48 protein-coding genes, 1 tRNA gene and 4 pseudogenes (2 of these 53 cut by a window edge) are annotated in these 57,671 nt (G+C 52.8%); 14 read left to right on the top strand and 39 right to left on the bottom strand.

The genetic code is table 11. The features are described from left to right. The 11 genes from recB to rppH all read right to left on the bottom strand — a co-directional run. A protein-coding gene (gene recB, locus ACLJRU_RS09710) for an exodeoxyribonuclease V subunit beta (protein ID WP_023235217.1) crosses the window boundary here: on the bottom strand, nt 1-3,007 show its 5' portion. It extends 539 nt beyond the left edge of the window; the window shows 3,007 of its 3,546 coding nt (coding positions 1-3,007); it begins with the start codon at nt 3,005-3,007; its stop codon lies beyond the left edge, outside the window. After that, a complete protein-coding gene (ptrA, locus tag ACLJRU_RS09705) occupies nt 3,000-5,888 on the bottom strand; it encodes a pitrilysin (RefSeq protein ID WP_023235218.1) in 2,889 nt (962 codons plus the stop codon). Before ptrA ends, recB begins: the two co-directional genes overlap by 8 nt. 177 nt (nt 5,889-6,065) lie before the next feature. Further along, on the bottom strand, nt 6,066-9,437 hold the full coding sequence (gene recC, locus ACLJRU_RS09700; protein WP_001540840.1) for an exodeoxyribonuclease V subunit gamma: 3,372 nt from the start codon (nt 9,435-9,437) through the stop codon (nt 6,066-6,068). A 15-nt stretch (nt 9,438-9,452) separates the two neighbouring features. Further along, a complete protein-coding gene (locus tag ACLJRU_RS09695; protein WP_000019294.1) occupies nt 9,453-9,773 on the bottom strand; it encodes a prepilin-type N-terminal cleavage/methylation domain-containing protein in 321 nt (106 codons plus the stop codon). Beyond that, on the bottom strand, nt 9,758-10,165 hold the full coding sequence (locus tag ACLJRU_RS09690) for a DUF2509 family protein (protein WP_001078536.1): 408 nt from the start codon (nt 10,163-10,165) through the stop codon (nt 9,758-9,760). Before ACLJRU_RS09690 ends, ACLJRU_RS09695 begins: the two co-directional genes overlap by 16 nt. After that, nucleotides 10,162-10,725: a prepilin peptidase-dependent protein gene (locus ACLJRU_RS09685; protein WP_000029153.1), complete on the bottom strand. Its 564-nt coding sequence runs from the start codon at nt 10,723-10,725 to the stop codon at nt 10,162-10,164. Before ACLJRU_RS09685 ends, ACLJRU_RS09690 begins: the two co-directional genes overlap by 4 nt. Next, the gene (locus ACLJRU_RS09680; protein ID WP_000744668.1) at nt 10,716-11,186 is read right to left on the bottom strand and encodes a prepilin peptidase-dependent protein; all 471 of its coding nucleotides are present in this window, start codon (nt 11,184-11,186) and stop codon (nt 10,716-10,718) included. The genes ACLJRU_RS09685 and ACLJRU_RS09680 overlap by 10 nt, the downstream gene beginning before the upstream one ends. 184 nt (nt 11,187-11,370) lie before the next feature. Next, a complete protein-coding gene (gene thyA / locus ACLJRU_RS09675; protein ID WP_000816247.1) occupies nt 11,371-12,165 on the bottom strand; it encodes a thymidylate synthase in 795 nt (264 codons plus the stop codon). A 6-nt stretch (nt 12,166-12,171) separates the two neighbouring features. Further along, nucleotides 12,172-13,047 carry a prolipoprotein diacylglyceryl transferase gene (gene lgt, locus ACLJRU_RS09670; protein ID WP_023235220.1) on the bottom strand — a complete coding sequence of 292 codons (876 nt, stop codon included), beginning with the start codon at nt 13,045-13,047 and terminating at the stop codon, nt 12,172-12,174. Between the two features lie 215 nt (nt 13,048-13,262). Further along, nucleotides 13,263-15,509, bottom strand: a complete 2,247-nt coding sequence (gene ptsP, locus ACLJRU_RS09665; protein ID WP_011264379.1) for a phosphoenolpyruvate--protein phosphotransferase — start codon at nt 15,507-15,509, stop codon at nt 13,263-13,265. A gap of 12 nt (nt 15,510-15,521) precedes the next feature. Further along, complete coding sequence (gene rppH / locus ACLJRU_RS09660) at nt 15,522-16,052, bottom strand: RNA pyrophosphohydrolase (protein WP_000564481.1); 531 nt, start codon at nt 16,050-16,052, stop codon at nt 15,522-15,524. 682 nt (nt 16,053-16,734) lie between these two features. Between rppH and mutH the strand changes: the two genes are divergently transcribed. From mutH to ACLJRU_RS09640, 4 genes are all read left to right on the top strand, one after another. Further along, nucleotides 16,735-17,430: a DNA mismatch repair endonuclease MutH gene (mutH, locus tag ACLJRU_RS09655; RefSeq protein ID WP_001274931.1), complete on the top strand. Its 696-nt coding sequence runs from the start codon at nt 16,735-16,737 to the stop codon at nt 17,428-17,430. Between the two features lie 181 nt (nt 17,431-17,611). Continuing rightward, nucleotides 17,612-18,325 (top strand): TerC family protein, encoded by a 714-nt coding sequence (locus ACLJRU_RS09650; RefSeq protein WP_000895635.1) that lies wholly within the window; start codon nt 17,612-17,614, stop codon nt 18,323-18,325. A gap of 169 nt (nt 18,326-18,494) precedes the next feature. After that, on the top strand, nt 18,495-18,713 hold the full coding sequence (locus ACLJRU_RS09645) for a YgdI/YgdR family lipoprotein (protein WP_000758662.1): 219 nt from the start codon (nt 18,495-18,497) through the stop codon (nt 18,711-18,713). A gap of 190 nt (nt 18,714-18,903) precedes the next feature. Then, nucleotides 18,904-19,944, top strand: a complete 1,041-nt coding sequence (locus tag ACLJRU_RS09640; protein ID WP_000558960.1) for an NADP(H)-dependent aldo-keto reductase — start codon at nt 18,904-18,906, stop codon at nt 19,942-19,944. An 86-nt stretch (nt 19,945-20,030) separates the two neighbouring features. On the opposite strand, the gene lplT is transcribed toward ACLJRU_RS09640, so the two are convergent. Then, nucleotides 20,031-21,233 carry a lysophospholipid transporter LplT gene (gene lplT, locus ACLJRU_RS09635; protein WP_000004686.1) on the bottom strand — a complete coding sequence of 401 codons (1,203 nt, stop codon included), beginning with the start codon at nt 21,231-21,233 and terminating at the stop codon, nt 20,031-20,033. Then, nucleotides 21,226-23,385, bottom strand: a complete 2,160-nt coding sequence (gene aas / locus ACLJRU_RS09630; RefSeq protein WP_000896083.1) for a bifunctional acyl-ACP--phospholipid O-acyltransferase/long-chain-fatty-acid--ACP ligase — start codon at nt 23,383-23,385, stop codon at nt 21,226-21,228. Before aas ends, lplT begins: the two co-directional genes overlap by 8 nt. A 390-nt stretch (nt 23,386-23,775) precedes the next feature. Between aas and galR the strand changes: the two genes are divergently transcribed. Together galR and ACLJRU_RS09620 are read left to right on the top strand one after the other, a co-directional pair. Continuing rightward, the gene (galR, locus tag ACLJRU_RS09625) at nt 23,776-24,804 is read left to right on the top strand and encodes an HTH-type transcriptional regulator GalR (protein WP_000201028.1); all 1,029 of its coding nucleotides are present in this window, start codon (nt 23,776-23,778) and stop codon (nt 24,802-24,804) included. 10 nt (nt 24,805-24,814) lie between these two features. Next, nucleotides 24,815-25,837: a LacI family DNA-binding transcriptional regulator gene (locus ACLJRU_RS09620; RefSeq protein WP_077916193.1), complete on the top strand. Its 1,023-nt coding sequence runs from the start codon at nt 24,815-24,817 to the stop codon at nt 25,835-25,837. Between the two features lie 9 nt (nt 25,838-25,846). Here ACLJRU_RS09620 and lysA read toward each other — a convergent pair whose 3' ends face one another. Next, nucleotides 25,847-27,109: a diaminopimelate decarboxylase gene (lysA, locus tag ACLJRU_RS09615; protein WP_000056579.1), complete on the bottom strand. Its 1,263-nt coding sequence runs from the start codon at nt 27,107-27,109 to the stop codon at nt 25,847-25,849. Nucleotides 27,110-27,226: 117 nt separating this feature from the next. Here lysA and ACLJRU_RS09610 point away from each other — a divergent pair, with 117 nt between their 5' ends. Then, entirely contained in the window at nt 27,227-28,162 is a 936-nt protein-coding gene (locus ACLJRU_RS09610; RefSeq protein WP_000741796.1) for a LysR family transcriptional regulator, read from the top strand. Here ACLJRU_RS09610 and ACLJRU_RS09605 read toward each other — a convergent pair. The 6 genes and pseudogenes from ACLJRU_RS09605 to ACLJRU_RS09580 all read right to left on the bottom strand — a co-directional run. Further along, nucleotides 28,134-28,841 carry an aspartate/glutamate racemase gene (locus ACLJRU_RS09605; RefSeq protein ID WP_000848635.1) on the bottom strand — a complete coding sequence of 236 codons (708 nt, stop codon included), beginning with the start codon at nt 28,839-28,841 and terminating at the stop codon, nt 28,134-28,136. The genes ACLJRU_RS09610 and ACLJRU_RS09605 overlap by 29 nt on opposite strands. Nucleotides 28,842-28,953: 112 nt before the next feature. Beyond that, nucleotides 28,954-30,372: an arabinose-proton symporter AraE gene (araE, locus tag ACLJRU_RS09600; RefSeq protein ID WP_023235222.1), complete on the bottom strand. Its 1,419-nt coding sequence runs from the start codon at nt 30,370-30,372 to the stop codon at nt 28,954-28,956. Nucleotides 30,373-30,724: 352 nt separating this feature from the next. Then, on the bottom strand, nt 30,725-31,486 hold the full coding sequence (gene kduD / locus ACLJRU_RS09595; RefSeq protein ID WP_001540849.1) for a 2-dehydro-3-deoxy-D-gluconate 5-dehydrogenase KduD: 762 nt from the start codon (nt 31,484-31,486) through the stop codon (nt 30,725-30,727). 56 nt (nt 31,487-31,542) lie between these two features. Next, nucleotides 31,543-32,379: a 5-dehydro-4-deoxy-D-glucuronate isomerase gene (gene kduI / locus ACLJRU_RS09590; RefSeq protein ID WP_000383262.1), complete on the bottom strand. Its 837-nt coding sequence runs from the start codon at nt 32,377-32,379 to the stop codon at nt 31,543-31,545. Between the two features lie 429 nt (nt 32,380-32,808). Continuing rightward, nucleotides 32,809-33,987: an acetyl-CoA C-acetyltransferase gene (locus ACLJRU_RS09585; protein ID WP_000665984.1), complete on the bottom strand. Its 1,179-nt coding sequence runs from the start codon at nt 33,985-33,987 to the stop codon at nt 32,809-32,811. 122 nt (nt 33,988-34,109) lie between these two features. Beyond that, nucleotides 34,110-34,511, bottom strand: a pseudogene (locus ACLJRU_RS09580) (substrate-binding domain-containing protein); the annotation flags it as partial. A gap of 2 nt (nt 34,512-34,513) precedes the next feature. Between ACLJRU_RS09580 and ACLJRU_RS09575 the strand changes: the two are divergent. Both ACLJRU_RS09575 and ACLJRU_RS09570 read left to right on the top strand, forming a co-directional pair. Beyond that, nucleotides 34,514-34,741: pseudogene (locus ACLJRU_RS09575) on the top strand (PACE efflux transporter); the annotation flags it as partial. Nucleotides 34,742-34,882: 141 nt separating this feature from the next. Next, nucleotides 34,883-36,112 carry an amino acid permease gene (locus ACLJRU_RS09570; protein ID WP_000036825.1) on the top strand — a complete coding sequence of 410 codons (1,230 nt, stop codon included), beginning with the start codon at nt 34,883-34,885 and terminating at the stop codon, nt 36,110-36,112. A gap of 30 nt (nt 36,113-36,142) precedes the next feature. Here ACLJRU_RS09570 and rcnR read toward each other — a convergent pair whose 3' ends face one another. Further along, a complete protein-coding gene (gene rcnR, locus ACLJRU_RS09565; RefSeq protein ID WP_000019954.1) occupies nt 36,143-36,415 on the bottom strand; it encodes a Ni(II)/Co(II)-binding transcriptional repressor RcnR in 273 nt (90 codons plus the stop codon). A gap of 121 nt (nt 36,416-36,536) precedes the next feature. Between rcnR and ACLJRU_RS09560 the strand changes: the two are divergent. Continuing rightward, nucleotides 36,537-37,374: pseudogene (locus ACLJRU_RS09560) on the top strand (nickel/cobalt efflux protein RcnA). Nucleotides 37,375-37,583: 209 nt separating this feature from the next. Here ACLJRU_RS09560 and ACLJRU_RS09555 read toward each other — a convergent pair. The 10 genes from ACLJRU_RS09555 to vapB form a co-directional block, all read right to left on the bottom strand. Further along, on the bottom strand, nt 37,584-38,342 hold the full coding sequence (locus ACLJRU_RS09555) for a transcriptional regulator (protein WP_000134784.1): 759 nt from the start codon (nt 38,340-38,342) through the stop codon (nt 37,584-37,586). Continuing rightward, nucleotides 38,329-38,835, bottom strand: coding sequence for a CaiF/GrlA family transcriptional regulator (locus ACLJRU_RS09550; protein ID WP_000093331.1), 507 nt, complete (start codon nt 38,833-38,835; stop codon nt 38,329-38,331). The genes ACLJRU_RS09555 and ACLJRU_RS09550 overlap by 14 nt, the downstream gene beginning before the upstream one ends. Before the next feature lie 106 nt (nt 38,836-38,941). Further along, nucleotides 38,942-40,012: a hypothetical protein gene (locus ACLJRU_RS09545; protein WP_023235224.1), complete on the bottom strand. Its 1,071-nt coding sequence runs from the start codon at nt 40,010-40,012 to the stop codon at nt 38,942-38,944. Next, nucleotides 40,009-40,752: a fimbrial biogenesis chaperone StdC gene (gene stdC, locus ACLJRU_RS09540; RefSeq protein WP_000798505.1), complete on the bottom strand. Its 744-nt coding sequence runs from the start codon at nt 40,750-40,752 to the stop codon at nt 40,009-40,011. Before stdC ends, ACLJRU_RS09545 begins: the two co-directional genes overlap by 4 nt. Before the next feature lie 40 nt (nt 40,753-40,792). Then, complete coding sequence (gene stdB, locus ACLJRU_RS09535; protein WP_001540852.1) at nt 40,793-43,282, bottom strand: fimbrial outer membrane usher protein StdB; 2,490 nt, start codon at nt 43,280-43,282, stop codon at nt 40,793-40,795. A gap of 119 nt (nt 43,283-43,401) precedes the next feature. Beyond that, on the bottom strand, nt 43,402-43,986 hold the full coding sequence (locus ACLJRU_RS09530) for a fimbrial protein (RefSeq protein WP_001244638.1): 585 nt from the start codon (nt 43,984-43,986) through the stop codon (nt 43,402-43,404). Between the two features lie 718 nt (nt 43,987-44,704). Continuing rightward, nucleotides 44,705-45,337, bottom strand: coding sequence for a YfdX family protein (locus tag ACLJRU_RS09525; protein ID WP_001540855.1), 633 nt, complete (start codon nt 45,335-45,337; stop codon nt 44,705-44,707). A gap of 46 nt (nt 45,338-45,383) precedes the next feature. Then, entirely contained in the window at nt 45,384-45,920 is a 537-nt protein-coding gene (locus tag ACLJRU_RS09520) for an STM3031 family outer membrane protein (RefSeq protein ID WP_001038500.1), read from the bottom strand. 805 nt (nt 45,921-46,725) lie between these two features. After that, nucleotides 46,726-47,124, bottom strand: a complete 399-nt coding sequence (gene vapC / locus ACLJRU_RS09515) for a tRNA(fMet)-specific endonuclease VapC (RefSeq protein ID WP_000911337.1) — start codon at nt 47,122-47,124, stop codon at nt 46,726-46,728. Further along, the gene (gene vapB, locus ACLJRU_RS09510) at nt 47,124-47,351 is read right to left on the bottom strand and encodes a toxin-antitoxin system antitoxin VapB (protein ID WP_000557545.1); all 228 of its coding nucleotides are present in this window, start codon (nt 47,349-47,351) and stop codon (nt 47,124-47,126) included. The genes vapC and vapB overlap by 1 nt, the downstream gene beginning before the upstream one ends. 208 nt (nt 47,352-47,559) lie before the next feature. Here vapB and ACLJRU_RS09505 point away from each other — a divergent pair, with 208 nt between their 5' ends. Next, on the top strand, nt 47,560-47,811 hold the full coding sequence (locus tag ACLJRU_RS09505; protein WP_001540858.1) for a hypothetical protein: 252 nt from the start codon (nt 47,560-47,562) through the stop codon (nt 47,809-47,811). 274 nt (nt 47,812-48,085) lie between these two features. Beyond that, nucleotides 48,086-48,893 (top strand): annotated as a pseudogene (locus ACLJRU_RS09500) (DUF1460 domain-containing protein). Nucleotides 48,894-49,024: 131 nt separating this feature from the next. On the opposite strand, the gene ACLJRU_RS09495 reads toward ACLJRU_RS09500, so the two are convergent. Further along, nucleotides 49,025-49,098, bottom strand: a tRNA-Gly gene (locus ACLJRU_RS09495). A 79-nt stretch (nt 49,099-49,177) separates the two neighbouring features. Beyond that, nucleotides 49,178-49,936, bottom strand: a complete 759-nt coding sequence (gene actS / locus ACLJRU_RS09490; protein ID WP_000244328.1) for an amidase activator ActS — start codon at nt 49,934-49,936, stop codon at nt 49,178-49,180. A gap of 264 nt (nt 49,937-50,200) precedes the next feature. Here actS and idi point away from each other — a divergent pair, with 264 nt between their 5' ends. Then, a complete protein-coding gene (idi, locus tag ACLJRU_RS09485; RefSeq protein ID WP_000133994.1) occupies nt 50,201-50,746 on the top strand; it encodes an isopentenyl-diphosphate Delta-isomerase in 546 nt (181 codons plus the stop codon). A gap of 75 nt (nt 50,747-50,821) precedes the next feature. On the opposite strand, the gene lysS is transcribed toward idi, so the two are convergent. The 5 genes from lysS to xerD all read right to left on the bottom strand — a co-directional run bounded on the left by lysS (nt 50,822) and on the right by xerD (nt 56,924). Beyond that, nucleotides 50,822-52,339 carry a lysine--tRNA ligase gene (gene lysS / locus ACLJRU_RS09480; protein WP_000003339.1) on the bottom strand — a complete coding sequence of 506 codons (1,518 nt, stop codon included), beginning with the start codon at nt 52,337-52,339 and terminating at the stop codon, nt 50,822-50,824. 9 nt (nt 52,340-52,348) lie between these two features. Then, nucleotides 52,349-53,447, bottom strand: a protein-coding gene (gene prfB, locus ACLJRU_RS09475; protein ID WP_110301487.1) for a peptide chain release factor 2 whose coding sequence is annotated in 2 segments (ribosomal slippage) — nt 52,349-53,371 and nt 53,373-53,447 — 1,098 coding nt in all. Because the reading frame shifts where the segments join, the coding sequence is not laid out codon by codon here. A 104-nt stretch (nt 53,448-53,551) separates the two neighbouring features. After that, nucleotides 53,552-55,285, bottom strand: coding sequence for a single-stranded-DNA-specific exonuclease RecJ (recJ, locus tag ACLJRU_RS09470; protein ID WP_000813392.1), 1,734 nt, complete (start codon nt 55,283-55,285; stop codon nt 53,552-53,554). A 5-nt stretch (nt 55,286-55,290) separates the two neighbouring features. After that, nucleotides 55,291-56,004 carry a bifunctional protein-disulfide isomerase/oxidoreductase DsbC gene (gene dsbC / locus ACLJRU_RS09465; protein WP_001540860.1) on the bottom strand — a complete coding sequence of 238 codons (714 nt, stop codon included), beginning with the start codon at nt 56,002-56,004 and terminating at the stop codon, nt 55,291-55,293. Nucleotides 56,005-56,027: 23 nt separating this feature from the next. After that, nucleotides 56,028-56,924 (bottom strand): site-specific tyrosine recombinase XerD, encoded by an 897-nt coding sequence (xerD, locus tag ACLJRU_RS09460; protein ID WP_000434302.1) that lies wholly within the window; start codon nt 56,922-56,924, stop codon nt 56,028-56,030. A gap of 112 nt (nt 56,925-57,036) precedes the next feature. Here xerD and fldB point away from each other — a divergent pair, with 112 nt between their 5' ends. Next, nucleotides 57,037-57,558, top strand: coding sequence for a flavodoxin FldB (gene fldB / locus ACLJRU_RS09455; RefSeq protein ID WP_001055885.1), 522 nt, complete (start codon nt 57,037-57,039; stop codon nt 57,556-57,558). A gap of 52 nt (nt 57,559-57,610) precedes the next feature. Here the strand turns inward: fldB and ACLJRU_RS09450 are convergent, their stop codons facing one another. Next, a protein-coding gene (locus ACLJRU_RS09450) for a protein YgfX (RefSeq protein WP_000244756.1) crosses the window boundary here: on the bottom strand, nt 57,611-57,671 show its 3' end. It continues 353 nt past the right edge of the window; only the last 61 of its 414 coding nucleotides appear in the window; its start codon lies beyond the right edge, outside the window; its stop codon occupies nt 57,611-57,613.

Here is a 57,671-nt window from a genome sequence, read left to right as displayed (position 1 = left end):
TAAGGGGAACGTGTAACACGGTGTCCAGCCAGCGGGTAAGTACGGGCTCCCATCGCGTTTCAAAACCACTCAGCTCCAGTTTTTCCTGTACCCATTGGGGGTCTATCGGTTGAGTAAAATCAAGCTCTTCAAACAGGCTGTGCAAAAATGTTCCCGGCGATGCCCCGCGAGGAAAGTGATGCGGCGTCATTGCCGGCGCTTCCGCCGCTTCGCCAACGCCTGCGGCGTCAATGTCGAGACGAGGAATAAGATCTTGCGCCACGCTATGTCCCCGCTGCTGCAAACCAGAATAACTGATGACGCGCCAGCTATCATAAAGCAGGCGTTGCAGCGTTCTGGCGCTGAGTTCCGCGTGCGATGCAGCGGCAATTTGCCAGCGGTCGTTATCCGTATTGCCTGGCGTTCGACACACGATATCCTCGTCGCATAGCGCCTCAATACAGGCGCGAAGGCCTGCGGCATCCATCGGCTCGCCTTTTTGCAGGAGCCGCCCAAGCGCGCTTTGGTGCACATCCGTCTCGCCTTTCTTATCGCTGCGACGCCGTACCAGCGGCGCGACGCCGAGGCTGCAATGCCACACTGCACGGGTCAGCGCGACATAAAGTAGGCGCAGGTCTTCCGCCAGGCGTTCGGCTTCCGCCAGTGCTATGCTCTCTTCGGCATGACTAAGGTCCAGAACCGCCTCGTAGGAGTGCCTGTCGTGATAAAAAGCCTGGTCCTGCACGCGGAAATGGGTGATAAAAGGTAACCAGACCAGCGGGTATTCCAGACCTTTCGATTTATGAATGGTGACGATTTGCACCAGATGCTTATCGCTTTCCAGACGTAGTTGCTGGCTGGAAGCATTGCTATCGGGTTCAAGGATATGTTGCGCCAGCCAACGCACCAGCGCATGTTCGCTTTCCAGCTGCGAACCGGCTTCCTGTAACAGTTCGCTAATATGCAGAATATCCGTCAGCCGACGTTCGCCTCCCGCTGTCGCCAGCAGGTTTTCAGCAATATTGCGCGCCGACATTAGCGCGCGCAGCATAGGCATCACGCCGCGTTTATGCCAAATCTGTCGGTAGCCATCAAACTCTTCAACAACCGCATCCCACGCATTTTCATCATTGTTAAGCGTTTCGATATCCAGCGCGGTAAGGCCCATCATTGATGTCGCCAGAGCGCTACGCAGCGTATTCTCACGTTCGGGCGCCATCACCGCCTGCAACACCCACAGCATTTCCTGCGCTTCGAGCGTTTCGAATACGCTGTCGCGGTTAGAAAGATAGACGGAGGGGATCGCCAGTAAGGTCAGCGCATCCCGTATCAGCGCGGCTTCCCGCCTGCTGCGTACCAGCACGCTGATATCCGAGGCACGAACGGGCCGCGACGAATCGCCGTTCGTCAGCAGCGCGTCGCCCGTTTGCCCGGCACGCAGCCAGTCGCGAATTTGTGTGGCGCACACCTGCGCCATATAACTTTGATAATCGCCCGAACCGCAGCTTTCTCCCTCCATTAGCCACAGGGTCATCGCCGGTTGAGGCGCGTCATTCACTTTAAATTGCAGCGACTGGTTTCTGGGCGCAAACTTTACCGGACTGAAGGGAATATCGCGGAACATAAAGGTGTCATTCATCTGACTGAACAGCTTGTTAACGCTATTCACCATCCCCGGCGCGGAGCGCCAGTTAGTGTCAAGGGTATAGTGCGCGCTCACTTCGCTGCGAGCCTTCATGTAGGTAAAGATATCCGCGCCACGAAACGCATAAATCGCCTGTTTAGGATCGCCAATCAGCAATAGCGCCGTATCGGGTTGATGTCGCCAGATACGGCGAAAAATACGGTACTGTTGTGGGTCGGTATCCTGAAATTCATCGATCATCGCCACCGGAAAACGGGTACGAATCGCCGCAGCCAGCGCCTCGCCGCTTTCACTACGCAGCGCGGTATCTAAACGGCTGAGCATATCGTCAAACCCCAGCTCGCCGCGCCGGCGTTTTTCCTGAGCCACCGTTTCACGGATCTCTGATAGCGCTCGGGTAAGAACCAGATCTTTAATCGATAGCGGTTCGCCCAACAGGTTATCAATGGCGACAAACAATGGGTGCTGGGGCGTCACGCCGCCAGCTTTGGTGCGCTCAGCTAAAAAACGCTGTGAAAATTTTCCCAACGCCTCGGGTAATTGATAGTTTTTCGTCTCTTCTTGCGCCCACGCGGTGATCTTTTCGATCCATTTCGCCTGATTGCCGCGGTTGAACTTTCTGCGATCGATGCCGGATGATTCGATCAGCGCGTCCAGCTCGCTAACCGCCTCACACCACTGCTGCTTCACCTGGTTGATGCGCGCCAGGATCTGTTCATGACGCGATGCCAGCGTCTCCTCCTGCGATGGCGGCGCTTTAATGACCGGCGCTTCGCCCTGCAGATAACGATCGATATCCTTTAAGAGCGCCTTCGGTCCCTTCCACACGTCAAACACCACCTGCGCGATGTCGCGCGGCAGCGGATAGCAATGACGCCGCCAGAAATCGGCGCAGGCCTGATAACGCAACAAAGATTCGTCTTCAATAAGCTGTTGCTCAAACAACATACCGGATTCGAAAGCGTTCAGGCTGAGCATACGCTGGCAAAAACCGTGGATGGTAAAAACCGCGGCCTCGTCCATTTGTCGTTCCGCCAGTAATAACCACTGTGCGGCCTGCTTTTTGTCGCTAATTTCTTCCAGCAAGCGGGCATAAAGCGGATTATCCGTGCTTTCCCGCAGACAGGCGATGCGCAACTCATGGATATTACTGCGGATTCGCCCACGCAGCTCTTCAGTGGCGGCCTCCGTAAAGGTTACCACCAGCAGTTCTTCAACGCTCAACGGGCGGGGAAATGCGGCACTGCCGCCCAGGCCGAGCAATAACCGCAGATACAGCGCCGCGATAGTAAACGTTTTGCCTGTGCCCGCTGATGCTTCAATCAAACGCTCGCCTGTAAGGGGCAAGCGCAGAGGATCAAGAGTCTCGGAGACATCATTCATTCTTTTCGCTCATTAGAGGTAACGTTTGCTGCAAAGCGCTGACGTTATCCCACACTTTCCAGCCTGTCGGATGCACGTATTCTGCTTTTCCATTCTGGCTACCAGCAATCTGTGACAATATTGCCATACCTTGTGGTTCCACCACCGCCTGGTGGAAGAAGTCAGCAAGCTTTTGTGGCGTCAGCAATTTTATCTGAGCGATGATTTTATCACGCGAGTCAAAGCGCATATTACCCCGATCGAAATCCTTGCTTAAACGGGATGCTTCTTCGCCCAACGTTTGCGGCGCCTGGCGCATTTGCGTAATGATCGCCTGCTGAATTTGGGCGAACTCTTCCGGCTTCATCGCCCTCAGCTTCGCCTCGGCGTCAGGGAAAAATGCCTGATAGCGTTGCCACAGGTAAGAGGGCTGTTTATCGTTGCTCTGTAGCAGGAATCCCATTCCCCACTGACGGCCAACGCTCATCGGAAAGGCGAAAACGGCGTATCCCAGTTGCTCTTCGGTTCGTAGCTGATTGTAAAACCACGGTTGAACAATCTGACCTAACATCGCGCTGTAGGCGGCGCTGACATACTCGTCGTAGCCGACCGGGACAAAGACCGCGGCTAACGCGGAGTCGGTGCTACTGCCCGCTTTTTCAAATATTACGGACTGCTTTTTCTCAACCACCACGTCTTTGTTACGACACCACGCCGATCCGTTCGCCGCGAGCTGTTTTTGGACATCTTGCGCCAGAGAGGTCGCTTGGGCTTCGCTCATATTTCCTATAACCAGAAATTCCGGACGAGCGCCCGTTTTTAACGCATTACGATAGGCCATCACCTCTTTTAACGTAATGGACGGCAGCAAAGCGCGACGTTCATCACGGGAAAAATAAGGCACCTGCGAAATCATCTGCACCGGCATAATCGCCTGTTCGTAGGCTTTTCCCTTCTCCGCAGAATCCATCATCTGCGTATACCAGGATTTCGCCTGCGCCAGCTGTTCCTCCGTGGCGTCGTAGCTAAAATATCCTTCCAGCAACGCCAGGAAAAGCTGCGGCAAACGCTGGGTATAACCGTTCGCAGTGACCATCAGACCATTGTTGGCGTTAGTGGAAAAGCTAATGCCGCCCACTGCCGCCTGGTTGCTGAGCTGATCGAGCGCCATTCCCGCCAGATAATCATTAAGGGCGAACAGTACCTGATTGCGGGCGCTGTCCATCGCCTGCGGGTTACGCAATACCACGCTCACGTCAGCTTTTGGCTCGCTGGCGAAATAACGACTCGGCGCATAAACCACGCGCAAATCCGCTTTATCGACAATCAGTTCTGGCCGCACGTAGTTTTTGTCATTCTTAACAAGCGTGAAATCATCAGGAATATAGGGGTTTAACTCCGGCAGCGACAACGCAATGCTCTGTGCTTTTTGCTGCCAGTTTTTAAACGTCTGTTCGCTAATCTTATCGACCTGATAAGGCGCATCCACAAAATACGCCGTCTTATTATGGGGTTCCTGGGGACTGATGTACCAGATGCGCGCATTCTGCGGCGTCATCATCGCCAGGCGATTTTTGATAGCGGCAGGATCGTAACGATCGGCGATATTCGCCGCATCCAGCGTATGCGCTACCGGGACGCGGATCATAGTGTCCGCCAGCCATTCGACATAGTCCATATCGCGGATAATCGACGGATAGCGGAAGTCGAGATCCAGCACATGCGCCAGCTCGTCAAAGTAACGTTTATCTATCCCTTTTTCACGTAACGTATTGAGATAGCTGAAAATAGCCGCGACGACTTCATCACGATTGGCCAAACCTTTATCGGTCAGCGTTGCCGAAATGGCAAATACGCCGCTGTTACCATTAACAATCGGATCGGAATCCGCGCTAATACCTTCGACCAGTCCTTGTTTTTGCAGCCAGTCAGAGAGCGTCCCCGGGCTACGATTGCCAATCAGATAAGAGACCAGTTCATCGGTCTTGCTACGGAACTGCGCGCTATTGTTATCAATACGAAACTCCACGCGCAGCACTTTACGCGGTAGCGCCGGCACGTAATGAATAATGATGCCCTTCTGCGCCTCGGTGATGACAGGTACGGTAATTTCCGGTTTTTTAATCTGTTTATTCGGCACGCGGCCATAGGTTGCGGCGGCAATACGCGCCAGCTCCGGCAAGGGTTTATTACTGTAAATCACCGCCTTCATCAGATTAGATGAATAGTATTTTTCATGAAAAGCGATCAACGCCTGTTGCACCGGATTGCCCGGCTTATCGCTTAGCGTTTCCAGATTGCCGCCAGAAAAGTGCGAGCCTGGATGCGCCGGGTTAATGGTTTCGGCGCTTACCTGCGCCATACGCATACCGTCGCGGGTGCGCGCCATCGTCAGCTCGGCATTCACCGCGTTTCGTTCGCGTTCGGCATACTTTTTATCGAGCAATGGCGCGGCAATGGCGTCGGCCAGGCGATCTACGGCGCCTGGTAGCGCGTCGTTTTCAACCTCCAGGTAGAAGGCTGTTCGATAAGGCGCGGTGCTGGCGTTGTGGCTACCGCCATGTCTTTTAAGGTATTCGGCAAGGCTATCCGCCTGCGGATATTTTTTTGACCCCATCAGGCACATATGCTCAAGATAATGAGCAAGCCCCTGATGAGCCTCAGGATCTTCAAGCGATCCAACGGGTACCACTAACGCTGAAAGCGACTTTACAGCCTGCGGATCGGATACCAGCAACACCACCATGTCATTATCAAGACGTATCGCCTGATACTGCCGGGTATCTTTATCGCTTTTACGGATAGTTTCTTGCAGCGGTTGCCAACCGATATCCGCCTGAACTGCAGGCCCCCAGAGGGCGACCAATAACAATAACGCTTTGAACCAGGTGCTGCGGGGCATTCACGGACCTCATCATTAACTTTCATTCCCACTCATCTGTATGGCCACGTAAACCATCGACCTGAGCAGAACGGGATATTATTGTGCTGAACCAGGCAGCATCTTTTTATCAGTAATCAGTCCGTGACGAAGAGCGCATCATAGTCGAAGCCTTTTAATTGCGCGATTTTCATACAATCAACGAGACTGATTAAAACGAAACAGCGGTAACAGGTAATGTCGGGACTGCGCAATGATAGCCTGCAACGTTTCAGATTCCAGCTGACGCCAAAGACGTTGATACCAGATATCTTCGCCTTCGCCGCTCACCATCATGTTGCCTTCATAAGCCTGTAGAAACTTTGTTCTGGCCTTCTGTAAGGTGTCATCGTCGTCTAACATGACATCATTTTCAGCGTCATAACAGGCTTTTATCCATGCGCCGCCGCTTTCCGGCAGTACCAATAGCGGAGAAGACATGCCTTCCCGGTAGCCTTCAATCAGTTGCGCCAGGTAAGCCATTGCCTGCGCTTTATCAAGTGACGGAAATCGCCATTCTCCCTCTTTGCGCAAAAACAGACGACTTTCGCCACTCCCGCCGCTGGCACAATAGACAAGGTGTTCCAGCCAAAGTTTCACACCTTGCGCCACGCTGATTAAAGCGGGACGCCAGCGCAATAATCCATCCTCCTGTACCTGCGGTAGCCAGCCGGTTAGCTGAACGCCATTGCAAAGCAGATCCACTTCCAGGCTTTGGCTCGGCTTACGACAGGCGATAACCCGGCTTGCCAGTTGCTGCATCTCCTGACATTGCGCATCCCAGAATATTTCGCCAAACGCGCCGTAAGGCAACTCTCCCGCAGCCCGGAAACGGCGGAACAAGCGTTCGACGTCGTCCTCTTCAACCAGCGTATTGAGCAACTGTTGGTTAAGTTGATATCGCGTCAATCCCTCTAATTCAAACGGTTCCGCATCAGGAATCTCACTCTCTTCCGAGCGGAAATTAACCTGAAGCCGCATCTGAAAAAATGCGCGTACCGGATGGGCCCAAAAACGCTGCAGACTTTCCAGAGTCAATGTTTCCGGCATCGTAAAAGGAAGCGGCTGCACAAAGTCAGAATGCGCTTTCCCCGACTGACTCGCCGCAGGCAACCACTCTCTGGCATAACTTTGCTGTTCGCCGGGTTGGTAATTTTGCGCATCAAAAGGCATACGGGTATGCAGACGCGTAATATGCGCTTTGACTCGTGCTTCGCTCTCATCACAGGTCAGCGTTTCGTCGCCCGGCAAATAGTGGCTTTGCCCGATGTAATCCACCAATTCTTGCACCAGTACAGATGGAAAGCGTTCGCTATTATCCTGGATGGAGCGACCGATGTAGCTGATATACAGCGTCTGCTGCGCCGAGATTAACGCTTCCAGAAACAGGTAGCGGTCATCGTCGCGACGGCTACGATCCCCGCGCATGGGTTTTTGGCTCATCAGGTCAAAGCCCAACGGCGCAAGCTGGCGCGGGTATACGCCGTCGTTCATTCCCAGCAGGCAAACGACTCTGAACGGAATGGAACGCATCGGCATCAGCGTACAAATATTGATGGGGCCCGCCAGGAAGCGCTGGCTAATACGTTCCTGATCCAGACGCTGCGCCAGTTCATCCCGCAGTAGCGAAATCGGTACCGCGTCGCCATATTCCGCCGCAACGCCTTCGGCGATAATGGCCTGCCACTGCTGTTCAATCAATGTCATTGCCGCTTCCGTGTCCGCATCGGGCAGGAAGAAATCATTGAGCATGTCGCGACAAACGGGCAGCCACTCTTCCAGCGGTCGCTCCTGCGCCAGACCGCGCCGCCAGATATTAAGCTGCATCAGCAGCGAAGCCAGATGCCCGACCAGCTCGGCAATCAGACCGCTGGATTCGTCATAAGGCAGAACCGACTGCCACTCGCCCTGGGCGCTTTCCATCGCATACCCCAGCAGCATACGCGTCAGGCCAAATTGCCATGTATGCTGCCCTGTGGCAGGAAGTTCCAGCTCGCGTACGTTGTCATCGTCAATTCCCCAGCGAATGCCTGACTCATTGACCCACAAGCGCAAATAACGCAGCCCTTCTTCGTTGATCGTAAAGCGGGCAGCCAATACCGGTACGTCTAACAACGCCAGAACATCCTCGGAGACGAAGCGGCTGTCCGGTAACGAAAGCAGGCTGATAAATGCCTGTAACACCGGATGTGACTGACGCGCCCGCCGATCGGAAATGGCATAAGGCAGATAGCGCTCCGTTGGCGCGCTACCAAATACCGCCTGGATAAACGGGCTATAGCTGTCAATATCAGCCACCATAACGATAATGTCGCGCGGCGTTAGCGTCGGATCGGCTTCCAGCATCGCCAGCAGGCGATCGTGCAGTATTTCCACCTCGCGCTGCGGGCTGTGACAAACGTGAAAAGAGAGGCTGTTATCCTCGGGATCGAGCAGACGCTTATTGTCGCTGCGCGAATACTCCTCAAGATTTACGCCCGCCACCGCATGGCTTTCCAGTTCAAGAATATCCGCCTGAATCCGATGCAAAAGATTATCTGGCGTAATATCAACAAACGCATCCAGTTCCTGGCTGTTTTCCAGTTCAGATAGCAGGTAGATATAATCCCGCCCCAGTTTTCCCCATGAGGCCAGTAGCGGATTACCGATATCCTGCTCACCGTCGCTGTTAAATAAGGCTTCCGGATTCTGGTTTTCACGGAACAACGGTAAATGACGGTCTTCAAAAGTGTGACGACGCTGGCGAGCCATGAGTTTTGCCAGCCAGGCTGGGTCTTTAATATCCCCCCAGTAATACCGGCACGGATTAGTAAAAAGGAGATGGATTTCAATATGTTTACCCAGCGCCTGCAATGCTCTGAGATACACTGGCGGTAACGCGGAAATACCGCAAATAAAAACGCGGGACGGCAACCCTGGCGGGCAGGCGGTCGCGCTTTCCAGCGTTTGAATAAAGCGTTGGTAGAGATTGGCGCGATGCCAGCGCGGCTGCCCCAGCGCGGCGGTATATTCCACCAATGCTTTCCACAGCGGCGCCTGCCAGTTTTGCGCCTCCCCCAGACCTTCCACGGTTTTTCCCGCTTCCCACTGCGTAAGCCAGTCAGGCCGATAAACCAGATACTGATCGAACAGGTCGGCGGCGCGCGCGGAAAGCTGAAAGAGTTTGCGTTTATCGGTGTCGTCGGTCAGATAATGGCGCAGCAGTACAAACTCATCCTTATCCAGCAACTGCGGCAGCAAGGTCATCAGTTTCCAGCTCATGCTTTGTTTGCTGAAAGCGCTTTCTTTGGGGATATCCGGCAACACGCGGACAAACATCTCCCAGATAAAACTCGCCGGTAACGGAAAAGCGATATTCGCCGCAATACCAAACTTTTGTGAAAGGGTCATCTGCAGCCACTGCGCCATACCCGTGCTTTGTACCAGAATCATTTCTGGTTCAAAGGGATCATCCAGCCGCTCGCGTTCGACGATGAATTCCATCAACGCTTCCAGCACATCCAGACGATTGGAGTGGTAGACCCTTAACATAATTACTCCTGACGATTAACGATTTGGACAATGCAAGCGCGTCATTTGCCCCTGCCTGCCAGAGGGTGAAACCATCGTGACGCTGATGCTGACACATCCCGATTGCGTTGTCTGCATCCGGTTGGCCTTCCAGCCTTCAGCAGGCGAAAATGGATACAGCGCCGTTTGCTGCCACGCCTGCCGCCAGATCTGGAGATACTGGTGTCGTAATGCAAAACTGTGCATTAATACCCGCTGATAGCCTGACAGCGCGGTGACGATCATTACCATTAGAACCATCGCCACTAAAACTTCCGGGAGGCTAAACCCGCGTTGTAAATTCAGGGGATGCGACATAACGCCACCTCTTTTAACGGACAAAAATCACTCCAGCCGTGGGGAGAAAAGACAATGCTTCCCTGAATGACGTTGCCCAAACGCCATAACGTCATGCCGTCATCTTGCGCCGCCATCACCACCTCATCCCCCGATAATCTCCGCAAACAGACTCTTGCTCCTGAAGAGGAATAGCGCCGACATTCCATTTCGGTTACGCCTGACCATAGCTGCCCCCGCCCCCATTCCAGCGCCGACTGTACGAGCGCCTGGCGTTGTATCGCCATGCTCTGCGTCGTCACGCGGGCGGCATAGCTGGCCTGCTGCTGATTTACGCCTTGCAGTAGCAGACTGCCCAGAATCAGTATTAAAAGCGCCAGTATTAGCGAAGAAGCGCCACGTTCCCGATTCACAGATTAAATCCCGTTACGCTGTATTGCGCGTCAATAACCGTCTGAGGCTCGGCTTTGCTGGCGCCGCGCAGATGCAGCATGAGCACTGGCGAGAATCCCGTTATATCCCGGCGCTCAACGGTAAACGCCGTGATGAGTACCGTATTGGGATCGGTCATTTTTTCCCATCCCTTACCCTGGCAAGATGTTGCTCCGCGTAATGTCTCCAGAACGTTATCCTTCACACGAAACCCGGTCTGGTCGGCCTCTTTCGCCGGTATGGTATCCCAGACACCGTTATTATTCCCGTCCCACTGAACGATGACGCATTGCCCCTGTTCGGCAAGATGTAACCCTTCGCCAATACAGTGGCCATGACAGTAACCCGCACGTTGAAGATGCTTCGCTACGGTATAGGTTCGCTGCCAGATTTCATCTTCCAGCGATAACTGTCGCGTGTTGTGCCAGATTTCACGCTGTAGCGCCGGTAAAAATCGTGCGGACCCAAGCAGTAAAATGGAACCTATCGCCATCGCCAGCACAACTTCCAGTAGCGAGAACCCCCGCGTGGTTATTGACACGTGGCGGCCTCATTACGCTCGCATAGCCTGATTCGCCCCCAGGAGGAGACGACCAGACGCCACTCTCCGGCAGCGTTTTTCAGTACGATGTGCCCTGCCCATGCCGTATTGCGCAAGCCAAAGAAGGCTAACGACGGCGTGATATCGGCAAGGACGACATCACGCCAGTCGGGCGTAAACACAAAGGGGGAAGATGGCGTACACGATGTTTGCGTAGCAACAGAGCTGACAAAGCACCATGAACCGCCTTCGCTGACCACGCGAAGAATGTGATCGCGGTTATGCCAGTGAGCGTCCTCACGAAGTTGCAGCAGGTAATCCCGCACCTGACATGCGGTTTGCCACAGGCGCTGTTGCTGCTGCCAGCGTTGCCAGCCATAAAGTCCTGTGGCGCTGAGAATGATAATGAGCGACATCGCGACCACCGTTTCAATGAGCGTATAGCCCTGTTGTTTTTTCATGTCGGCAGTATGGCGGGCGGGGAAAAAATAACGAGCGCCAAATACAGATTGTTCGGCGCGTTACGAGAAAAAGTTCATGTCTTGCAGCGCGTTGCAAAATTTCAGGAATCCGCGCCGAAGATTGAGACGAAGGGTAAAAAAAACCGACGCGCAATGACGTCGGTTATGGCAGGATCGTCAGCGCTTAGATAGCGACCGGCGCTTTAATACCGGGGTGCGGATCATAACCTTCAATTTCGAAATCATCGAACCGGTAGTCAAAAAGCGAATCGGGTTTACGCTTAATGACCAACTTCGGCAGCGCGCGCGGTTCACGGCTTAATTGCAGGTGCGTCTGCTCCATATGGTTGCTGTACAGGTGCGTGTCGCCGCCGGTCCAGACAAAATCGCCGACGTCCAGGTCGCACTGTTGCGCCATCATATGCACCAGTAACGCGTAGCTGGCAATGTTGAACGGCAGACCGAGGAACACATCGCAGGAGCGCTGATAAAGCTGACAGGAGAGTTTTCCATCTGCGACATAAAACTGGAAAAAGGCGTGACACGGCGCCAACGCCATCTTATCCAGCTCGCCGACGTTCCACGCAGAAACGATAATACGACGAGAGTCCGGGTCGTTTTTAAGCTGGCTTAAGACCGTGGCGATCTGATCGATATGGCGGCCATCCGGTGTTGGCCATGCACGCCACTGCTTACCATAAACCGGGCCTAAATCGCCGTTCTCATCGGCCCATTCGTCCCAGATGGTGACATTATTTTCGTGCAGGTAAGCGATGTTGGTATCGCCCTGCAAAAACCATAGCAGTTCGTGAATAATTGAACGTAAATGGCAGCGTTTTGTCGTCACCAGAGGAAAGCCTTCCTGCAGGTTAAAACGCATCTGATGGCCAAAAATGGAAAGCGTGCCGGTGCCGGTACGGTCGTTTTTCTGTGTGCCTTCATCCAGCACTTTTTGCATCAGTTCTAAATACTGTTTCATGGTTCCTCAGGAAACGTGTTGCTGCGGGCGGCGGCGATATGCCCAAACCATCATGATCGCGCCAGCGATAATCATCGGGATAGAGAGAATCTGCCCCATGCTGATGTACTGTACCCACGCGCCGGTAAATTGCGCGTCCGGCTGGCGGAAGAATTCAACAATGATACGAAACGCGCCATAGCCAATCAGGAATAATCCGGAGACTGCGCCCATCGGACGCGGTTTGCGAATAAAGAGATTAAGGATGATAAACAGCACCACGCCTTCTAATGCCAGCTCATACAACTGGGAAGGGTGGCGTGGCAATACGCCGTAGGTATCAAAAATAGGCTGCCATTGCGGATGTGACGACAGCAGCGCAATATCTTCCGCGCGTGAGCCAGGAAAGAGCATGGCAAACCGGAAGTCAGGATCGACGCGCCCCCACAATTCACCGTTGATAAAGTTGCCCAGACGCCCGGCGCCCAGGCCGAACGGAATTAACGGCGCAATAAAATCAGACACCTGAAAGAACGAGCGCTTCGTGCGCCTGGCGAAGATAATCATCACCAGTATCACGCCGATAAGCCCGCCGTGGAAGGACATGCCGCCGTCCCAGACGCGGAATAAATAGAGCGGGTTATCCAGAAACAGAGGGAAGTTATAAAACAGGACATAGCCAATACGTCCCCCCAGGAAGACCCCCAGGAAACCTGCATAGAGTAAATTTTCAACTTCGTTTTTGGTCCAACCGCTTCCCGGACGGTTAGCGCGACGCACCGCCAACCACATCGCGAAAACGAACCCCACCAGATACATCAAGCCATACCAGTGAAGCGCGACGGGCCCAATTGAGAAAATGACCGGATCAAAGTCCGGAAAATGCAGATAGCTACTGGTCATCTGTCACCACAATTTCTTGTTATTTCGCTGAAGAGATAGCGATTGATAAGCGCGCCTGCGCGTTGCAGACGCTCCAAAGGTGCGAATAATAGCACAAGGGTTAAAAGCGAGATGCCGATTACCGTTAAAAGATATGTATACGCATTGTCTTTCATCTTGCAGGCGTGTTGTCTGCGCCGTGAATCCACAGTCACTCTCTTTTCCCGCTCCAGTCGTTACAACCCTCCGCGAATCAATCCCCCCATCCCGCGGCGCTCCATAAACGCCGCCACCTGATGACGCACTTCGGTCGCCATCTGCGCCTCAAGGCTGCGTCTGGCAAGGGTTTGCGCGTCTTCAAAATCGATATGCCGCAGCAGATATTTCACACGCGCTACCGAACGGCCATTCATCGAAAGATGGCGATATCCCAGACCGATAAGAATCGCCACGCACATCGGATCGCCCGCCATCTCGCCGCACAAGCGAAGATCGAGGCCATTTTTTTCGGCTTCCTGCGCAACCATGCTCAGTGCGCGCAGCATAGCCGGATGCAGACTGTCGTAAATACTGGCCACGCGGGTATTGTTGCGATCTACCGCCAGGATATATTGCGTTAAATCGTTGGTGCCGACCGAGATAAAGTCGATCCGGTTAGCCAGATGCGGCAGCATAAATACCATTGACGGTACTTCCAGCATAATGCCGATACGCGGTTTCGGGATCGCATAGCCGATCATCTCCTCGACCTCGCGCCCGGCGCGTTCGATCAGACGCCGCGCTTCATCGACTTCATCAATACTGGTGACCATCGGCAACAAAATGCTGAGGTTGCCAGTCGCCGCATTGGCGCGCAGCATCGCGCGGACCTGGATCAAAAAGATCTCCGGCTGATCCAGCGTAATGCGGATCCCGCGCCAGCCCAGACACGGGTTCTCCTCGCTGATCGGCATATAGGGCAGTTGCTTATCCGCTCCCACATCCAGGGTCCGCAGCGTCACCGGTTTATCGTTAAACATTTGCAGCATCCCTTGATACTGCGCCACCTGCTCTTCTTCCGAGGGAAACCCGCTTTGCAGCATGAAGGGAATTTCAGTACGGTACAGGCCGATACCGTCGATCCGACTGCCTAACTTTTCCTCATGCTCGGGGCTGAGCCCGGCATTCAGCATCACTTTGATACGCTCGCCGCTTTTCAGTTGGGCGGGAAGATTGACGTCGTCCTCCGCCAGACGACTGAGTTCTATCTCTTCACTAATGAGCCGCTGATATTCCTGAATAAGCACGGGTTCAGGATCGACCAGTAATTCACCGCGATAGCCATCCACCACCAACGTACGGCGATGTAGCACCGAAGGCTGGATATCCGCGCCCATGACAGTCGGGATACCGAGCGCGCGCACCATAATCGCCGCATGCGAGTTTGCCGCGCCGTCGCGCACCACAACGCCCGCCAGCCTGTCCTGCGGCAGCTCCGCCAGGGTGGTCGCCGACAGCTCATCCGCGACCAGAATAAAACGTTCCGGCCAGGCGTTTGGCCCCTGAACTGAATCATCAAGGTGGAATAACAGTCGCTGCCCCAGAGTGCGTAAGTCTCCCGCACGTTCTTTGAGGTAGTTATCGGTTAGCGCCGCAAATTGCTCGGCAAATTTTTCGATGATTTTTTTAACGGCCCACTCCGCAACAGCGCCTTTGTCGACCTCGGCGAAGAGTTCGCGACGCAGTCTGGCGTCTGAAAGCAGGTGTGAGTACAGATCGAAAATGGCCGCCGTCTCTTTTTGCGCGCCGGCGGCAAAGCGTTTGCTGTATCGTCGGAATTCGTTCGCCGCCTCTTCCAGCGCGCCGGTCAATCGTTCGCGTTCAAGAGAGGTATCCAGCGTAGACGCTTCGTAAACCTGTTCCATCAGCGGCATGGTCGCGTCTTGCCAGCCCGTTGCGATAGCCACGCCCGGCGCCGCAGGAAGCGCACGAATTCGCGTCTGCCGGTATTGCCCGAACAGCGCTGTGACCTGCGACTGTGACAGGATAGCCGCCATTTGCGTAGCGAGCGTGACGAGGAAAGACTCTTCGCTTTCATCGTACTGGCGCAATTCGCGCTGCTGTACGACCAGCACGCCGAGAAGTTGGCGACGCTGAATGATCGGCACGCCGAGAAACGCGCGAAAACGCTCCTCTTTTACCGAAGGAATGTATTTAAAGCTGGGATGTTTTTGCGCATCGGCAAGGTTAATGGGTTCCGCCAGTCTGCCCACCAGACCGACGATCCCCTCATCAAACGCAAGCGCAACGGTTCGACCACGCGGTTTTTTCAACCCCCGCGTCGCCATCAGGTAATAACAGCGTCGGTCATGATCGGCCAGGTAAACCGAGCAAACCTCTGTATCCATCGCAAGACAGATATCCGTGACCAGAATATTCAGCGCCTCGTTCAGACGCGGCGCACTGGCCACTTTTTCGACTATTTCGCGCAGGCGAGTGAGCATAATTTGCGTGGCTTAACCTCTTTTACGTCGATAAGCAGGCGCGCTTTGTAGCTTAGGGGGATTATCCTGAAGCGCCATGACAACACTTGCAAACTCTTTCATTACCCTGCGGTAGACATCGCGTTTAAATGACACCACTTGTCGAACCGGATACCAGTAACTTACCCAGCGCCAGCCGTCAAACTCCGGCGTACTGCTGGTTTGCATATTGATTTCGGCGTCGGCGCTCATTAACTGCAAAAGAAACCACTTTTGTTTCTGGCCGATACATACCGGCTTTGTGTCCCAACGCACCAAACGTTTTGGTAACTTGTAACGCAACCAGTTGCGAGTAGAAGCAAGGATCCGCACATCTTTACGGCTTAACCCAACTTCTTCAAACAGTTCCCGGTACATCGCCTGTTCTGCCGACTCCCCTGGATTTATCCCGCCCTGCGGGAACTGCCAGGAGTGCTGACCAAATCGCCGGGCCCACATCACCTGCCCCTGACGATTACAAATTACGATACCTACATTTGGGCGGTAGCCATCGTCATCAATCACCGGACTACCTCAACATAAACCTTATATATGAACGATTGTTTCATACTCCAGTGAGGCGGTAAACCACTCTGTAATAGTGACACAGCCTAATAACAATTGAATAACTCACAGTAAATAGCCGAGTTATAAACAGATGATGACGCCCTTGCGCCATTTTATTCACCTTTTCTGTGGATATAGTTGTGAAGAAGTATGGAATTACCACGGGAAAACCCAGAACAGTCTGAATTCCTCATGCTGGAGACAGTAAAAATAGTGCCTTATATTCATTGCGTTATAGACAAATCTTACATGCTACCTTCATAAAGCGTGACCAGCATCACATCTAAGATCCTTATGCTGATGAAAGATCAACCAGCGTCGGTTTTATCCACAGATTGTGCCAATAACTTACGCACTATTTGTCTGAATTTTCGATTTTCGTCGCACGTCAAGGCTGTAAATGGAAACAGTAGTGGCGGTTTTACACAGTTATCCCAACTTTCTGTGGATAACATAGTGTAAGATCCTGTTTATTGTCAGTGACCAGAATTGGAAAACCCGCTTCAGCGTTGCGCAACACGAAGAAACAACACAAAAAAGGCAATAAAAATCAGTCTATTGAATATAAGACACAGAAAAAGATAAACTCTGCCCATACGGTATAAAATCACTGCTCATTTTTTGACCTAAGGTAATTGTCATGTCCGCTCTTTGTCCGCTACTGACTCCGCCTGCTTCGGAAGCATTGCTGTTAGCCCAGGCGCGGCAGCTTTCCGGCTATACGTTAGGCGAGCTGGCGGCGATGGCCGGCATTACCACGCCTAAAGATTTGAAGCGAGACAAAGGCTGGATCGGCGTCTTGCTGGAGATCTGGCTCGGCGCCAGCGCCGGGAGCAAGCCGGAGCAGGATTTCGCCGCATTAGGCGTAGAACTGAAAACCATCCCGGTGGATAGTCTGGGTCGTCCTCTGGAAACAACCTTTGTTTGCGTGGCGCCGTTAACCGGTAACAGCGGCGTGACCTGGGAGACAAGTCACGTACGGCATAAATTGAAGCGCGTGCTATGGGTGCCGGTCGAAGGCGATCGCAGCATACCGTTAGCCGAACGCCGCGTAGGTTCGCCGCTACTCTGGAGTCCGAGTGAAGAAGAGGACAGGCAGCTACGCCTCGACTGGGAAGAGCTGATGGACATGATAGTGCTGGGCCAGGTGGAACGCATTACCGCCCGTCATGGCGAAGTCTTGCAACTGCGGCCCAAAGCCGCCAATTCCAGGGCGCTCACCGAGGCTATCGGCGCGCGCGGGGAACCTATTTTGACGCTACCGCGTGGATTTTATCTGAAAAAAAATTTTACGCAGGCGCTGCTGGCTCGCCATTTTTTATTGCAGAATCCGTAACGTCCATTACACGCAAATGCGCCTCCGCTATGGCTACGCGTCGGACCGACGCCCGATAAACGTAAGCGTATTGTCGCCGCTATTTTACACCGTTCCTGGATGCGCAAAATCAGCCTGGGCTTTCGCCCGTCACTCGACGGGCCTATAATTACCGCTTCTTTTTTTGGCAGGACTTTGTTCGATGTTATTTGCATGGATAACCGATCCTAATGCCTGGCTGGCGCTCGGTACGCTGACGCTGCTGGAGATTGTACTTGGGATCGACAACATTATTTTTCTTTCTCTGGTGGTAGCAAAACTTCCTACGGCGCAACGGAACCACGCACGGCGGCTTGGGTTGGCGGCGGCGATGGTCATGCGCCTGGCGCTGCTGGCGTCAATCGCCTGGGTCACTCGTCTGACTAATCCGCTGTTTGAGCTTTTCGGCGAAGCGATTTCCGCCCGCGATCTCATTCTGTTACTGGGCGGGTTATTTTTAATCTGGAAAGCCAGCAAGGAGATCCATGAGTCCATCGAAGGCGAAGAAGAAGGGTTAAAAACCCGGGTTTCTTCTTTCCTGGGCGCAATAGTGCAGATTATGCTGCTGGATATTATTTTCAGCCTTGATTCAGTTATCACAGCGGTTGGCCTCTCCGATCATCTGTTTATTATGATGGCGGCAGTCGTTATTGCCGTGGGCGTCATGATGTTTGCGGCACGGCCCATCGGCGAGTTTGTCGATCGCCATCCGTCGGTAAAAATGCTGGCGCTCTCCTTTCTGATCCTGGTTGGCTTTACCCTGATTCTGGAAAGTTTCGACGTTCACGTTCCGAAAGGGTATATCTATTTCGCCATGTTCTTCTCTATCGCAGTAGAGAGCCTGAACCTGTTGCGTAATAAAAAGAATCCGCTGTAATCCTGTTTCGCTCCCCCGCCGGGGAGCGAATACTCACTTTATTTCCTTTCTTCTCACAGATTAAGATTTTGCTGCTTCCGACATGCAGAGCTGCGCGTTATTACTAGACTATTATCAGACATATGATTAACAGACTATTATCAGATGCAGGCTACGTGAGGACAAACGGATGAAAAAGTGGGCAGTTGTAATTTCCGCAGTAGGGTTGGCTTTTGCGGTATCCGGATGCAGCAGCGATTATGTAATGGCGACGAAAGATGGTCGTATGATCCTGACCGATGGAAAACCGCAAGTTGACGATGATACCGGTCTGGTCAGCTATACCGATGCACAGGGAAACGAGATGCAAATCAACCGTGACGAAGTGTCTCAAATCATCGAACGTTAAGCGGTGGCCTGTGATCGAGGTCAGCGTTCTGCAAGCCTTCAGGCTGCGTCCCGTAACGGTGCGTGGCGACCACGCCCGGTAACAATTACGCCGCGCAGCCTGCAATTTTACTTTCCCTTTTGCCTTCCCTCTGCCATTTTTATTGTCCTTTGTCGGGAATTTCTGACTTCATAATAAAAAGGAAACGGCTATGCACTATCACCGTATACCCCACAGCTCGCTCGAAGTAAGTACGCTAGGGCTGGGCACAATGACATTTGGTGAACAAAACAGCGAAGCCGACGCTCACGCACAGCTCGACTATGCCATCGCAAATGGCATTAACCTTATCGATGCCGCCGAGATGTATCCGGTACCGCCGCGCCCGGAAACACAAGGGCTGACGGAGTCCTATATCGGTAACTGGCTCGCCAAACGCGGCAACCGTGAAAAACTGATCATCGCCAGCAAAGTTAGCGGACCGGCACGTAATAATGATCAAGGCATCCGGCCTCATCAGGCGCTGGATCGTAAAAATATTCGCGAAGCGCTACACGACAGTTTGACCCGATTGCAGACCGACTATCTGGATTTGTATCAGGTGCACTGGCCGCAGCGCCCCACTAACTGCTTCGGTAAACTCGGCTATAACTGGACGGACTCCACGCCAGTAGTAAGTCTGCTGGAGACGTTAGACGCGCTAAGTGAGTTTCAGCGAGCGGGTAAGATTCGTTATATTGGCGTTTCAAATGAGACAGCGTTTGGCGTTATGCGCTATCTGCATCTGGCGGAAAAACATGACCTGCCGCGTATTGTCACGATCCAGAACCCCTATAGCCTGTTAAACCGCAGCTACGAGGTCGGACTGGCGGAAGTCAGCCAGTATGAAGGTGTTGAATTGCTCGCCTATTCCTGTCTGGCGTTTGGCACATTAACCGGTAAATACCTGAACGGGGCCAAACCCGCAGGCGCGCGGAATACCCTGTTCAGCCGCTTCACACGTTACAGCGGCGAACAGGCGCAAAAAGCCGTTGCCGCCTACGTCGATATCGCGAAGCGTCACAATCTTGATCCGGCGCAGATGGCGCTGGCCTTTGTTCGCCGCCAGCCGTTTGTCGCCAGTACGTTACTGGGCGCAACCACGATGGCGCAGCTCAAGACGAATGTGGAAAGTCTGCATCTGACGTTAAGCGAAGAGGTTCTGGCGGAGATTGAGGCGGCGCATCAGGTTTATACCTACCCGGCGCCGTGATGGTCAGTGCCCGGTGGCGCTACGCTTCCGGGCTTACAGAGACAATGTAAGCCGGATAACGCGCGCTCGCCGCCCGGCGTATTCACTCAGTATGATGCCTGCCGGCGCTGCCAGATCCACAGCGCCGCGATCGCCAGCGCGAACAGCACGCCAAAGCCGATACCTATCGCCACTGCCGGAACGCCAACCAGCACCGCCAGCGAGTACAGTCCCAGCATTAATAGCATGGCGCTATTCTCGCCCAGATTTTGTACGGCAATGGCATTCCCGGCGCCAACGCTCTTCTTACCGCGCTCCTGGAGCAAGGCGTTGAGCGGCACCACAAAAAAGCCGCCCAGCATACCTATCAACAGCAACAAGGCATAAGCAGGCAGCAATGCGTGCTGTAATGAGAAGATCGCAACCACAACGCCAATCAAAATCCCGGCGGGCATACAGCGCGATACGGTCTCCAGCGTCACCAGTTTTGCCGCCGCGCCCGCGCCGACCACAATGCCTACCGCCACCATGGCGTTCAGGTAAGTCGGCGTGGCGTTATCCGTAATCCCCAGCGCCACCGGCACCCACAGCACCAGCAGAAAACGCAGCGTCACGCCTGCGCCCCAGAATAGCCCGGTCCCCACCAGCGAAAAACGCGTTTCACCGTTACGCCAAAGGACAACGCAAGCGCTGAAGAAGCTACGCGTCATCGCCGACAACCGCCAGGATTGTCCTGGACGCGCCGCCACAAGCTTCGGGATAAACAGGTTCGCCGCCACTGCGCCAGCGTAGGCCAACGCGCAGGCAACCAGCGCGGCGATGACATGCCAGTCGGCCAATACGCCGCCCGCGACGGAACCGAGCAAAATCGCCGCAATCGTAGAGGCTTCCATCAGACCATTGGCTTTCACCAACTTATCGCCCGTCGTCAGTTCGCCCAGAATACCGTATTTCGCCGGAGAATAAGCCGCCGCGCCAATCCCGACCAACGTATAACCGACAAAAGGATTTACGCCGAGGCAGATACCTGCCGCTCCCGCCAGTTTAAGACCATTGGCGACCATCATCACCCGGCCTTTGGCAAAGCTGTCCGCTATCTGGCCGACAAACGGCGCAAAAAGAATGTAAGCGCCCACAAACACCATTTGCAAAACAGGCTGGCTCCAGTCCGGGTAAAACTGAGCTTTCAGCAGTGCCAGCGTCGCGAACAGCAGCGCATTATCGCCAAAAGCCGAGAGAAACTGCGCGACAATAACCGACAGCATCCCTTTCGACCAGATGGAGGTGTTAGTACGTACTGACTCACTCATGATGTTGTTCCGGCGCATCCACCCAACTTTTCAGCGTCACAAAATCGGGTTTCCCGCTGCCAAGCAAGGGAAGCTGCTTCAGATAACGGATATCACGCGGGACGGCCAGTTCCGGAATACCGTGTTCACGGGCATAGTGCTGTAACTTTTCTCGGGTGAGTTCGCTGTCAGTCGTAAACAGTACCAGCGCTTCACCTTTGCTGGCATCGCTTTTAATGGCGGTAGCGTGCATTTTCTCCGCCGAAACGCCAAGCGCCAGTTGCTCGACCATCTCCAGCGAGACCATTTCGCCAGCAATTTTTGCAAAGCGTTTCGCGCGCCCCTGAATCTGCACAAAACCATTTTCATCGAAGCGTACAATATCGCCCGTGTCGTACCACCCGCGCTCGGTTTCGCCTCTGGCGTTTTCCGCCGACGGCACCTCCAGCACGCCCGGTTTTTCCACGCGCAGATAGCCATTCATGATATTCGGCCCTTTCAGCTGTAGCCGACCGCCGTTTTCAATACCGGGCACCGCCAGCAGACGCGCGTCCATGCCAGGCAGAATGCGGCCAACAGTGCCAGGCTTAGCCGCCATCGGCACGTTAATCGAGACTACTGGCGCGCATTCCGTTACCCCGTAGCCCTCAAGAATGCGCAGACCGAATTTATCCTGCCACAGTTGTTTGGTGCTCTCCTGAAGTTTTTCCGCACCGGCCACCACATAGCGCAGACGATAAAAATCATACGGATTGGCAAAGCGCGCATAGTTGCCGAGGAAGGTTGACGTACCAAACAGCACGGTACAGTTACGGTCATAGACCAGTTCCGGCACAATGCGATAGTGCAGCGGACTTGGATAAAGAAACACTTCCGCGCCGGTCAACAACGGCGTAAACAGGCCCACCGTCAAACCGAACGAGTGAAAGAGCGGCAGCGCCGACATAAAACGGTCATTGGCGGTGAAATCCGCAATCGTTTTTATCTGCTCGACGTTCGCCAGAATGCTTTTATGGCTGTGCACCACCCCTTTCGGGTGCCCTTCCGAGCCGGAAGTAAAAAGGATAATCGCCTCGTCTTCCGGCTGCTGTTTTACCTGCGCCAGTCGCGGTGCCAGGAGGTGGGCAAAAATCCACAGCTTGTCGGCGGGCGTGACGTCCGCTTTTAAATCTTCCAGGTAAACCCAGCGAACCTGCGTTAGCTGTTCCGGCAGGTGCCACAATTTACCTTTATCGAGGAACTGGCGGGAGGTAAAAATCGTTTTAATTTCCGCCGCGGTAATCGCGCTGGTCAGCCCTTTTACCCCCGCTGTGTAGTTCATCATGGCCGGAATGCGGCGACGAGAAACCGCGCCGAAAATCACCGCCGCGCTGATGGCGGCATTCGGCAGCATTAAACCGATTTTCTCGCCCTCAACGCTGTACTTTTCCAGAATCCGGCCAACAAAAAGCGTCTTGGTCAGTAACTTACGATACGTATCCGGCGTAAAGTTAATGTCCTCAATACAGTTTTTACCCGCGCCGTAACGATATTGCGCCGCCAGCAACGATTCGTATAACGTCTCGCGCGGGCGCACCGCCATACGCGCTTCCATCATGATCTGGTGCAGCATCTCACCCGCTATCTTACGTCTGTCGCGCGCGCGCGGCGCTTCCGGCATCGGTATTTGCGTCGGCGGTAAAATATGAAGCTGAATGCGGGGGAATAAGCGCCGTTTAACCAGACCTTTCAGGCGGCTGAAAGGGGTAAGCTCCGCGCCGTCAATGCGGAGCGGAATGACGGTTGCGCCCGATTTTGCCGCCACAAAGCCTGCGCCGTCATAAATTTTCATCAGCGAGCCGGTCACGGAAATCCGCCCTTCCGGGAAAATCACCACTGGACGCCCCTGTTCCACCAGACGTACCAAGTGTTTAATGGACATGGGTTTAGTGGGATCGAGCGGTACAAAATCGATCAGCGGCGTTAACCAGCGCATATACCATTGCTGGCTGATGGAGGTATATACCGCAAAGACAGGCCGTACCGGCAAAAACAGCGCCAGTAGCATACCATCGATAAATGAAACGTGATTGGGGGTAATTAAGACCCGGTTCCCCTGTAGCGCCTGGACATCGCCAGTGACGCGCACACGATAAAGCACGCGAAACAGGTTACGGAAAAATCCAAACAGCATTTCAACTCCCTTTGGCCGACAATTCGCTAAAACATGAATTGTGGCAGATTACACGAGTTGCGTAACAGGAGCGATAGCAAAATAGGTTCGAAAAAAAACCTGCGCATCTCTACGCAGGTTGGTGTAATTCGTGTGATCAACAATGACGTTGATTCCACCTATCAATACCTCTGGGATCACCACTCTATCAACCTGACTCGCTGGCCTGCCAGCAGACAATCGCAACAGCGCTTCGCAAACTGTAACGAAAGATTTGTATTGTCACTTTACAGACGCATTTCTCCCGTGCAGGTCACATTTGCCCGACACGGCGGGGCAAGAGGCTTGAACAGACGTTCATTTTCCGTAAAACTGGCGTAATGTAAGCGTTTACCCACTATAGGTATTATCATGGCGACCATAAAAGATGTAGCCCGACTGGCCGGTGTTTCAGTCGCCACCGTTTCTCGCGTTATTAACGATTCGCCAAAAGCCAGCGAAGCGTCCCGGCTGGCGGTGACCAGCGCAATGGAGTCCTTGAGCTATCACCCTAACGCCAACGCGCGCGCGCTGGCACAGCAGGCAACGGAAACCCTCGGTCTGGTGGTCGGCGACGTTTCCGATCCTTTTTTCGGCGCGATGGTGAAAGCCGTTGAACAGGTGGCGTATCACACCGGCAATTTTTTACTGATTGGCAACGGGTATCATAACGAACAAAAAGAGCGTCAGGCTATTGAACAGTTGATTCGTCATCGTTGCGCAGCGTTAGTGGTGCACGCCAAAATGATTCCGGATGCGGACCTGGCCTCATTAATGAAGCAAATCCCCGGCATGGTGCTGATTAACCGCATTTTACCGGGGTTAGAACATCGCTGTGTCGCGCTGGATGACCGTTACGGGGCATGGCTGGCGACCCGGCATCTGATCCAGCAAGGTCATACGCGTATTGGGTATATCTGTTCCAATCACACTATCTCTGATGCCGAAGATCGCCTGAGGGGCTATTACGATGCGCTGGCGGAAAGCCATATCCCGGCTAACGATCGGCTGGTGACGTTCGGCGAACCGGATGAAAGCGGCGGCGAGCAGGCGATGACTGAGTTATTAGGTCGCGGCAGACATTTTACCGCGGTGGCCTGCTATAACGACTCGATGGCGGCCGGCGCAATGGGAGTATTAAATGATAATGGCGTGGGGGTGCCGGGCGAAGTATCGCTCATCGGTTTTGATGATGTACTGGTCTCACGCTATGTGCGCCCCCGACTGACCACCATTCGGTATCCGATCGTCACCATGGCGACACAGGCGGCGGAACTGGCGTTAGCGCTGGCAGGGAAATGCCCTACGCCGGAAGTGACCCATGTATTTAGTCCGACACTGGTACGCCGACATTCGGTATCCACGCCGACGGATACCGGACACCTGTCGACAACCGATTAATCAGGGTAGCATGATGGCGACAATGCTGGATGTTTCCCGCCATGCGGGCGCATCAAAGGCCACCGTCTCACGAGTGCTGAATGGGACGGGGCAGGTAAAAGAAAGCACGCGCCAGAAAGTGTTTACGGCGATGCAGGCTCTGGACTATCGCCCCAACCTGCTGGCACGCTCGCTGGCGAATCGCACCAGCAACAGCATCGGTCTGGTCGTCTCTACGTTTGACGGCTTCTATTTCGGCAGTTTGTTGCGCCGGGCGTCGCGCCAGGCGGAGTTGCATAACAAGCAGTTGATCGTCACCGATGGTCACGATACGCCGGAACGAGAGCAGAAAGCCGTACAAATGCTGGCCGACAGACAGTGCGACGCTATTATTCTTTACACTCGCTATATGGATGAGCCAGCGATTTTGTCGTTGATTGACGCCACGGAAATGCCGCTGGTGATTATTAATCGCAACGTCACTCAGGCCCGCGATCGCGCTATTTTCTTCGAGCAGGAGACGGCGGCATTCCAGGCGGTGGAATATCTGATTACGCAGGGCCATCGCGATATCGCCTGTATTACGCTGCCTGTTCATACTCCCACCGGCACATCACGCGTAGCGGGTTATCGCAAGGCGCTGGAAAAGTATGGCATTCCCTGGCAACCGGCAAAAGTGAAATACGGCGATTACACGCTGACGCGCGGCTATGACGCCTGCCGGGAATTACTGGAGGAAGGCGTCACGTTTAGCGCGCTATTCGCCTGTAATGATGACACGGCGCTGGGCGCGGCAAAAGCGCTGCGCCAGGCCGGATTACGCATCCCACAGGATGTGTCGCTGTTTAGTTTTGACGATGCGCCGGGCGCAACCTGGCTTGAACCGGGGCTTTCAACAGTCTATTTACCCATCGCGGATATGATAGCCACCGCGATCGATCAGGCCGTTCGTCTGGCGAACAGCGAGCCGGTCGCCCCGATCCCACCCTTTACCGGCACGCTGATTCTGCGCGAGTCCGTCGCCGCGGGCCCGTTTTTTCAACGTCCGGCCTAATGATGCGCTTCAAAGCATCTCCAGCGCTAACAGCTCTTCAATGGTCTGACGACGGCGGATCAGCCGCGCCTGTCCATTGTCAAACAGTACTTCCGGCAGGAGCGGGCGGCTGTTGTAATTCGATGACATAGACGCGCCGTACGCGCCGGTATCGTGCAATACGAGGTAATCGCCGGGGATGACCGCAGGTAAGGCACGTGTTTCAACCATTCCCCCTTCCTGCTGCGTAAAAACATCGCCTGATTCGCATAGCGGCCCGGCGACCACCGTCTCGACCCACGGGCCATTTTCAAGCGCGCGACCATCCGCCGCCAGCGCCGAAATATGGTGATAGCTACCGTACATCGCCGGGCGCATCAGATCGTTAAAACCAGCGTCGACCAGCACGAAATGGCGGCTTCCCATCTGTTTTACGCTACGCACCTGCGTTACCAGCACGCCCGATTGCGCCACCAGAAAACGTCCGGGTTCGATCTCAAGTTTGACCGCATGTCCCAGATGGCGGGCGATTTGCTCGCGCGCCGCGTTCCACAGGCCATAGTAATGGCGCGTATCAACGGGCTCTTCTCCCTCACGATAAGGTATCGAGAGTCCGCCGCCTGCCGAAATCGCCTCCACATCCTGACCACATTCCAGCACCTGGCGTACCATCGCGCCGCAAACCTGCTCCAGATGGCCATAATCGACGCCGGAACCAATGTGCATATGGATACCGACAAGTTTCAGTCGGTATTTCTGCATTATCGCCAGCGCCGCCGGAAGATCGCTATGCCAGATGCCGTGTTTGCTGTTTTCGCCCCCGGTGTTGGTTTTCTGGCTGTGGCCGTGACCAAAGCCAGGATTCACGCGCAACCAGACGCGATGCCCAGGCGAAACCTGACCAAGCTGCGTCAGCATATCTACCGAACCGGCATTGACCGGAATATGCAGTTCGCTGACGCGCGCCAGCGTGGCGGCGTCAATCACATCGGCGGTAAAAACGATATCATCAGGGCACGTTTGCGGATCGTAGCCCGCCGCCAGCGCACGTTCGATCTCCCCCAATGAAACAGAATCCACCTTAACGCCCTGCGCGCGCATTAAGCGCAGGATATGAATGTTCGAACAGGCTTTTTGCGCAAAACGCACGACGTCAAACTGCTGCAGGGCGGCTATCTGACGGCGAATAATGTGCGCGTCATAGACCCAGACCGGACAGCCGAATTCAGCAGGCAATCTGAGCAAATTTTCAGCGTTAAGGTCAGTTTCAGCGTGATAATGCGGCAATGACATAACAAACTCCGGAACAGGCTTTTTAACGATTACGCCATACCTTAGAAAGAATAAAAAATATCGTTTTATTGTCAGTCTATGCAAAAATGATATGGGATAAATGATTCAGGGAAACGTATGGCTGCCGTTAATTTACGTCACATTGAAATTTTTCATGCCGTAATGACCGCCGGAAATCTCACCGAAGCGGCGCGGCTGCTGCATACCTCGCAGCCTACCGTCAGTCGCGAGCTGGCGCGTTTTGAGAAAGTGCTGGGATTAACGCTGTTTGAGCGCACACGCGGGCGCTTACATCCGACGGTGCAAGGGCTACGCCTGTTCGAAGAGGTACAACGCTCCTGGTATGGGTTGGATCGCATCGTCAGCGCGGCGGAAAGTCTGCGCGAGTTCCGTCAGGGCGAGCTCTCTATCGCCTGCCTGCCGGTCTTTTCACAATCCTTTTTGCCGCCGCTACTACCACCATTTCTGGCGCGTTATCCGGATGTCAGCCTGAATATTGTGCCGCAGGAGTCGCCGTTGCTGGAAGAGTGGCTCTCCGCCCAGCGCCACGACTTAGGGCTGACGGAGACGCTTCATGCCCCGGCAGGAACAACCCGTACCGAGTTACTAACGCTAAATGAAGTGTGCGTACTTCCCTGCGACCATCCGCTTGCCGCCAAAACGGTACTGACGCCAGACGATTTTCAGGGGGAAAACTTTATCAGCCTCTCCCGCCTGGACAGCTATCGACAGTTATTGGATACGTTATTTGCCGAACATCAGGTGAAGCGCAGAATGGTGGTGGAAACGCATAGCGCGGCCTCCGTCTGCGCGATGGTGCGCGCCGGGGCGGGCGTTTCGATCGTTAACCCGCTGACCGCGCTGGACTATGCCGCCAACGGCGTCACCGTTCGCCGCTTCAGCATTGACGTGCCCTTTACCGTCAGCCTGATTCGCCCGCTACACCGCCCCGCCTCCGCGCTGGTTGACGCCTTCAGTAAGCATTTACAAACGCATCTTTCGCGCCTGGTCGAACCGCTGGAGGTTATTCTGGGGCCGATGACGAAAGCATAAAGCTCACGGCATCTGCGGCATGAATTGCCGTGGTATCGAAAACCGGTAGCGCGCTTTGCGTCTGGGGAACAAGCAAACCTATTTCAGTACAGCCAAAAATAACGCCCTGCGCGCCTTGCGCAGCCAGTTGTTCGATAACCTGTAAATAATAGTGGCGCGACGCGTCAGTGAATGTCCCCTGACAGAGCTCGTCAAAAATCACCTGATTGATACGCGCCCGATCGTCCGCCTCCGGCACGATGGTCTCAATCGCAAATTGCTGTTCCAGCCGCCCGCGATAAAAATCCTGTTCCATCGTATAGCGAGTCCCTAATAGCGCCACGCGATGCAACCCCTGACGGGCGATAGCTCGCCCGGTAGCATCCGCGATGTGCAGGAAAGGCAGAGAACAACGAGATTCAATAATGTACGCGATTTTATGCATGGTGTTGGTACACAGCACAATGCCTTCTGCGCCCGCCTGCTGTAACCCCTGCGCGGCCTGCGCCAGGATATCGCCCGCTTTATCCCACTCGCCGCGGCGTTGACATACTTCAATATCGTGGAAATCTACGCTATGCAGCAGTAAGCTCGCCGAGTGCAGGCCTCCCAGCTGCTGTTTAATGCCTTCATTGATTAAACGGTAATAAGGGATAGTCGATTCCCAGCTCATCCCCCCCAACAGTCCGATCGTTTTCACTGCGCTCTCCTTTTTGTAAAGCATTATGGCAGTGAAGCAAACTTACACATCCGTTTCCAGTCTATTTTTCATCATGCCGGATAACAGGCGTCATCCGGCATGGGAGGGGGGATTACACGCCAATATTTCTTAGCTTCTCGCCCGCCATTAGCTTGCGTTCGATATGCTCCAGGGTGACATTTTTGGTTTCCGGAATCAGCCAGAAAGTGATGCCGATAAAAGCGATATTCAGCGCGGTGTAGAGCCAGAATGTACCTGCCGCGCCAATACTGTCCAACAGTGTCAGGAATGTCGCGCCGATGATCATGTTCGATACCCAGTTTGTCGTGGTTGAACAGGTAATGCCAAAATTACGGCATTTCAGCGGCTGGATTTCCGAACACAGTATCCACACCACCGGAGCGGCGCTCATCGCGTAACCGGCGATACACATCATCGTCATCCCAACGGAAAGCCAGGAGAGACCGCTTGATGCCGTACCGTTATCAAACTGCATCAGGCAGTAGCCCAACACCAATGTCCCTAACGCCATTACGCTGAAACCGATTTTTAACGCCGGTTTACGCCCGGCCTTATCGACCGTAAAGACGGCGATAAACGTCGCGAACATAAAGGTCAGTCCGACCACCAGCGTGGCGATCATTTGCTGTTCCGTGGTGGTAAAGCCGGCCATTTTAAAAATGCGCGGCGCATAGTACATAATGATGTTCATGCCGGTGAACTGCTGCATTGCCTGTAGCAGCATACCGAGGAACACGGCGCGGCGAACATTGCGGTTAGCTTTAAATAATGCCCACCCGCCCTGCTTGAGTTTGAGGCTTTCCCGAATCTCATTCAGTTCATCACGGGCTTTTTCCGAGGTATCGCGCAGCATACGCAGCACCTCTTCCGCTTCAATATGGCGACCTTTTTGCGCCAGCCAACGCGGACTATTCGGCAGGAATACCACGAGAATAATGAGCAACACCGCAGGCAGCGCCAGCACGCCCAACATCGCGCGCCAGTTGCCGCTGTAGCTGAATGCCGTATCGGATAAAAAAGCCAGCACAATGCCTAACGTCACCATCAGTTGATACATACTGATCATTTTGCCGCGAACATTTTCACTTGCCATTTCAGAGAGATAAAGCGGCGCGGTATAGGACGCAATCCCTACTGCTACGCCCAGTATCACGCGGGCGCCAATCAATACTTCCACGCTGGAAGCAAACGCCGACCCCAGCGAGCCGAGCACGAACAAAATCGCGCCAGCCATCAGGCTATACTTACGCCCCAGCCGGAATGAAAGCCAGCCGTTAAATAATGCGCCAATTGCCGCGCCAAGCATCATACTGCTGACGACCCATTCCTGCAGCCGGCTGGTCAGTACGAAATGGTCGGTAATAAAAGGCAGCGCCCCGGCGATAACGCCGATATCCAGACCAAATAACAGTCCCGCTACCGCTGCAGAAACCGAAACAAACATATTCATACGTCGTGTGTCGCGAAGCGAACGCGGCGTTAAAGCAGAGTCATGATTAATAGAGACCATATTTTCCTGCCACAACAGAGTAAGACATAGCCTGAAAGTACGGGATACTCTTCCTCAAGTGTCAGGCTGGAAACGGCATAAATATGGATTAAATGGCTACGCTATAGCGATATGTGATGGATATTACACTTTTTAAATTTAACGCCGTTGCCGGGTATTTTTTCAAACCACCAATATTTCAATAGGTTAAAGCATTGATCATAGCTATTATTTAACAATATATGGATTAAGTTAAACCCACAATATGGACTATGCTAATGAGATCATAAAAAAACCCTGTACCAGGACAGGGCTTTATCAGCTTTTCGGCCAAAGCGTCGATTTTCCCAGAAACGCATTTGTCAGTAGCGGATTAACGCGCCAGCCAACCGCCATCTACCGCTATGGTATAGCCGTTAATATAATCAGCAGCGCTGGATGCCAGGAAGACTACCGGCCCCATTAAATCGCCCGGTAGTCCCCAACGTCCAGCCGGAATACGGTCGAGAATTTCGGCGCTACGTTGTGCATCAGCACGCAATTGCTGGGTATTATTCGTGGACATATAGCCCGGCGCGATGGCGTTCACATTGATATTGTGTTTCGCCCACTCGTTCGCCATCAGACGCGTTATTCCCATTACGCCGCTTTTCGACGCGGTATAAGACGGAACGCGAATGCCGCCCTGGAAGGAGAGCATAGACGCGATATTAATAATTTTGCCGCCGTTGCCCTGGGCAATAAAAAGTTTTGCCGCCGCCTGAGACATAAAGAACACGCTCTTGATGTTCAGGTTCATGACGTCATCCCAGTCTTTTTCCGTGAAATCAATCGCATCTTCACGACGGATCAAACCCGCGTTATTCACCAGAATATCAATATGACCGTATTCTGCCACCGCCCGTTCCAGTAATGCCGGAATACCATCGATTTGACGCAGATCGGCTATCAGGCTTAAAAAACGACGTCCCAGAGCGGTGACGCGCGCAATAGTTTCCGTCGGTTCAACAATGTTAATACCGACAATGTCACAGCCCGCTTCCGCCAGCCCTAACGCCATCCCCTGCCCCAATCCGGTATCGCACCCCGTCACAACCGCGACTTTACCTTCAAGAGAAAATGCATTCAAAATCATTGTTAATCCTTATTTTTGTCATGCCTGTCACGCACAGGCGTTATCACCGGTCGCGACTAGCGCAGATCTTGTACCGCAACGTGATCCATGTCATCGAAGACCTGATTTTCTCCCACCATGCCCCAAATAAACGTATAGGCTTTGGTGCCAACGCCAGAATGTATTGACCAGCTTGGGGAAATAACCGCCTGTTCATTACGCATCACAATATGACGGGTTTCCTGAGGCTGCCCCATCATATGGAAAACGCAACTGTCCTCTTCCATATTGAAATAGAGGTAAACTTCCATACGGCGCTCATGGGTATGGCATGGCATGGTGTTCCATAGATTACCGGGCGCCAGTTCGGTGAGTCCCATACTGAGCTGACAGGTTTCCAGTACATCCGGTACGAAGTATTTATTGATGGTGCGACGGTTACTGGTGAGGTTATCGCCTAAGGTGACGGGCGCAACGTCGGCAGGCGACACTTTTTTCGTCGGATAAGCGGTATGCGCTGGCGCGCAGTTGTAATAAAACTTCGCCGGTCTGCTCGCCTCATTGCTGACGAAGACCAGCTCTTTCGCCCCTTTACCAATATACAGAGCATCACGATGACCAATATCATGGCGCTGCCCGTCAACGATAATGGCGCCCGCGCCGCCAATATTAATGACGCCCAGCTCGCGGCGGTCCAGTAACCGGGAAACGCCAAGCTGTTTACCCACCTCTCCGCCGATTTCAACAGAATGGCTGACGGGCATAATGCCGCCGACAATAATACGGTCGATATGGCTGTAGAACATCGTATATTCATCAGCGACAAAAATATTTTCTATTAAAAACTCGCGTCGCAGCGCCTGGGTGTCCAGCGTTTTAGCGTGCTCGCTATGGATGCTTTGCCTTACGTCCACTTTTCCCTCCAATGATAAATCGATCGCAATGGCATAAAATCAAAACACTGTTTTGATTTATTTAACGGCATCATAGTCGCCTGGATGAAGGTTTTCAACAATAAATAAAACAACGTTTCATTTTTATGCCTGGTTATTTTTAAAACTGCTGTAGCGATCACGAACGGCGCTAAAACTTACGCATTTGTCTGATTTTCAGACATGTGCACCAGATGCTGTATGCGGTTACCCAGATAAAAATTGGAGCTTGTTTTGGAACGGGGTCTGATGTGCGAATTGAATTACAAGCGGTACGCGCCTGCAATGCCCGACGCGGCAAGACGTTCTGCGCTATAACGAAAAAGGGTGTTCTGTCACTGGCTTTGCCCTCGTGATAGAGGGCTTTTTATGACGGAATACTGAAGCAGGAAAAGGGTGGCTGGCGTAGGATCAATCGCGTTCAATGGTTAAAGCAACGCCCTGACCGCCACCGATACACAGCGTCGCCAGGCCTTTTCGCGCGTCGCGTTTAACCATTTCGTGCACCAGTGAAACCAGAATTCGACAGCCGGAAGCGCCAATGGGATGCCCCAGCGCAATCGCGCCGCCATTAACGTTTACCCGTCGCTCATCCCATTCCAGCATTTTTCCTACCGACAACGCCTGGGCGGCAAACGCTTCGTTGGCTTCGATAAGGTCGACCTCCGTCAATTGCCAGCCGGCACGCTCCAGACAGCGCCGGGTAGCATATACCGGCGCAATCCCCATTAGCGCAGGATCGACGCCGACGCTGGCAAACGCGCGGATGCGCGCCAGCACCGGCAGCCCCAGCGCCCGGGCTTTCGTCTCGCTCATCATCATCACCGCGGCGGCGCCATCGTTGATTGAGGAGGCATTACCCGCCGTCACCGAACCTAAACTATCAAACGCCGGATGCAGCAGGGCTAACCCCTCCGCACTGGCGTCGGCCCGCGGTTGTTCATCCGTATCGACAATTGCGGTCTGCCCATTACGTTGCGTGACGATGGGGACAATCTCATCTTTAAAACGCCCGGTATCAATCGCGGCCCTGGCTTTTTGCTGCGAACTGAGCGCATAAGCATCCTGTAACTCGCGGCTGATGCCATATTCCCGCGCCAGGTTTTCTGCCGTTACGCCAATGTGATAATCGTTGAAGGCATCCCATAAGCCATCATGTACCAGACTATCCACCAGATTGTCGGCATCAGGCAACGCGCCGGTACGGCTGTCATTGAGGACATGCGGCGCACGGCTCATATTCTCCTGCCCGCCCGCAATAACAATGTCCGCTTCGCCGCACTGAATAGCCTGCGTCGCCAGGTGCAACGCTTTTAAACCGGAACCACAAACGTCATTAATGGTAATAGCGGAAACGGTAGTCGGCAGCCCTCCTTTGATGGCTGACTGGCGCGCCGGATTCTGCCCGGCGCCAGCCGTCAGCACCTGACCAAGGATGACCTCATCGATAGCGTTAGCGTCCACGCCGGTGCGCTCAATTAACGCTTTTACGACCATGCTCCCCAGCTCGACGGCGGAATGACGGGCCAGCGTTCCCTGAAAACAGCCGATGGGTGTCCGTAAAGCCCCCACTATCACAACCTCTTTCATTACCACCTCAGCGCAAAATGACACCGCCATAGTAGAGCATTGTTAAAATTAGTTATCTTGATTGTTTAAAAAAAGTGAATTTTATCACAAAGGAAATGACGCTGATTTGACGGTGACGCAGCTTATTTCTGCTGCAAATGGTAGCGAAGCCAGTTCCCCGCCGTTCCGGGCGGCGTCTTCTTGTTCCACAACAAACCAATAGCAATCGCCCTCGGCCAGCCAGGAACATCCAGCTGCGCCAGCGGTTTTTCCGCCTCAAACTCTTCCACCAGCGCGCAGGGCAATACGCACCAGCCAAATCCCTGAACCGCCATGCTCAACAGTAATAAATAGTTTGGCGCTGACCAGGCCGGGCCGCGCGTAATGTTGGCATTAGATTCAAGGTAGGTATTCAGACGCAGCTCGCGCCAGGTATGCAGTTGCTCCCATTGCAGGTTCGTCTGCGACGCCAACGGATGCGTGGTCGCCACATAAACCCCCATCCAGCTTTGAACAGGCAGACGCGTCGCGCCAATGTTTGTGGGGACGAACCGCCAAAGTGCGCGCATTCCATGCGTTAGGATTTGAAAGTGGGTTTATTGTCATTGGCGTGAGTATTGTCGCCTGGGTACTGAATGTCAGCCTGCTACAAGCATTCACCCTGGAAATTGGTTTCTTCCTGTTCTTTTTGCCGTACACGATGCTGTACAACTGGGCATACGATGTTTTACGCCAACGAATAGTGACTCGCCGCCAACAGCGCGTTAGTGCATGATATTGCTCTTTTTTGCCGGGATCGCAACGCTCCCGGCCCTCCTCCTCCACGACATCCATCTGCTTAAAACGCCCCCAACTGACGCTATTTATGGTAAATTGCGCTTCTTTTTGTGTGTTTTATAGTTGATAAATTCAAATAATGTCTAAAATTTGGTCAAAAGATGAGACTCTCTGGAGTTTTGCATTATACGGAACGGCTGTAGGCGCAGGCACTCTTTTCCTTCCCATCCAGTTGGGATCGGCAGGCGCAATCGTGCTATTTATTACCGCGCTGGTCGCCTGGCCTCTAACATACTGGCCGCATAAGGCGCTGTGTCAGTTTATTCTTTCCTCAAAGACTTCTGCCGGTGAGGGAATTACTGGCGCCGTTACTCATTATTACGGCAAGAAAATCGGCAATATTATTACCACGCTTTATTTCATTGCGTTTTTTGTCGTGGTATTAATTTATGCTGTGGCGATTACCAATTCCCTGACAGAGCAATTAGCGAAGCATATTCAGATAGATATTCGCATCCGGATGGCAGTTAGCTTCGGCGTAGTACTTATCCTGAATATGATTTTCTTAATGGGAAGACATGCCACTCTTCGCGTAATGGGCTTTTTAGTCTTTCCACTTATCGCTTACTTCTTGTTCCTTTCGCTCTACTTAACCGGAAGCTGGCAACCCTCGTTACTGACCGGGCAGATGTCTTTGGATAGTCACACGTTGCACCAGGTATGGATTTCTATTCCGGTGATGGTTTTTGCTTTTAGCCATACGCCCATTATTTCGACGTTTGCCATCGACAGACGGGAAAATTTTGGCGATCAGGCCATGGATAAATGCAAAAAGATCATGAAGGTCGCCTATCTGATTATCTGCCTGAGCGTGCTGTTCTTTGTCTTTAGCTGCCTGCTCTCCATTCCGCCGTCATACATTGAAGACGCGCGCAACGAAGGCGTTACCATCCTTTCCGCGCTCTCGATGATGCCCAATGCGCCGGCCTGGCTCTCTATTTCCGGTATTATCGTTGCCGTCGTGGCCATGTCGAAATCTTTCCTCGGCACCTATTTCGGCGTCATCGAGGGCGCAACCGAAATGGTAAGAACCACCCTACAGCAGGTTGGCGTAAAAAAAAGCCGGGCGTTCAATCGCGCGCTGTCTATCATGCTGGTTTCCGGGATTACGTTTATTATTTGCTGTATTAACCCGAATGCCATCTCTATGATTTATGCTATTAGCGGCCCGCTCATTGCGATGATTCTGTTTATTATGCCCACGTTGTCAACGTACCTGATACCGGCATTGAAACCCTACCGTTCAGTAGGTAATTTCATTACGTTGGTCGTCGGTTTACTTTGCGTATCGGTGATGTTTTTCGGCTAAAGTAAAAGATAGCCGGGATATAACTCCCGGCTATTTTATATAAGAATCCAGCACCTTTAATATTACGTCCAGATCTTCTTCACGTCTGACTTCATCACTCTGATGAACGATATGCTCGGTCAGATGCCCTTTAATCACCTCGCGCATTAAGCCATTTACCGCGCCGCGAATCGCCGCGATCTGTTGTAACACGGCCGCGCATTCATGCGGTTCATCCAGCATTTTTTTTAGCGCTATCACCTGCCCCTGAATCTTGCTGGTTCTGGCTTTAAGCTTTTGTTTGTCCCGGATGGTATGTGACATTACAACACCTCACTAACATTAACGAATACAAATTATAGCATTACGATGCTACTGGGGGGTAGTATTCCATACTGGGGGGGAGTAGAATGACGCCCACATAAAACAACTAAGAATCATTCTCATGGGTGAATTTTCGACACTTCTTCAGCAAGGAAACGGCTGGTTCTTCATTCCCAGCGCCATTTTATTAGGTATTTTGCACGGGCTTGAACCAGGGCACTCCAAAACTATGATGGCGGCTTTTATCATTGCCATTAAAGGTACGGTTAAACAGGCCGTCATGCTCGGTCTGGCAGCAACGCTTTCTCATACCGCGATCGTCTGGTTAATCGCGCTGGGTGGGATGTATCTTAGCCGGGCATTCACCGCACAATCAGTGGAACCATGGCTGCAGTTAATTTCTGCGATTATTATTCTGAGCACCGCGTGCTGGATGTTCTGGCGGACATGGCGAGGCGAGCAGCAGTGGCTGGCGGGAAACCACCATCACCATCACGACCACGACCACGACCACGACCACGACCACGACCACGACCACGACCACGACCATCATGGTCACATACATCCGGAAGGCGCAACGTCAAAAGCGTATCAGGATGCCCATGAACGCGCCCATGCTGCCGATATTCAACGCCGTTTTGATGGTCAAACAGTGACTAATGGACAGATCCTGCTATTCGGCCTGACCGGAGGGCTTATCCCCTGTCCGGCTGCGATCACCGTTTTACTGATTTGTATCCAGCTTAAAGCGTTTACACTGGGCGCCACAATGGTGCTGAGCTCTGGCATTAACGCTGGTGACGGTAGGCGTTGGCGCGGCGATAAGCGTTCAACAGGCAGCAAAGCGCTGGAGTGGTTTTTCGACGCTTGCCCGGCGGGCGCCCTATTTTTCGAGCATTCTGATTGGTCTGGTCGGCGTGTATATGGGAATTCATGGCTATACCGGGATCATGCAGTAAATATGTAACGCTTCTGCTCAGGCCGTATCATTCACGTCGGGTTTCATTCCAGAAGCGTTTTTACTTATCAAACGGTATGAAAGGCCATACATTCAGCGTCCCGCCTGAATTCTGTATTTTACTCCACTACACCACAGGCAAAACATACCCCACCGCCACCGGGTTTAGCCGGCGTTTCAGGGTTTCTGGATAGGGTCGCCGGAGGCGGGTTATTGCGGAGCGATAAACGGAGTTCGCTGCAGTGATTTACAAAACCGGGTACCAAACAGCAGTTCCCGTAATCGGTTCCGCATTCCCAGCTTCACCAGTAACCGGTATTTGTCCTGCCAGATTTGCTTCTCCTGCGTATTCAGCCTTCCACACAACGCTGACAACCTTCCCCGTCCACGGTAAACTTCCTGAAGCAAGCGTAACTGGGCCAGGCTCACTCCGCATGCCAGTATCTCCCGGTGCATCAACTGATCCATATAGTTCATCAACCGCTTCGGATTGTTAAATATCGGTGGCACTTCCAGAAAGCCCGTCACCGGAGCCGGAGATAACAAAAAGGCGTCCAGCTCGCCTGTCCTGCGCAGGCGTGCGCCCCCGGCCCACTGTTCACCCCGCCGCCCCCGGATAAGTATCTCCGCCAGTTCCTGCTCCAGCAGCGCCGGGATGCCGCCGTATACCTTCAGTACCACCCGGTCGCTGAAAAACAACTCATCGCTGATAATCATAACCGGGTAGTCCGGCAGGATCTGTCTCAGGGAATAGAACAAAAAGAGATGTTCACGGGGACGCAGACACAGTATCAGTATGGCCTCCGGTTTCCGACGTAATTGCTGCAACAGAACAGGCAGCCTGTATGCGGTTTCACAGTTGCAGCCCGGCAGAAATCTTCGGACCAGGTGTGCCACGGCGATCGTCACCGGCCAGCAGTCACCGTAAACGATAATCTGCCGGGCCGGTATTCGGTTATGTTCCGTCATCCTCATCCTCCTTCTTTTTCAGGATCTTCCCCGCATTTCTGTTACTGCACAGCCGGTTCCACAGTTCATTTGCCATCGACCTGTCACCATTACCGACCCGGCGTTTTGATACCGGCGGCGGTCCGGCCTTTTCACGGCGCGTGGACGGGGTGGGACTGTCAAGAACCCGGATAACATAAATCTCATAGCGTCGTGCTTTATTGGGCAGGGTCTGGTGACGGCAGATGCTAACCACCCGCGATGTTTTGCTTCGCAGATAGGCAATCAGGTAGCTGGCCCGTCTGGCCGTGATGTGAAACGCCTCTGCTATCTGGTTACGCTGAACCCAGTTCTGCTGCAACAGGCACCAGTGTGCCACGATGATATACAGGGGCTCGCCGGCATACTGGCGGACACTTACCGGAATAAAACAGGCATCATGGTTGGTCTGTCCGGGATAATGAATATCGTTACCTGAAAAAACTATCTTCTCTTTTGATTTATCAGAAGACATGCAGACTCTCCGTTTTTTAGTGAAAAAGACCGAGAAGAAAAAATAATCATAAAGATAAATTTATATCTATTTTTAATTAACTATCAGGAAATGGTATTTAATTCTGCTAATTGTAAGTAACAATCACTGTCATTGCGGCTGAAAAAGCACCTGTTTTAATTACCGCACCGGGTATAGCTTCGACCTTTGCTTTATACTGTTTTATAATTTTGCCACCAGCACCGTTATCAAGATGGATAGATTCCATATCTGTTTTCAGATTAAATTTAACTGGTGTGTTATTATCCACATCAATTACCGACAGTCTGAATCCATTGTTTTCTTGTTTATTATTCTTAAGAATTACGGTGCTGTCAGCATCTGCCAGTGTCAGATCGTTGGTCCTGAACTCTATAGCCAGTGGGGCAACGAACGGGGTCTGCGTTCCGACATTCTGTTGTGCTGTAACGGTGAAAGGTACTTCCCTGGGCACCATGGTTTCCTTATATTCCGTATAAAAATGCCCCATTTTGATGGTAGCAGAAGGAGAAATAATAACCTTGCCTGAGTTGTCAGGAATCATCCTGATATTAAAGGCAGAAACCGACAAAGGTGTATACGGTTTAGTTGGTGACGGTACGGTTGATGGTTTATAGGGAAGAATATCAAATGTACTTGCCGGAACGTTTATGTTCAAAAAACCATATTTAAAACTTTGTTCAACATAAATACGTACAGTAAGCTTTCCACTCAGATTATATGTTTTATTCTGTTCCAACTCTTGACCAAATATCTTTGAGCTGGACCAGCCGGCAAAACCTGCCTGTATCTCCCGCCATGAAAATTTAACAGGATCTCGACTACCCTCCTGAATAAACAACTCCATACCAAGACCGCTCTTTTTCAGGGCTTCCACCATTGGTTGCACATTCTTAAGACTGATAGTGGCATTATAAGGTTCTGAATAAGTATTAATTGCAGTTATGCAGGTATAACTGAAGGGAATGTCTTTAATTGTCTGTAGTTCATCACCTGTGCCATATTGCCCTGCTTTAATATTAATATTCTGGATGTTAACACTCCCAGTGGCATTACAATATGACCATTCGATAGCTGCCTGCGCAGAATCACAGACAGCAAAGAAAAAAAATACACCTGACAGTATCAGTGATTTCATATTGAATAATCTTCCTGTCATGATGTCGCCCCTGCGTCCTTAAACGCACAGTTCAGGGCATCGCAGGCGTAGCGGTTCATCTGCAGTCCCCCGTAATCATCAATATACCCCACCCACAGCGTCCGGGTTTCTGCCGGCAAAACAGCCTTTAAAGGCAGGCTCCCCAGGGGCGGCACCATCACGCCCTCGCTGAAACCGCTGAGCCTGTGGCTGCGGTCTGCTCCCAGCCACGCCACAGTGATGTAGTACGGCGTCGGGTTTCTGAGGGTCAGATGTCCCGCATTCCGCTCAGCAGTCAGCTTTCTTTCCGGCTGGTCACTGCTGCTTCTGATAATGGCTTTCGGACGGTAAAACAGTTTCAGCTGACTCTGCATGGCCAGTTGCAGGACGTTGTCGTCTTCTGACTTCGGGGGAACGCCCCGCACGTTAAACCAGAACAGTGTTTCCCTGTCCTGAGGGAGCTTATCTGTCAGCCCGCGAACCTGGGTGATACGGACCTGGGATTTCTGTCCGGCATCAATACGCTGCAGCGGCGGCAGCGCCATCAGCGCATCGGTTCTCACCCCGTCAGCATCCGTCACCCAGGACTGCGCCAGGAACGGCGTGGTTTTGTCATCGTTATTCAGCGTGATGGCCACCGTTTTCTGCGGCGCATCCATGATAATACGGGTCCGGTCAACATTGACGGCCGCCGGGCTGTACTGGCTCCATGCCGCCGCCAGTGCGAGTAAAATCACACGGCTTCTTCTGCTGTTTTTCACCTGTTTTCTCCTTTAGACCTGCTCTGTGACAGGGATATTTTTATCTGCAGGGCAGTAACAGCGGCCCCCGGCTGAGTGTCACCGTTTCCGGCAGGGTGAGTCTGCACTGCACCCGGCCATCCCAGGACACATTCAGGGTCCGGCGGTCTTCCCCGCTGAGACCTGTCAGGTAGGCCAGACCGCCATCTCCGACCATCCCCGCGGTTCTGCCGGTTTTCCCAGACACCACCAGGGCGCCAAACGGCGGACTTGCGCCATCAGCCAGCCGGATATGACCGAGCACCTGCTCCCCCTGGTTGGCGTCAATCTGCCGGTAGCCCACCGCGCCCTCCGTCAGCACCTGGCTGATGACGGAGCTGCTGACGTCCACGTCCTCCGGCAGGGCTGCCACATCAACCGAAATATCGCTGCGGCGATAGCTGCTGCCGGCGCTCACCACGCCCACCCCGAAGCGGTTGGTCACCCCGCTGTTGCCGTTCACCGGCACACCGGCCACGTCTCCGGTATCTATCATCATGCGGGGCTCATTCCCGGCCATCGACTGGCTGAAAGCGGCACCGTGGGCGGTGGCAGTCACCGAGCCGTACCAGCTCAGGCCCAGGCTGCGGTACTGTCCGGGCTGCAGGGTGGCGTCCGCTGCCGCTTGGCCCCACGGCAGACGGCTCTGCACGCTGCCGCTGAAGCTGCTGTTGCTGCCGGTGTCATAACGGTTATGACCGGCGCTGATGTTCCATGTAGTGTCCGGGTTATGGAAATCGCTGTAATTCACGGTCTGCTGCAGGCCGCCCCGGTTATCTTTCTGTACGCTGTAACTCACCTGGCGACTGTCTCCCCACGGGATACTGATGGTGGCGTAGACCTGGTTCTGGCTACCCCCGCCGGTGTACTGGTTACGGGCAAACGACACCGAGGCCGGGAGTCCCTGAAGGTCGCCGAGACTGAACACCTTGTTGAGGCTGAGCATGTAGTTATTGTTGGACTGTGCGTTCCAGTAATTGAGCCGGCTTACCGAGAGGGCCGCGCTCATGTTGAGTACCGGAACGGACTGGCTATAAGTCACGGTGTAGCTCTGTTTTTCATGCCATGCATCGCCGCCGTCAGTGGTCCGACGCTGCAGGTACTCCGGCATGGACAGAAAATGGCGGTCCGAGAAGCGGTATCCGACGAACGCCAGGGTACTGCCGGTTTTATCAAACGTTTTGGCATAGTTGATACGGTAGCTGTAACCGGACTGCTTCTGCCCATGCGGCAACCGCGCATCTGAGCGGGTGACGTCCGCAGACAGAGCGCCCAACAGCCCCATATTCTGGCCGATCCCGAGCGCCGCGGACTGGTAGTCGCCGGTGGAGGCAATGAGGCCGCCATACAGCGACGTGTTGTTAAATGCTCCCCAGGTGGCCTCCCCGAGCAGAAAGTCAGGGCTGACCGTGCTGTTGTTATGCGTCCCGCCGTACAGCGGACGTCCGGCGGCCACCTTATAGCGAACCTGTCCCTGGCGTGCCATAAAGGGGACGCTGGCCGTGTTGACCTGCCAGGTCCGGACGCTACCGTCGCTTTCCCGGACGCTGACATCCAGGTTGCCGCTGATATTCTGGCTCAGATCGGGAAGCTCAAAAGGCCCCGGCGACACCCGGGTCTGGTACAGAATGCGACCATTCTGGCTGACGGTGACCTGTGCATTACTGTTCGCAATGCCGCTAATTTTCGGGGCATACCCCTGAAGAGAGGGCGGCAGCATGCGCTCATCGCTGGCCAAAGTGAGCCCGGCAAAGCGGAAGGAGTCAAAAATAGCGGAGCTGAGGTACGTCTGTCCGAGCGTCAGTTTTGAGCGCAGTGCTGGCAAGGCACGGAACAGATACGTCTGCGGCAGATAAAAATCGGACTGTGATGCGCCCTGCCCACTGTCAAAACGGCTGTACTGGTAATCGCTCCGCAATCGCCAGGCGCCGAGATTAAACCCGGCGGTGCCGTAGAGGCTGTAGCTGGTAGAGGTTTCCCCCTGCTGCGGCATATAGCGGTTGACCATCAGGCTGTAATCAAGCAGGCCGGCGGTGACGCCGTCGCTCCAGCGTGAAGGGGGCACCCAGTCCGGGTCCTGATAACGCATCCAGGCCTGGGGAATAATGAAGGTCAGACGCTGATTTTCAGCGCTGTACCGTACCTGACTGTCAGCGGAGCGCAGCTCAAGGCATTGCCCGTCCGGGATACCGGTAACGGGTTTCAGGCCATGAATAATCTTATCCTTAAGACCCAGCATGGCCACCATGTCTGTTGTCACACAGATGACGGCCGCGTCGAGTCCGGCAACCGGTACAACCCTGACCGGATACTGTTCCCGTACCGGCTGGTCATTGAGCCAGATATCGAGAATATAGTTACCGGGCGCCACATACCCCTCGCGGCTGAAGGCCGTGAGGTCCACGTTAGACAGGTTCCCGCTGTCCAGCAGGCTGGCATTGAACTCCGTGGCCTGCGACTTCAGGACGGAAAATGTCAGGGTAATCAGAATGGCAAGCCGGGTAATTTTCATGGCATGGCGCTTTCGTGTTGTCGTCCGTGTAACAGACAGCCCGCAGGCACAGTCAGATATAAAAGCCGTCCGATCCCCTCCGTGGACGGCTTCTCCCTGTCGTTATTTACCGCGTGAAATCACAGGTATTTCAGGGTGTAGGTGACGGATGCGTTAACATCGCCAGGAGTTGCGGCATCTGTCAGGGCTATCAGGCGGGCAAAGAAGTTGAGTTCGTTATTCCCGGCCTGCAGTTGCTGGGCGTCGCCATCCGGCATCGGGGTATTGGGTGTAATCAGTGAGGTGTTGTCACCTTTCAGAAGCTGCACACCAACATGCTGGGCACTGCCGGTGCTGACGTAAGCTTTACCTGAGGTATCTGCTGTGCCACTGAAAGAGACGGTTACTTTAGACATTTTCCCTGCGGAGCCGGCTATTGTAGTTTCATTCGGATCGAAGGCGCAGTTCTGCAGATGAATGGTGAACGGTTTTGAGTCCGTGGTTGCATTGGCGGTATTCAGTTTACGGTAAGAAATCTGTCCAAACGGAACGGTGATCGCATCGTCGCCCGGTGCGATATCACAGGGTGAGTTGGTGATGGTACCAGTGAAAAGAATTTTACCTGAGCCGAACGGGCCTGCTGTGGGTGTAGTATCGGCAGCAAATACAGAAGCACCATACATCATACCGGCAGCCGCCATGGCAAGTATTATTTTATTACGCATAGATAATATGTCCTTTGGGTGAATGAGAATTATTTTGCAAAGGCTGAAAACAACTCTGAGGGTATTAATGAAAGCGTTCAGAAAAGATTCGTATGAATAATAAACGCCTGGTGTTAAACGAAGCACCTGAACTTTCCATCGAAAAATATTGATTTCAGCTAATGCCTAATCAGTTGTAAGAAAATTCTTATTCAAATTAAAACAATAAAAATAGATCGATACGATCGATGATTATGATCGTAATTTAAGAATAATCATCAAAGAAATACTTTTTAATGTAATTATAAGCGGGTGAATACCTAACAGACAGATATTCGCAGCGGACATGAAATATTTTGTAATATATTATCTGGAATGTATGTTTTGCTTTTCCATTACACTGGATATTTACAAAACATAATACTAATCATATATAACAATGAAATTACTGGTAGCATAAAAAACTGGATATAACGCAAGTAAAAGGCATTTAATTCCAAAACATTAACTTAATAAATCATTATGAACCATCATAAGTGGAAGGAATAAAAAATAATAAATGAAATGATATTCTTCTGTATTTGTGATTGGCATCACAATAGATATAAATGCAGGTACCCTGACATTTCTGAACTTCGCGGATGAAATTTAAAAACAATGCCGACAGCAAAGAACAAACTGGTAATAGCTGTCAGACATAATGCTGCCTGCTGTAATGTATACAGCAGGCTGGGGGATATTAATGCGCGGCGTCGTGCTGCACGGAGTGCGTGGGTGATACCTGAACTGACTGAGAGTCTACAACTATGCCATCCTGAGCTGATTTCAGTAACAGACCTGCCTGATAGTATTTTCCTTCGTTCATCAAGGAAAGCGCTGTGGTCACATCCTTACGGGTTTGCTGAAGAGGAATGAGTTCCTGATTTTCAATAACACTGACGCCTGCTAGTTTCAGGGCCTCTATAGTCCCTTTTTTATCTCCTTCTTTCATTTTCTGGTTTGCTTTATTAATAGCATCATTTTTCTGGCCCGCAGGGAGATAATCTTCTGCTACCGTAATCGATGAATTTATCCGAATATAGTGGTCTCCTTCAACTGGGGCTTTTTTATCTGATTTGACATACAGATTCCAGTCAGTGCTGTCATCGTTCAGGAGTTTTTCTGCTTGCGCAGCCAGTTGTTCCGCCTTTTGGGTCCGACCATTAAACAACTCGAATCGCGACATTCCGATATCACGCATGGCCTGCCAGGCCTGTCCGGATATCTTGTCATTATTCAGAGTAACGTTATCAGTCATGTTTGTTGCGGCCATAATATTTCCTGAAAACAGGATAACCATCAGCGCAACGCCTGGCATAATATGGCTTTTCATAATCCATCATCTCCACAAAGTAACATTTTTTATCGGATTATCCTATTCAGAACCGGTAACCCACGCCAAGATTAAAACCATTGCTATTAAGGCTTCCGCTGTTATGGGTAGCATCAAAATCCGCGCCCTCATAACCCAGAGTTATAGCGACATTACTGACCGGCGTATAAGCCACGCCAGCAGAATAACCATATCCGACCTTACTGTCAGACTCATTTATCCCGTGATCACGCTGATGCAATAATACGGGGCCCACTTGACTATACAGACTTAACTGGTTATTTATTTTCCATGAGGGGCCTGCAAGCAGGGAGTAATAACGGGTTGTTACACGACCATTACTGCTTTCATCGGAATAGCGCTGGCTTCCATTTAGCCAGGCAAATGAGGTTGTCAGCCCCCAGTCCGGTGACATTTCATAGTTGTTTGCCAGCCGAACCCCACGCAACGTCCCGGCGTGATTAGTATGGGACTGGGCGTATCCAAGTGAAAATGTACTGGCATTATCGTCTGCCCATACCGGACTGGCTGCAGCAGACAGCAGAACAATACCGGCACTTCCGGCTAATAGCATTTTGTTCATCTTCTTCTCTCCGGTTATTTTTACCTGATGCCTTATTGGCATGTATTAAGTTAAAATCTTTCCGTGATAACAAACTATAAATAAATCTTTTAAATTATGAGCGCTGTTACGCCAGCAAATACCTTTATCTCCGGCTGTCGGGAGGCTATTCACGGAAATATATCCAGGCCAGAAACAGTATTTAATAATAAATAAACTGAAAAATAAAAACTGACAAAAATAGAAGTTCACAGATATATACCAAAAATAATTTGAGTTGCTTAAAGGTGGCAAGGGAGTGAGTCCCCAGGAGCATAGATAACGATGTGACTGGGGTGAGCGACAAATCTGCCGGGAGCAGATTTGAACGTCGCGTGCGACGACCCGTCAGGGCGAGGCCCATGGATGGGCCGGGTAATCCGTAGCCAACACATAAGCAACTTGAAGTATGAAGGGTATATAACGGGAAAGAAGGCATATCGGCCTGGTAAATCAACGTCTGTGATTTAAGTTGCAGGAAACGGCTATGGAGAGGGGGGGCGGCAGTTATCGGGCAGTAACGGCATTGTTCAGTGAGTATCCAGGAAACAAAAAAAGAAGGGAGCGGTACTCCCTTCGTAAACATGTCAGAATACGACATTTTGGTACTCTTTTATTTATTATCTGGCCGTAAAAGTTATGCTGTTGGCAGATATCTCCAGTCAACATAAAAAAATACCACCAGCTAAAAATGTGATGCAAACCACCATTAAGCAGGTAACCAAATTGACTGTGCCACTAAATCCGGAAAAGAGTTTGAATCCGGGGATAACATCTGATGCAGAAATTAGCACCAGTCTTCGATTCGGATACCCGGAATGCGTTCAAACTCGCGGAGATTGTTTGTGACGACGACCAGTCCGCGGCTACGGGCATGGCCAGCAATCATCTGGTCATAAGGCCCGACAGGTGTTCCCTTGCGGGCCAGTTCGGCACGGATTTGACCGGTATGTATCGCTGCCTGTGTATCGTAATCCAGAACCTCAAGGCGGGAGATAAATCCCTCCACGACGGCAAGATTACGCTCCGGCGCCAGGCTTTTTTCAGCACCGTAAATCAGCTCCATTAAGGTGATGGAGCTGATACACATTCGGGATGTATTGAGGTTGAAGCGTTCTCTGATGTGTTCGGGCTTATTTTTGATGGTGAAAATACAGGTATTGGTATCAAGCATGAATTTCAGCATCAGAATCCTTCCCGTTCCTGTACTGCGGGTTGTTCTCTGGTACTCATAAAATCAGTACTGGCGCCTTCGCCATCGAACCAGCTGTCCCAGGATTCTCCGACTGGAGTAATGATTCTGCTTCTGCCAACCGCAATGATTTCGACATGTTTCACATCATCCGGAAAGGATATCGATTTAGGCAATCTGACTGCCTGGGTCCGGTTACTAAAAAAAAGTGTTGTGTGCATAACTGCCTCCTTTCTGGATATACAACGCGTATATCCATTATGAGTAGAGGCGATGTATATGTCAAAGAGATATACAGGAAAAAATAATCCAGTCACATGACGCGCACTCCGCAGGGCATCCTTGTCCAACCCCGGCAATCGGGGAAAGCGAGTTTCCCCGACTCCGGCATTTCTGAATACATCCAATGAAGGAAATACCATGCAAACAATGCATAAAAAACATATGTGCCCATGGCTTCTGCCCGGTTTGCTCGGTCTGGCTCGGTGTGCGCCAGTACCGCATACTTACGCAGCCATCATTGAGGCAGGATTTTATCCGGAAGGTACAGATCTCCAGCTTGTTCTTAAGATAATTGAGACCGCGCGACAGGAAATCCGTCTGATGGACTATTCCTTCACCTCTTGGGAGGTGGTCCGGTTCGAACATTCAGTGAGTACAAAATTCTCCATGTCAAAGTGATCGTCAGCGACGACCACCACACCGAGGTGGACGCGTCAGAATCGCTGATCGGACACGTCGCAATCTACACTCTGACTTATAAGCCAGCCTGAAGGGGCATGTTGGCTTTGACGATCAGGCAAAAAACAACGGCGAATAAAGTCGTATGATGATCTTCACATTTATCATCATCAGCGTTCATATTACTCAACCTGTAATCAACCTCTGGCGTTTTTCTGTATCCATCACAACCATTTCCGGTAAAGGTAAAAAAGGGATTTGAACCTTTCCGGAGATGATAATGAAGGTAAATGCATGGACAATTTTGCTTATGTCGGCGCATCTGACGGCCTGTGCCGTCCCTGGCACAGAAAAATATCAGACCAGCATGGACAGCGTTACGGCAGAAAAAATAAGCCGGATTATCCAGTCGGATGTCATTCCTTATAAAGGCGAAAACCATGGAGAAGTTATCAGCCGCGTATCGTCTGCTTTTCTCGGAACACCTTATCAGGCGGATACGCTCATCGGTGGGCCCGGCATCCCCGAAAGTCCTTGTAGCGAATTTCAACGGCGTGGACTGCTTTACCCTGGCTGATTACGTTGAAGCCCTGGCCCGCAGCGATAATCAGAAATCGTTTCTGCATAATCTTGCCAGGACTCGCTACGCCGCGGGCAAAGTTGCTTATCTCAGCCGCCGGCACTTCTTCTCTGACTGGTTCGCCGCAGCACCGCGTAATGCACGGGATGTAACGCCGGATATCAGCCCTGATTATGTCGTTGTTGACAAGCAGCTTAACCATAAACCTGATGGCGGCGAGTACATTCCTGGTCTGGGCATCCATCCTCGTAAAATAAATTACATTCCCGGAAGAGCCATCAACCAGCAGGTCATGAACCACCTAAAAAACGGGGATTATATCGGTGTCTACTCCCCGCTTGACGGGCTGGACGTTTCACATGTGGGTATCGTAGTTCGCCATGATGAACAGGTGTGGTTCAGGAACGCCTCCTCATTGGCCGCAAACAGAAAAGTGGTGGACACACCGTTTATGGAATACATGCATTCCAGACCGGGCATCGTTGTGCTGCGGGCTGAATGATAAAGTCATTACCGGAGTCGCCAGCTGATAATAGCCGTCCGACATAGGTATTGAAACCCTGTGTACTGTGGGGCCGACACGGAAAATTGCTATAAATTCGTGGATTTAGTAAATACTAGAAGATATTTGTCTGGAGCGGGCGAAGGGAATCGAACCCTCGTATAGAGCTTGGGAAGCTCTCGTTCTACCATTGAACTACGCCCGCTTTGAGATGCGTAAGGCATTATAAACCTTACGCTCTGGTTGGCAAGAGACTTACTGGCTGACTGGCGATTAATTCGCCGTCAGCACTTCGGTTTACTCCCCTGCGGCGGCAGATAACGCAGCGGATCGATGGCCGTCGCCCGGTAGCGAATCTGGAAGTGTAGTCTTACGGATGCGGCATCCGTGCTGCCCATCGTAGCGATTTTTTGCCCCGCTTTAACGCTTTGTCCATTATTAACCAGCATGGTGTCATTATGAGCGTAAGCCGTAATGTAATCTTCATTGTGCTTAATCATGATGAGATTGCCGTAGCCGCGCAGCTGGTTCCCGACATAGACAACTTTACCCGCTCCCGCCGCATAAACAGGCGTTCCGCGCGCGCCCGCAATATCGATCCCCTTATTTCCGCCCTCCGCGGTGGAATAAGGTAAAATCACTTTACCGTTGGCAGGCCATACCCAACAACGCTGCCCCACCGGCGGCCAGGAGGATTTTGGCACCGAAGATGACGGTCTGACCGCAGCAGTTTTTGTTGCTGTTTTATTGCTGGTTTTGCGTGTTGAACTGCTACTCTTTGCGCTGCCGCGCACTTTAATTCGCTGCCCCACCTCAATAGTATAAGGCGGAGAAATGCCATTCAGTCGGGCCAGTTCTTTCACGCTGGTTCCCGTAGCGCGCGATATACGATACAACGTATCGCCGCGCTTAACGGTATAGACGGAGCCGGAATACGTTCCTGAGCCGGAATTACTGGAACACCCCGCCAGCAGCAGCCCTGTGCATAACAGCACCGCAATACCCAGGCTATTTTTGTTCAGGCGTCCTGCGCTCAAAACCATTCCTCACTCTATTGACAGACGCCTTATGATAGCAGCCAAATGCCGTATGCCCAATCCATTGACGCCGGAAAGGGTCCGCGTGGATGATGATGCCGCGAATATCCGATATGCCAGCATAATATCGAATCACGGCACAATGGCGCTCGTCTGCGTTCTGTCAGGGCCTGTTTTGGTAATGCCTTTCTTTCTGTTATGCGCTACGCTGATCGTCTGAGTATATGGCCTGGCCATGCTGCCGGGTCATTTTAATTTTCAGGAGCTTTCATGACTGAGGAACATGTCGTTTTATTGGATGAGCAGGATAAGCCTTCCGGCACACTGGAAAAGTATGCGGCTCATACGCTTAATACGCCTTTGCATCTGGCTTTCTCCTGCTGGCTATTTAACGAAGATGGCCAGTTGCTGGTAACACGACGGTCGCTGAGCAAGAAAGCCTGGCCAGGCGTGTGGACGAATTCGGTTTGCGGTCATCCGCAACAAGGCGAAACCACCGAAGAGGCGATCATCCGCCGTTGTCGGTTCGAACTCGGCGTGGAAATTACCGATCTCACCCCCGTCTATCCGCACTTCAGCTATCGAGCGACAGATCCAAACGGTATTGTGGAAAATGAAGTCTGTCCGGTATTTGCCGCGCGGGCAACCAGTGTGTTACAGGTTAACAGCGAAGAGGTGATGGACTATCAGTGGAGCGAATTTAAAAGCGTATGGAAAAGCCTTCTCGCTACGCCGTGGGCATTTAGCCCGTGGATGGTCATGCAAGCGTCAGACGAACAAGCGCGTGAACGACTGCTCAATTACTGCCAGCGTTAAAAATTGCCTGATGGCGCTACGTCTGAACGAAGAGATGCCGGATGGCGGCTAATGCCCCATCCGGCAATTTACATCTTATTTCACCGGACGCATCGCTGGGAACAGAATAACGTCGCGAATCGTGTGGCTGTTAGTAAACAGCATCACCATACGGTCGATACCAATTCCCAGACCCGCTGTCGGCGGTAACCCGTGTTCCAGCGCCGTCACGTAGTCTTCGTCGTAGAACATGGCTTCGTCGTCGCCCGCCGCTTTTGCATTAACCTGATCCAGGAAACGCTGCGCCTGGTCTTCCGCATCGTTCAACTCGCTAAAGCCATTACCGATTTCACGACCGCCGATAAAGAACTCGAAGCGGTCAGTGATTTCCGGGTTCACATCATTACGACGCGCCAGCGGAGACACTTCAGCCGGATATTCGGTGATGAAGGTCGGCTGAATCAGATGCGCTTCAGCGACTTCGTCAAAGATCTCGGTGACGATACGGCCCAGACCCCAGCTTTTCTCGACGTGAATGCCGATGCTTTCAGCAATCGCCTTCGCGGAATCGAAGTTGTCCAGATCAGCCATATCCGTTTCCGGGCGATATTTCTTGATCGCTTCACGCATGGTCAGTTTTTCGAACGGCTTACCGAAGTCAAACACTTCATCACCGTACGGAACCTGGGTGGTGCCCAGAACATCCTGCGCCAGCGTACGGAACAGAGACTCCGTCAGCTCGATCAGGTCTTTGTAGTCCGCATACGCCATATAGAGTTCCATCATGGTGAACTCAGGATTATGGCGCACGGAGATGCCTTCGTTACGGAAGTTACGGTTAATTTCGAATACGCGTTCGAAGCCGCCAACCACCAGACGCTTGAGGTACAGTTCCGGCGCGATACGCAGGTACATGTCCAGATCCAGCGCGTTGTGATGGGTGATAAACGGACGGGCAGACGCGCCGCCTGGGATCACCTGCATCATCGGGGTTTCGACTTCCATAAAGCCGCGAGCAACCATAAACTGGCGAATACCGGCCAGGATCTTCGAACGGGTTTTGAAGGTGTTACGGGATTCATCGTTAGAGATGAGATCCAGATAACGCTGGCGATAGCGCGCTTCCTGGTCCTGCAAGCCGTGGAATTTATCCGGCAACGGACGCAGCGCTTTCGTCAGCAGGCGCAGTTCGGTGCAGTGGATAGACAGCTCGCCGGTTTTGGTTTTGAACAGCTTACCTTTCGCGCCGAGGATATCACCAAGATCCCACTTCTTGAACTGCTCGTTGTAAACGCCTTCCGGCAGATCATCGCGCGCCACATACAGCTGAATGCGGCCGCCTACGTCTTGCAGGGTAACAAAAGAGGCCTTACCCATAATACGGCGAGTCATCATACGGCCCGCGACGGACACTTCAATATTCAGCGCTTCCAGTTCTTCAGCTTCTTTCGCGTCAAACTCTGCGTGCAGTTGGTCTGAGGTACGGTCACGACGGAAATCGTTCGGGAACGGGATACCCTGCTCACGCAGTGCAGCCAGCTTCTCGCGACGTGCCTTCATTTCATTGTTAAGATCGACTACCTCGTCAGCGCCCTGTGCGTTTTGTTCAGACATGTTGATTCCTCATAGCCCTGCTTTCAAACTTGCTTCGATAAATTGATCCAGACTACCGTCCAGTACCGCCTGTGTATTGCGGGTTTCCACCCCAGTACGCAGGTCTTTAATGCGGGAATCGTCCAGGACATAGGAACGAATCTGGCTTCCCCAGCCGATATCAGACTTAGTGTCTTCCATCGCCTGTTTTTCAGCGTTCTTTTTCTGCATCTCCAGTTCATAAAGCTTCGCTTTCATCTGCTTCATGGCCTGGTCTTTGTTTTTGTGCTGCGAACGGTCGTTCTGGCACTGCGTCACGATTCCGGTTGGAATATGGGTGATACGCACGGCGGATTCCGTACGGTTAACGTGCTGACCGCCTGCGCCAGACGCGCGATAGACGTCGATACGCAGATCCGCCGGGTTAATGTCGATATCGATATCGTCGTCCACTTCCGGGTACACAAACGCGGAGCTAAACGAGGTATGACGGCGACCGCCGGAGTCAAACGGACTTTTACGCACCAGACGATGTACGCCGGTTTCAGTGCGCAGCCAGCCATAGGCATATTCGCCGGAGATTTTGATAGTCGCGGACTTAATACCGGCGACTTCCCCTTCCGACTCTTCAATGATTTCCGTCTTGAAGCCGCGCGCTTCCGCCCAACGCAGATACATACGCAGCAACATGCTGGCCCAGTCCTGCGCTTCAGTACCACCGGAACCGGCCTGAATATCGAGATAGCAATCGGCGCTATCGTACTCGCCGGAGAACATCCGACGGAATTCCAACTGCGCCAGTTTCTCTTCCAGCGTATTCAGCTCCGCGACGGCTTCGTTAAACGTCTCTTCGTCGTCAGCTTCTACCGCCAGTTCCAGCAGCCCGGAAACGTCGTCCAGCCCCTGAGTCATTTGATCAAGCGTATCGACGATCGCTTCGAGCGATGAACGCTCTTTTCCCAGCGCCTGCGCGCGCTCAGGTTCGTTCCAGACATCCGGCTGTTCCAGCTCGGCGTTTACTTCTTCCAGACGCTCTTTCTTAACATCGTAGTCAAAGATACCCCCTAAGAACGTTGGTGCGTTCCGTGAGGTCCTGAATGCGGTTATTCACCGGGTTAATTTCAAACATGGTCTGATTTCTTTTATTTGACTTGTCAAAATGCGGTTATAAGGGCGAAATATTAGCGGATTTCGCCCCTTAATTACAGCGAAAGTGTTGTTAAATCGCCCCGATCATAGCGGCCAAATATCATCGATAATAATCTGTAAACTACGGTTGCCGCGAAACTCGTTAATGTCCAGTTTATAAGCCAGTTCTACCTCCCGCACGCCGTTATCCGGCCAACAGGTCGTATCAATATTAAATGCGATGCCATCCAACAGCGGGCCGCCGCCGACGGGCTCCACCATCACCTTGAGGTGGCGCTCGCCCACCAGACGCTGCTGTAGCAGACGGAAACGACCATCGAATAACGGTTCCGGGAACATTTGCCCCCACGGTCCGGCATCCCGCAACAGTTGCGCCACTTCCATAGACATCTCCGCCGCGCTTAATGGACCATCGGAGATCACCTCGCCTTGCAACAGGGCAGGATCGAGCCATTCCGTCACCAGCTCGCCAAACCGTTGCTGAAACTGCTCGAATTTATGCTCTTCCAGCGACAATCCCGCCGCCATCGCATGGCCGCCGAACTTGATCATCAGATCAGGGTAAAGGGTATCCAGCCGTTCCAGCGCATCGCGCATATGCAGCCCCTGAATCGAACGACCTGAGCCTTTTAGCGTGCCGTCGCCCGCAGGCGCAAAGGCGATCACCGGGCGGTGAAAACGCTCTTTAATGCGCGATGCCAGAATTCCGACCACGCCCTGATGCCATTCAGGATGGTACATCGCCAGACCGCCCGGAAGCGTTTCACTACTGCGCTCAAGCTTTTCGCACAGGATAAGCGCTTCCGCCTGCATCCCCTGCTCTATTTCTTTGCGCGTCTGGTTAAGCGCATCCAGCTCACTGGCCAGAACACGCGCTTCGCCGAGGTTATCGCACAACAGTAACGCCACGCCAACGGACATATCATCCAGCCTGCCGGCGGCATTCAGGCGAGGCCCCAACGCGAAGCCTAAATCACTGGCGGCAAGCTGCTGCGGATCGCGATTCGATATCTCCAGCAACGCTTTAATTCCCGGACGGCATTTCCCGGCACGAATACGACTTAGCCCTTGCCAGGTCAGAATACGGTTGTTGGCGTCCAGCGGCACAACGTCTGCTACCGTTCCCAACGCCACTAAATCCAGCAGCTCCGCCAGATTCGGCGGCGCGATGCCGCGCTCGTCGAACCATCCTTTGTCGCGCAAAAATGTTCGCAACGCCAGCATCAGGTAAAACGCCACGCCGACGCCCGCCAGCGACTTAGACGGGAATTCGCAGTCGCGCAGATTGGGATTAATAATCGCTTCGGCATCCGGCAACGTGTCGCCTGGCAGGTGGTGATCGGTCACGATCACCGGAATCCCCAACGTCTTTGCATGCGCTACGCCGGCGTGGGATGAAATGCCGTTGTCTACGGTGACGATAAGCTGCGCGCCGCGCGCCTTCGCCTGATCGACCACTTCCGGGCTTAAACCGTAGCCGTCTTCAAAGCGATTAGGCACCAGATAACTGATGTTATCACATCCCAACGCACGCATTCCCAATACGCTTAGCGCAGTACTGGTCGCGCCGTCGGCGTCAAAATCGCCAACAACAATAATGCGGGTACCTTCGCGAAAGGCGTTGTAGAGGATCTCCACCGCGTTATCTATGCCGCTAAGCTGTTGCCAGGGCAGCATTCCTTTCACGCTGCGCTCCAGTTCGCGGGCGCTACGAACGCCCCGGCTGGCATATAAACGTCGTAGTAATGGAGGAAGATCGGCGGGGAGTTCCGCCGTCTCATCAGCCTCGCGCCGACGAAGTTGTCTCTGTTGTTTCACGCGAATTATTTACCACTGGTCTGTTTTTGATGCTCATCAAGAAACGCTTTCATCTCTTTCGGCCCCTGATAGCCAGGCACCACATAGCCGTTACTCAATACAATGGCTGGCGTACCGCTAACGCCCAACTGCACGCCCAACACATAATGATCAGCAATGTTCACGTCACAGCTTGCCGGTTTCACACCCTTACCTGCCATGGCGTCATCAAACGCTTTGTTTTTGTCTTTGGCGCACCAGATAGATTTCATATCCTGCTCCGCCTGGCTTTCCAGCCCCTGGCGCGGGAAGGCCAGATAACGTACCGTGATCCCCAGCGCGTTATAATCTTTCATCTCTTCATGTAGCTTATGACAATAGCCGCAGGTGATATCGGTAAAAACAGTAATGACATGTTTCTCATCCGGCGCTTTATAGACGATCATCTCTTTTTCCAGCGCATTTAGCTGGCTCATCAGCAGTTTGTTCGTCACGTTTACCGGATGCGCGCCGCTCACGTCATACATCGGCCCTTGAATAATATGTTTGCCGTCATCAGTGACGTACAGTACGCCGCTGTGAGTGAGGACGGTTTTCATCCCTGCCACTGGCGAGGCCTGAATTTCCGTACTCTGAACGCCCAGCTTAGCCAGCGACTGACGGATAGCCACATCATCCGCATGGGCCACGCCTGAAAACGCCGCCGCCAGTAAAGTGAACATCATAAAACGCTTTTTCATAAACTATCCTTTCCTGTCAGCACTCATGCCCGCGGATGGTGCTGTTGATGAAGTTGACGCAAACGCTCCGTTGCGACATGCGTATAAATTTGTGTCGTCGAAAGATCGCTATGCCCAAGTAGCATTTGTACAACGCGCAAGTCGGCGCCGTGATTCAGCAAATGCGTGGCGAAAGCGTGACGTAAAACATGCGGCGATAGTTTTTCGCTATCGATTCCAGCCAGTACCGCATAATGTTTAATACGGTGCCAGAAGGTCTGCCGCGTCATCTGCTGCGCACGCTGGCTGGGGAACAATACGTCAATCGATACGCCATTGAGTAACCAGGGACGCCCATGCTCCAGATACGTTTCCAGCCAATATACCGCCTCTTCGCCTAACGGCACCAACCGCTCTTTATTGCCTTTACCGATAACCCGCACCACGCCCTGCCGCAGACTGATATCGCTCATTGTCAGCCCCACCAGTTCCGACACGCGCAAACCGGTGGCATACAGCACTTCCAGCATAGCTTTATCGCGCAACTCCAAAGGTTGATCAATAAGCGGCGCCTGCAAGAGCCGCTCAACCTGCGCCTCGCTAAGGTCTTTCGGTAAACGCTGCGGAAGCTTAGGCGAGGCCAACTGCGCGCTCGGATCATCCTCACGATACTTTTCACGGTACAGATGCTGGAAGAAGCGCCGCATAGCGCTTAACAGGCGTGCGGAACTGGTCGCTTTGTATCCGCCCTCCACCCGTTCAGCCAGCAGCGTTTGTAAATCATCAGCCTGCGCCGTCGCAAGCGTTTTTCCGCGATGATGCAACCACGCAACGACCATCGATAAATCGCGACGATACGCGCTTAATGTATTTTCCGCCAGATTTCGCTCCAGCCACAGGGCATCCAGAAACTGCTCAATACGCGCTAAATCCTGTTCCATTCGCGCTCCCTACTTCACGCTTACTTTTGGTGCATTATGCCTCATTGTGCCGTGAATGCAGCGATTCTGTTACACTACCCGCAACGCTATAGCAGAATCGAGATGTAACGTAATGAACATGGGTCTTTTTTACGGTTCCAGCACGTGCTACACCGAGATGGCCGCAGAGAAAATTCGCGATATCCTCGGCCCGGAGCTGGTGACATTACATAACCTCAAGGATGACGCCCCCGCCTTAATGGAGCAGTACGACGTGCTCATTTTAGGCATCCCCACCTGGGATTTTGGTGAAATTCAGGAGGACTGGGAAGCCGTCTGGGAGCAACTGGACGATCTCAATCTGGAAGGCAAAATCGTTGCGCTTTACGGTATGGGCGACCAGCTCGGCTACGGTGAGTGGTTCCTGGATGCGCTGGGTATGTTGCATGACAAACTTGCCCTCAAAGGCGTTAAATTTGTCGGCTACTGGCCCACAGAAGGCTACGAATTTACCAGCAATAAACCGGTCATTGCGGATGGGCAACTGTTTGTCGGCCTGGCGCTGGATGAAACGAACCAGTACGATCTCAGCGATGAGCGTATACAGACCTGGTGTGAACAAATTCTCGGCGAAATGGCCGAACACTACGCCTGAAGCCTTACTCGCTGTATTTCCCTCTCGACGGAACCGCGTTTACGCCGTTCCGTCAGTGTTGGCCTGATATCGGCTGCTGTAACAGTATCCGACGCAACTCACGCCATTCCGCT

Source organism: Salmonella sp. SAL00653 (genome assembly GCF_046552515.1).
Taxonomy (GTDB): domain Bacteria; phylum Pseudomonadota; class Gammaproteobacteria; order Enterobacterales; family Enterobacteriaceae; genus Salmonella; species Salmonella enterica.
This window is presented reverse-complemented; position numbering and strand designations above follow the sequence as displayed.

Excerpts from the sequence above, each read along its gene's own strand:
- ptrA (WP_023235218.1), bottom strand. The coding sequence starts at position 5,888 with ATGCCCCGCAGCACCTGGTTCAAAGCGTTATTGTTATTGGTCGCCCTC.
- recC (WP_001540840.1), bottom strand. The coding sequence starts at position 9,437 with ATGTTAAGGGTCTACCACTCCAATCGTCTGGATGTGCTGGAAGCGTTG.
- ACLJRU_RS09695 (WP_000019294.1), bottom strand. The coding sequence starts at position 9,773 with ATGTCGCATCCCCTGAATTTACAACGCGGGTTTAGCCTCCCGGAAGTT.
- ACLJRU_RS09680 (WP_000744668.1), bottom strand. The coding sequence starts at position 11,186 with ATGAAAAAACAACAGGGCTATACGCTCATTGAAACGGTGGTCGCGATG.
- thyA (WP_000816247.1), bottom strand. The coding sequence starts at position 12,165 with ATGAAACAGTATTTAGAACTGATGCAAAAAGTGCTGGATGAAGGCACA.
- lgt (WP_023235220.1), bottom strand. The coding sequence starts at position 13,047 with ATGACCAGTAGCTATCTGCATTTTCCGGACTTTGATCCGGTCATTTTC.
- ptsP (WP_011264379.1), bottom strand. The coding sequence starts at position 15,509 with ATGCTCACTCGCCTGCGCGAAATAGTCGAAAAAGTGGCCAGTGCGCCG.
- mutH (WP_001274931.1), top strand. The coding sequence starts at position 16,735 with ATGTCCGCTCTTTGTCCGCTACTGACTCCGCCTGCTTCGGAAGCATTG.
- ACLJRU_RS09650 (WP_000895635.1), top strand. The coding sequence starts at position 17,612 with ATGTTATTTGCATGGATAACCGATCCTAATGCCTGGCTGGCGCTCGGT.
- ACLJRU_RS09645 (WP_000758662.1), top strand. The coding sequence starts at position 18,495 with ATGAAAAAGTGGGCAGTTGTAATTTCCGCAGTAGGGTTGGCTTTTGCG.
- ACLJRU_RS09640 (WP_000558960.1), top strand. The coding sequence starts at position 18,904 with ATGCACTATCACCGTATACCCCACAGCTCGCTCGAAGTAAGTACGCTA.
- lplT (WP_000004686.1), bottom strand. The coding sequence starts at position 21,233 with ATGAGTGAGTCAGTACGTACTAACACCTCCATCTGGTCGAAAGGGATG.
- aas (WP_000896083.1), bottom strand. The coding sequence starts at position 23,385 with ATGCTGTTTGGATTTTTCCGTAACCTGTTTCGCGTGCTTTATCGTGTG.
- galR (WP_000201028.1), top strand. The coding sequence starts at position 23,776 with ATGGCGACCATAAAAGATGTAGCCCGACTGGCCGGTGTTTCAGTCGCC.
- ACLJRU_RS09620 (WP_077916193.1), top strand. The coding sequence starts at position 24,815 with ATGATGGCGACAATGCTGGATGTTTCCCGCCATGCGGGCGCATCAAAG.
- lysA (WP_000056579.1), bottom strand. The coding sequence starts at position 27,109 with ATGTCATTGCCGCATTATCACGCTGAAACTGACCTTAACGCTGAAAAT.
- ACLJRU_RS09610 (WP_000741796.1), top strand. The coding sequence starts at position 27,227 with ATGGCTGCCGTTAATTTACGTCACATTGAAATTTTTCATGCCGTAATG.
- araE (WP_023235222.1), bottom strand. The coding sequence starts at position 30,372 with ATGGTCTCTATTAATCATGACTCTGCTTTAACGCCGCGTTCGCTTCGC.
- kduD (WP_001540849.1), bottom strand. The coding sequence starts at position 31,486 with ATGATTTTGAATGCATTTTCTCTTGAAGGTAAAGTCGCGGTTGTGACG.
- ACLJRU_RS09585 (WP_000665984.1), bottom strand. The coding sequence starts at position 33,987 with ATGAAAGAGGTTGTGATAGTGGGGGCTTTACGGACACCCATCGGCTGT.
- ACLJRU_RS09570 (WP_000036825.1), top strand. The coding sequence starts at position 34,883 with ATGTCTAAAATTTGGTCAAAAGATGAGACTCTCTGGAGTTTTGCATTA.
- rcnR (WP_000019954.1), bottom strand. The coding sequence starts at position 36,415 with ATGTCACATACCATCCGGGACAAACAAAAGCTTAAAGCCAGAACCAGC.
- ACLJRU_RS09555 (WP_000134784.1), bottom strand. The coding sequence starts at position 38,342 with ATGACGGAACATAACCGAATACCGGCCCGGCAGATTATCGTTTACGGT.
- ACLJRU_RS09550 (WP_000093331.1), bottom strand. The coding sequence starts at position 38,835 with ATGTCTTCTGATAAATCAAAAGAGAAGATAGTTTTTTCAGGTAACGAT.
- ACLJRU_RS09545 (WP_023235224.1), bottom strand. The coding sequence starts at position 40,012 with ATGACAGGAAGATTATTCAATATGAAATCACTGATACTGTCAGGTGTA.
- stdB (WP_001540852.1), bottom strand. The coding sequence starts at position 43,282 with ATGAAAATTACCCGGCTTGCCATTCTGATTACCCTGACATTTTCCGTC.
- ACLJRU_RS09530 (WP_001244638.1), bottom strand. The coding sequence starts at position 43,986 with ATGCGTAATAAAATAATACTTGCCATGGCGGCTGCCGGTATGATGTAT.
- ACLJRU_RS09525 (WP_001540855.1), bottom strand. The coding sequence starts at position 45,337 with ATGAAAAGCCATATTATGCCAGGCGTTGCGCTGATGGTTATCCTGTTT.
- ACLJRU_RS09520 (WP_001038500.1), bottom strand. The coding sequence starts at position 45,920 with ATGAACAAAATGCTATTAGCCGGAAGTGCCGGTATTGTTCTGCTGTCT.
- vapC (WP_000911337.1), bottom strand. The coding sequence starts at position 47,124 with ATGCTGAAATTCATGCTTGATACCAATACCTGTATTTTCACCATCAAA.
- vapB (WP_000557545.1), bottom strand. The coding sequence starts at position 47,351 with ATGCACACAACACTTTTTTTTAGTAACCGGACCCAGGCAGTCAGATTG.
- ACLJRU_RS09505 (WP_001540858.1), top strand. The coding sequence starts at position 47,560 with ATGCATAAAAAACATATGTGCCCATGGCTTCTGCCCGGTTTGCTCGGT.
- actS (WP_000244328.1), bottom strand. The coding sequence starts at position 49,936 with ATGGTTTTGAGCGCAGGACGCCTGAACAAAAATAGCCTGGGTATTGCG.
- idi (WP_000133994.1), top strand. The coding sequence starts at position 50,201 with ATGACTGAGGAACATGTCGTTTTATTGGATGAGCAGGATAAGCCTTCC.
- lysS (WP_000003339.1), bottom strand. The coding sequence starts at position 52,339 with ATGTCTGAACAAAACGCACAGGGCGCTGACGAGGTAGTCGATCTTAAC.
- dsbC (WP_001540860.1), bottom strand. The coding sequence starts at position 56,004 with ATGAAAAAGCGTTTTATGATGTTCACTTTACTGGCGGCGGCGTTTTCA.
- xerD (WP_000434302.1), bottom strand. The coding sequence starts at position 56,924 with ATGGAACAGGATTTAGCGCGTATTGAGCAGTTTCTGGATGCCCTGTGG.
- fldB (WP_001055885.1), top strand. The coding sequence starts at position 57,037 with ATGAACATGGGTCTTTTTTACGGTTCCAGCACGTGCTACACCGAGATG.